The sequence below is a fragment of the Clostridium sp. DFI.5.61 genome (assembly GCF_024462915.1).
Taxonomy (GTDB): Bacteria; Bacillota; Clostridia; order Oscillospirales; family Oscillospiraceae; genus Lawsonibacter; species Lawsonibacter asaccharolyticus.
The window spans coordinates 1-52,527 of record NZ_JANGBZ010000021.1; the positions used below are offsets into that span (position 1 = coordinate 1).

The 52,527-nt window shown below is 57.4% G+C and carries 47 protein-coding genes and 1 pseudogene; 27 read left to right on the forward strand and 21 right to left on the reverse strand.

The window, feature by feature from the left end:
• Positions 1-63: 63 nt before the first annotated feature.
• Together NE584_RS11070 and xerC are read right to left on the reverse strand one after the other, a co-directional pair.
• Positions 64-1,095, reverse strand: coding sequence for an inorganic phosphate transporter (locus NE584_RS11070; protein WP_256182828.1), 1,032 nt, complete (start codon positions 1,093-1,095; stop codon positions 64-66).
• A gap of 59 nt (positions 1,096-1,154) precedes the next feature.
• Entirely contained in the window at positions 1,155-2,288 is a 1,134-nt protein-coding gene (gene xerC / locus NE584_RS11075; RefSeq protein ID WP_108979458.1) for a tyrosine recombinase XerC, read from the reverse strand.
• A gap of 317 nt (positions 2,289-2,605) precedes the next feature.
• On the opposite strand from xerC, the gene NE584_RS11080 reads away from it, so the two are divergent.
• Complete coding sequence (locus tag NE584_RS11080) at positions 2,606-4,189, forward strand: NAD(P)/FAD-dependent oxidoreductase (RefSeq protein WP_256182829.1); 1,584 nt, start codon at positions 2,606-2,608, stop codon at positions 4,187-4,189.
• 60 nt (positions 4,190-4,249) lie between these two features.
• Here NE584_RS11080 and NE584_RS11085 read toward each other — a convergent pair whose 3' ends face one another.
• Entirely contained in the window at positions 4,250-5,650 is a 1,401-nt protein-coding gene (locus NE584_RS11085; protein ID WP_256182830.1) for a hypothetical protein, read from the reverse strand.
• 370 nt (positions 5,651-6,020) lie between these two features.
• Between NE584_RS11085 and pheS the strand changes: the two genes are divergently transcribed.
• From pheS to NE584_RS11145, 12 genes are all read left to right on the forward strand, one after another.
• Positions 6,021-7,046: a phenylalanine--tRNA ligase subunit alpha gene (gene pheS / locus NE584_RS11090; RefSeq protein ID WP_256182831.1), complete on the forward strand. Its 1,026-nt coding sequence runs from the start codon at positions 6,021-6,023 to the stop codon at positions 7,044-7,046.
• A gap of 155 nt (positions 7,047-7,201) precedes the next feature.
• Positions 7,202-9,901, forward strand: coding sequence for a phenylalanine--tRNA ligase subunit beta (gene pheT / locus NE584_RS11095; protein ID WP_050625080.1), 2,700 nt, complete (start codon positions 7,202-7,204; stop codon positions 9,899-9,901).
• A 490-nt stretch (positions 9,902-10,391) separates the two neighbouring features.
• On the forward strand, positions 10,392-11,546 hold the full coding sequence (locus NE584_RS11100; RefSeq protein ID WP_256182832.1) for a helix-turn-helix domain-containing protein: 1,155 nt from the start codon (positions 10,392-10,394) through the stop codon (positions 11,544-11,546).
• Positions 11,547-11,645: 99 nt separating this feature from the next.
• A complete protein-coding gene (locus tag NE584_RS11105; protein WP_050625078.1) occupies positions 11,646-11,897 on the forward strand; it encodes an IreB family regulatory phosphoprotein in 252 nt (83 codons plus the stop codon).
• Between the two features lie 68 nt (positions 11,898-11,965).
• The gene (locus tag NE584_RS11110; RefSeq protein WP_256182833.1) at positions 11,966-12,475 is read left to right on the forward strand and encodes a DUF523 domain-containing protein; all 510 of its coding nucleotides are present in this window, start codon (positions 11,966-11,968) and stop codon (positions 12,473-12,475) included.
• 419 nt (positions 12,476-12,894) lie between these two features.
• Positions 12,895-14,364, forward strand: coding sequence for an aminotransferase class I/II-fold pyridoxal phosphate-dependent enzyme (locus NE584_RS11115; protein WP_050625077.1), 1,470 nt, complete (start codon positions 12,895-12,897; stop codon positions 14,362-14,364).
• Positions 14,365-15,216, forward strand: a complete 852-nt coding sequence (gene speE / locus NE584_RS11120) for a polyamine aminopropyltransferase (RefSeq protein ID WP_050625076.1) — start codon at positions 14,365-14,367, stop codon at positions 15,214-15,216.
• 2 nt (positions 15,217-15,218) lie between these two features.
• Positions 15,219-16,073 (forward strand): agmatinase, encoded by an 855-nt coding sequence (gene speB / locus NE584_RS11125; protein WP_256182834.1) that lies wholly within the window; start codon positions 15,219-15,221, stop codon positions 16,071-16,073.
• A gap of 69 nt (positions 16,074-16,142) precedes the next feature.
• Positions 16,143-17,402, forward strand: a complete 1,260-nt coding sequence (locus NE584_RS11130) for a saccharopine dehydrogenase family protein (protein WP_256182835.1) — start codon at positions 16,143-16,145, stop codon at positions 17,400-17,402.
• A complete protein-coding gene (nspC, locus tag NE584_RS11135; protein WP_108979450.1) occupies positions 17,402-18,610 on the forward strand; it encodes a carboxynorspermidine decarboxylase in 1,209 nt (402 codons plus the stop codon). The genes NE584_RS11130 and nspC (NE584_RS11135) overlap by 1 nt, the downstream gene beginning before the upstream one ends.
• Positions 18,611-18,828: 218 nt before the next feature.
• The gene (locus NE584_RS11140) at positions 18,829-19,458 is read left to right on the forward strand and encodes an ECF transporter S component (protein ID WP_157954620.1); all 630 of its coding nucleotides are present in this window, start codon (positions 18,829-18,831) and stop codon (positions 19,456-19,458) included.
• Positions 19,459-19,472: 14 nt separating this feature from the next.
• The gene (locus NE584_RS11145; protein ID WP_050625071.1) at positions 19,473-20,435 is read left to right on the forward strand and encodes a P1 family peptidase; all 963 of its coding nucleotides are present in this window, start codon (positions 19,473-19,475) and stop codon (positions 20,433-20,435) included.
• Between the two features lie 376 nt (positions 20,436-20,811).
• Here the strand turns inward: NE584_RS11145 and NE584_RS19890 are convergent.
• Positions 20,812-20,916: pseudogene (locus NE584_RS19890) on the reverse strand (hypothetical protein); the annotation flags it as partial.
• On the opposite strand from NE584_RS19890, the gene NE584_RS11150 reads away from it, so the two are divergent.
• The 4 genes from NE584_RS11150 (at position 20,910) to NE584_RS11165 (ending at position 25,127) form a co-directional block, all read left to right on the forward strand.
• Positions 20,910-22,094 carry a saccharopine dehydrogenase family protein gene (locus tag NE584_RS11150; RefSeq protein ID WP_256182836.1) on the forward strand — a complete coding sequence of 395 codons (1,185 nt, stop codon included), beginning with the start codon at positions 20,910-20,912 and terminating at the stop codon, positions 22,092-22,094. The pseudogene NE584_RS19890 and the gene NE584_RS11150 sit on opposite strands and share 7 nt — an antisense overlap.
• Positions 22,094-23,302 carry a carboxynorspermidine decarboxylase gene (nspC, locus tag NE584_RS11155; RefSeq protein WP_108979450.1) on the forward strand — a complete coding sequence of 403 codons (1,209 nt, stop codon included), beginning with the start codon at positions 22,094-22,096 and terminating at the stop codon, positions 23,300-23,302. The genes NE584_RS11150 and nspC (NE584_RS11155) overlap by 1 nt, the downstream gene beginning before the upstream one ends.
• A gap of 218 nt (positions 23,303-23,520) precedes the next feature.
• Entirely contained in the window at positions 23,521-24,150 is a 630-nt protein-coding gene (locus NE584_RS11160; protein ID WP_157954620.1) for an ECF transporter S component, read from the forward strand.
• Positions 24,151-24,164: 14 nt separating this feature from the next.
• Positions 24,165-25,127: a P1 family peptidase gene (locus tag NE584_RS11165; protein ID WP_050625071.1), complete on the forward strand. Its 963-nt coding sequence runs from the start codon at positions 24,165-24,167 to the stop codon at positions 25,125-25,127.
• A gap of 286 nt (positions 25,128-25,413) precedes the next feature.
• On the opposite strand, the gene NE584_RS11170 is transcribed toward NE584_RS11165, so the two are convergent.
• Genes NE584_RS11170 through NE584_RS11185 form a run of 4 tightly spaced genes read right to left on the reverse strand, consistent with a single transcriptional unit; the run spans position 25,414 to position 29,867 of the window.
• On the reverse strand, positions 25,414-26,910 hold the full coding sequence (locus NE584_RS11170) for a carboxylesterase/lipase family protein (RefSeq protein WP_256182837.1): 1,497 nt from the start codon (positions 26,908-26,910) through the stop codon (positions 25,414-25,416).
• A 17-nt stretch (positions 26,911-26,927) separates the two neighbouring features.
• Positions 26,928-27,968: a TRAP transporter substrate-binding protein gene (gene dctP / locus NE584_RS11175; RefSeq protein WP_050625069.1), complete on the reverse strand. Its 1,041-nt coding sequence runs from the start codon at positions 27,966-27,968 to the stop codon at positions 26,928-26,930.
• 21 nt (positions 27,969-27,989) lie between these two features.
• On the reverse strand, positions 27,990-29,279 hold the full coding sequence (locus tag NE584_RS11180; RefSeq protein ID WP_256182838.1) for a TRAP transporter large permease: 1,290 nt from the start codon (positions 29,277-29,279) through the stop codon (positions 27,990-27,992).
• A complete protein-coding gene (locus NE584_RS11185) occupies positions 29,280-29,867 on the reverse strand; it encodes a TRAP transporter small permease (RefSeq protein ID WP_108979446.1) in 588 nt (195 codons plus the stop codon). It lies immediately after the preceding gene.
• 278 nt (positions 29,868-30,145) lie between these two features.
• On the opposite strand from NE584_RS11185, the gene NE584_RS11190 reads away from it, so the two are divergent.
• Entirely contained in the window at positions 30,146-30,820 is a 675-nt protein-coding gene (locus NE584_RS11190) for a GntR family transcriptional regulator (protein ID WP_256182839.1), read from the forward strand.
• 257 nt (positions 30,821-31,077) lie between these two features.
• On the opposite strand, the gene NE584_RS11195 is transcribed toward NE584_RS11190, so the two are convergent.
• From NE584_RS11195 to NE584_RS11230, 8 genes are all read right to left on the reverse strand, one after another.
• Entirely contained in the window at positions 31,078-31,317 is a 240-nt protein-coding gene (locus NE584_RS11195; protein WP_147577122.1) for a hypothetical protein, read from the reverse strand.
• A 420-nt stretch (positions 31,318-31,737) separates the two neighbouring features.
• The gene (locus NE584_RS11200; protein WP_256182840.1) at positions 31,738-31,977 is read right to left on the reverse strand and encodes a hypothetical protein; all 240 of its coding nucleotides are present in this window, start codon (positions 31,975-31,977) and stop codon (positions 31,738-31,740) included.
• Between the two features lie 482 nt (positions 31,978-32,459).
• The gene (locus tag NE584_RS11205; RefSeq protein WP_256182841.1) at positions 32,460-32,708 is read right to left on the reverse strand and encodes a hypothetical protein; all 249 of its coding nucleotides are present in this window, start codon (positions 32,706-32,708) and stop codon (positions 32,460-32,462) included.
• 344 nt (positions 32,709-33,052) lie between these two features.
• Positions 33,053-34,186, reverse strand: a complete 1,134-nt coding sequence (locus NE584_RS11210) for a cell wall metabolism sensor histidine kinase WalK (RefSeq protein ID WP_256182842.1) — start codon at positions 34,184-34,186, stop codon at positions 33,053-33,055.
• Positions 34,183-34,866, reverse strand: coding sequence for a response regulator transcription factor (locus tag NE584_RS11215; RefSeq protein ID WP_329736817.1), 684 nt, complete (start codon positions 34,864-34,866; stop codon positions 34,183-34,185). Before NE584_RS11215 ends, NE584_RS11210 begins: the two co-directional genes overlap by 4 nt.
• Positions 34,867-34,953: 87 nt before the next feature.
• The gene (locus NE584_RS11220; protein WP_256182843.1) at positions 34,954-35,601 is read right to left on the reverse strand and encodes a GNAT family N-acetyltransferase; all 648 of its coding nucleotides are present in this window, start codon (positions 35,599-35,601) and stop codon (positions 34,954-34,956) included.
• Positions 35,602-35,617: 16 nt separating this feature from the next.
• Entirely contained in the window at positions 35,618-36,679 is a 1,062-nt protein-coding gene (rsgA, locus tag NE584_RS11225) for a ribosome small subunit-dependent GTPase A (protein ID WP_256182844.1), read from the reverse strand.
• Complete coding sequence (locus tag NE584_RS11230) at positions 36,679-37,323, reverse strand: TetR/AcrR family transcriptional regulator (RefSeq protein WP_256182845.1); 645 nt, start codon at positions 37,321-37,323, stop codon at positions 36,679-36,681. Before NE584_RS11230 ends, rsgA begins: the two co-directional genes overlap by 1 nt.
• 172 nt (positions 37,324-37,495) lie before the next feature.
• On the opposite strand from NE584_RS11230, the gene NE584_RS11235 reads away from it, so the two are divergent.
• From NE584_RS11235 to NE584_RS11250, 4 genes are read left to right on the forward strand one after another with little or no spacing between them, the layout of a single operon-like run.
• A complete protein-coding gene (locus NE584_RS11235) occupies positions 37,496-38,206 on the forward strand; it encodes a hypothetical protein (RefSeq protein ID WP_256182846.1) in 711 nt (236 codons plus the stop codon).
• A 6-nt stretch (positions 38,207-38,212) separates the two neighbouring features.
• Positions 38,213-38,344 carry a CD1871A family CXXC motif-containing protein gene (locus NE584_RS11240; protein WP_256182847.1) on the forward strand — a complete coding sequence of 44 codons (132 nt, stop codon included), beginning with the start codon at positions 38,213-38,215 and terminating at the stop codon, positions 38,342-38,344.
• Complete coding sequence (locus NE584_RS11245; RefSeq protein ID WP_082203623.1) at positions 38,337-39,200, forward strand: 4Fe-4S binding protein; 864 nt, start codon at positions 38,337-38,339, stop codon at positions 39,198-39,200. The genes NE584_RS11240 and NE584_RS11245 overlap by 8 nt, the downstream gene beginning before the upstream one ends.
• A complete protein-coding gene (locus tag NE584_RS11250) occupies positions 39,200-39,748 on the forward strand; it encodes a TlpA disulfide reductase family protein (RefSeq protein ID WP_256182848.1) in 549 nt (182 codons plus the stop codon). Before NE584_RS11245 ends, NE584_RS11250 begins: the two co-directional genes overlap by 1 nt.
• A gap of 82 nt (positions 39,749-39,830) precedes the next feature.
• Here NE584_RS11250 and NE584_RS11255 read toward each other — a convergent pair whose 3' ends face one another.
• The 4 genes from NE584_RS11255 to NE584_RS11270 are packed head-to-tail and all read right to left on the reverse strand — an operon-like array spanning position 39,831 to position 45,308.
• A complete protein-coding gene (locus NE584_RS11255; RefSeq protein WP_256182849.1) occupies positions 39,831-41,672 on the reverse strand; it encodes an S-layer homology domain-containing protein in 1,842 nt (613 codons plus the stop codon).
• A 17-nt stretch (positions 41,673-41,689) separates the two neighbouring features.
• Positions 41,690-42,886: an ABC transporter permease gene (locus NE584_RS11260; protein WP_256182850.1), complete on the reverse strand. Its 1,197-nt coding sequence runs from the start codon at positions 42,884-42,886 to the stop codon at positions 41,690-41,692.
• A complete protein-coding gene (locus NE584_RS11265; RefSeq protein WP_050625051.1) occupies positions 42,883-43,617 on the reverse strand; it encodes an ABC transporter ATP-binding protein in 735 nt (244 codons plus the stop codon). The genes NE584_RS11260 and NE584_RS11265 overlap by 4 nt, the downstream gene beginning before the upstream one ends.
• Positions 43,614-45,308 carry an efflux RND transporter periplasmic adaptor subunit gene (locus tag NE584_RS11270; RefSeq protein ID WP_256182851.1) on the reverse strand — a complete coding sequence of 565 codons (1,695 nt, stop codon included), beginning with the start codon at positions 45,306-45,308 and terminating at the stop codon, positions 43,614-43,616. Before NE584_RS11270 ends, NE584_RS11265 begins: the two co-directional genes overlap by 4 nt.
• 199 nt (positions 45,309-45,507) lie before the next feature.
• On the opposite strand from NE584_RS11270, the gene NE584_RS11275 reads away from it, so the two are divergent.
• Together NE584_RS11275 and NE584_RS11280 are read left to right on the forward strand one after the other, a co-directional pair.
• Positions 45,508-46,185, forward strand: coding sequence for a response regulator transcription factor (locus tag NE584_RS11275; RefSeq protein ID WP_050625049.1), 678 nt, complete (start codon positions 45,508-45,510; stop codon positions 46,183-46,185).
• Entirely contained in the window at positions 46,179-47,423 is a 1,245-nt protein-coding gene (locus tag NE584_RS11280; protein ID WP_050625048.1) for a cell wall metabolism sensor histidine kinase WalK, read from the forward strand. The genes NE584_RS11275 and NE584_RS11280 overlap by 7 nt, the downstream gene beginning before the upstream one ends.
• Positions 47,424-48,504: 1,081 nt before the next feature.
• On the opposite strand, the gene NE584_RS11285 is transcribed toward NE584_RS11280, so the two are convergent.
• On the reverse strand, positions 48,505-49,218 hold the full coding sequence (locus NE584_RS11285) for a GntR family transcriptional regulator (RefSeq protein WP_050625047.1): 714 nt from the start codon (positions 49,216-49,218) through the stop codon (positions 48,505-48,507).
• Between the two features lie 315 nt (positions 49,219-49,533).
• Between NE584_RS11285 and NE584_RS11290 the strand changes: the two genes are divergently transcribed.
• From NE584_RS11290 to NE584_RS11300, 3 genes are read left to right on the forward strand one after another with little or no spacing between them, the layout of a single operon-like run.
• Positions 49,534-50,343, forward strand: a complete 810-nt coding sequence (locus NE584_RS11290; RefSeq protein ID WP_050625046.1) for a BtpA/SgcQ family protein — start codon at positions 49,534-49,536, stop codon at positions 50,341-50,343.
• Between the two features lie 11 nt (positions 50,344-50,354).
• On the forward strand, positions 50,355-51,902 hold the full coding sequence (locus NE584_RS11295) for an FGGY-family carbohydrate kinase (protein ID WP_256182852.1): 1,548 nt from the start codon (positions 50,355-50,357) through the stop codon (positions 51,900-51,902).
• A 30-nt stretch (positions 51,903-51,932) separates the two neighbouring features.
• Complete coding sequence (locus NE584_RS11300; protein WP_256182853.1) at positions 51,933-52,493, forward strand: TRAP transporter small permease; 561 nt, start codon at positions 51,933-51,935, stop codon at positions 52,491-52,493.
• The last annotated feature ends 34 nt before the right edge of the window (positions 52,494-52,527 follow it).

Sequence of the window (52,527 nt, forward strand, 5' to 3'; positions counted from 1 at the left end):
CCCCCCCCCCCCCCCCCCCCCCCCCCCCCCCCCCCCCCCCCCCCCCCCCCCCCGGCGCTGTATTCAGACCCAGGCGAGGAACAGCCGGGCCATGCACCAGCCCAGGGTGAAGCAGCCAGGGAAGGTGAGCACCCAAGTGAGGGCGATGGAGCGGGCCACCGACCAGTCGATCCGGCGGCCTGAGGTGCTCCCCGCACCCAGCAGGGCAGCGGTGCGGGTGTGGGTGGTGCTCACCGGAAGGCCCAGCAGGGTGGCCAGCAGCAGACAGCCGCCGCCGCCCAGATCGGAGGCCAGCCCCTCCCGGGGACCCAGACGCACCATCTCGCGGCCCACGGTGTCGATGATGCGCCGCCCGCCCATCCCAGTGCCCAGGGCCATTGAACCGGCGCACAGGGCCATGAGCCAAAAGGGGATGAGGAAGGTCTGCTCGTCCTGACGGCCCTGGGACAGGGCAATGCCCAGCAGAAGGATGCCCAGAAATTTCTGCCCGTCCTGGGCACCGTGGAGGAAGGCGGTGAGGGCAGCCCCGGGGATCTGGGCCCTGCGGAACAGCCGGTCGCTCCAGGACAGTCGGCTGAGCGCCCTCAGGGCCCGGCGGCCCGCCCAGAAGCCCGCTCCCACTGAGACCAGCAGCCCCAGCACCACCCGGGCCCAGCAGTCCCACCGGATGCAGGACAAGCTGCCCTCCAGGGCGGCGGCCGCCCCGGAGATGCCGGCTACCAGTGCGTGGCTCTCGCTGGTGGGGATGCCGAACCACCAGGCCGCTGCCGCCCAGAGAACGATGGAAGCCATAGCGGCGCAAAGGGCGGCCAGGGCCGCCCGGGGACCGCCGCCGAAAGAGGCGATGGAGTAGATGGTCTCGGCCACTGATGTATTCACCGCCGTGACGCACAGCACGCCCAGAAGGTTGCACAGGGCGGCCAGCCCAACCGCCGGACGGAAAGGGAGGGCCCCGGTGACCACAGCGGCGGCGATGGCATTGGGGGCGTCGGTCCAGCCGTTGACCAGCAGGACAGCCAGAGTGAGCAGCACCGTGAGGGTCAGGGCCGGGCTGGCCGCCATCTGGCACAGGAACTCAGGCAGGGACAGGGGCATGGGATCACCTCCACCCCCACTATATGGGGGCGGAGGCGGGGGTATGTCCCGAGAAGCTGTCACTTCAGGGCGGCGGAGACCAGCAGCAGGGTCTCCTCATGGGTGCGGTCCACCAGGTGGGTGTAGATCCGGCCGGTGGTGGCGGGGGTGCTGTGTCCCATGGCTTTGCCGATGTCGAACAGAGGGACGCCCTGGGCAGAGGCGATGGTGGCGAAGGTGTGGCGCAGTCCATGGAGGGTGAGCCGGGGAAGGTGGTTCTTCCGCACGAACCGGGTGAAGGCCAGGGACAGGGCGTTGGGGGAGTAGGGCAGTCCCTCTCTGTCCAGCACCACATGTCCAGAGGCGGCGTAATCCCCGCCCCGGATGGCCCGCTCCTGCTCCTGCCGGGCCTTCTCCCGGCGGAGCAGCTCATAGAGCTCGTCAGGCATAAACAGGGTGCGCATGGAGGAGCGGTTTTTTGTCTCCTTCTGGACCACTGTGGCGCCATAGGCAGTGCGGGCCTCCTTGATATGGACGACGCGGCGCTGGAAGTCCACGCTCTCCCACTTCAGGCCGCAGATCTCCTCCCGCCGCAGACCCAGCCCAGCGGTGACCTTGACCACCATCTCCAGCCAGTGGCCCTCTACCAGCTGGTAGAGCACCTTCAGGTTCTCCTGGGTATAATAGGATGCCTCGTGGAGCTTGGGGCGGGGCGGCTCCACCCGCTCCATGGGATTGACCCGGAGCATATCCTGCCGCACTGCCATCCGCAGGGCGGCGGAGAGCAGGTCATGGTGCCGGCGGATGGTGTTGGAAGAGAGCCCCTCCGTCCGCGTCATGGTCTGGTAGTACTCCTGGATCTGCTTGGGGCTGAGCTTGGACAGGGGGACGGCGCCCAGCAGCGGGTCCAGGTGGTTGTCGATGATCTTCTGATACGCATACACCGTAGTCTCCGCCCGGTTGGGGCGGATGATGTTCTCCATCCAGTAATCCAGCCACTGGCGCAGGGTCTGCTCCTGCTTGGGCGGGTGGAGGAGCTTGTCCCGGTCGGCGTAAAACTCCCGCAGGCCCGTCCGGGCGGAGGTCAGGTTGGGGAAGGTGCGGTACTGCTTGACCCGCTTCCCCTCGCTGTTCTTGCCCAGATCCATGCTGACATAATATACCTTTCGCACGTCATCAAAGGAAATGTTGCGTTCCACTCGTTTCCTTGCCATAAGATGATCCTCTCCTTTTGTCGAAAAATGTCGTTTTTGCAGGAACGTGTTACAAGAATAGCATAGGTGGGCGGGGAGCAGGGGGGAAATCAGTGACAAAACAGGCCGAAGGCCTACATTCATTATTTGCAGGTATTGGGAAAGCATACCCTCTGTACACTGAGAGCATCGAAAGAGAAAAAAGAGGGCAGAAAGCCCTCCGGACAGACCGGGCAAAATGGCAAAAGCAGGCGGTGCCCTTGCACGGGAGGAGAAGCTGTGGTACAATCACACCGCGAAACGGGGCCCTGCCCCGGGAGAAGAAAGGGTGGGACCTTATGATCCGGATCAGTAACCTGTCCCTTCCGGTAGACGGAGATTTGGAGCAGCTGCGCAAGCGGGCGGCCCGGGCCCTGGGGCTCCGGCCGGGGCAGCTGGGAGAGCTGGAGATCGTCCGGCAGTCCATCGACGCCCGGAACAGGAGCGAGGTCCACTATGTCTATACGGTGGAGATGTCCATGCCCCAGGAGGAGCGGCTGGTGGAAAACGCGCCGGGGCGGAACGTGTCCCGGACGGAGCGGCAGGCATACGCCTTTCCGGCAGCGGGGCGGCGCTCCGCCCTGCCCCCGGTGGTGGTAGGCATGGGCCCGGCGGGCCTGTTTGCGGCTCTGTTCCTGGCCCGGAACGGCTTTCCCTGTGTCGTGCTGGAGCGGGGCCAGGACGTGGACCAGCGGACCCGGGACGTGGACCGCTTCTGGACCGCCGGGGCCCTGGACGAGGGCTCCAACGTCCAGTTCGGAGAGGGAGGGGCTGGCACTTTTTCCGACGGAAAGCTGACCACCGGCACCCATGACCCCCGCATCGCCGCTGTGCTGGATACGCTGGTGGAGGCGGGAGCCCCCGCCGACGTGAAGTATTCCCATAAGCCCCATGTGGGTACCGACGTGCTGCGGCAGGTGGTGAAGCACATCCGGCAGGAGCTCATTGCCCTGGGCTGCGATGTGCGCTTCGGCCACCGGCTGGAGGGACTGACCATACAGGGGGACGCCCTGACGGGGCTGCGGGTGGCGGGGCCCCAGGGGGGCTATCTTCTGAAAGCCGACACCCTGGTGCTGGCCCCGGGACACTCCGCCCGGGACACCTTTGCCATGCTCCATCAGGCGGGGGTGCCCATGGAGCAGAAGCCCTTTGCCGTGGGGGTGCGCATCGAGCACCTTCAGCGGGAGATCAGCGCCCGGCAGTACGGTCCGGCATGGAAACAGCTCCCGCCCTCCGATTATAAGCTGGCCTGCCACCTGCCCACGGGCCGGTCCGCCTTCACCTTCTGCGTGTGCCCCGGGGGGGAGGTGGTGGCCGCCTCCTCCGCCCAGGGACAGGTGGTGACCAACGGCATGAGCTTCCGGGCCCGGGATGGGAAGAACATCAACGGCGGCTTTCTCGTGGGGGTGGGGCCGGAGGACTTCCCCGCTGGTGCCGGACCGCTGGCCGGGGTGCGCTTCCAGGAGGAGTGGGAGCGGGCGGCATTCCAGGCGGGGGGTGGCGGCTTCCTGGCTCCTGCCCAGCGGGTGGAGGACTTTTTGAAGAAGCGGCCCTCCCAGGGACCGGGTGCCATCCGGCCCACCTACCGCCCAGGAGTGACCTGGACGGAGCTGGACCGGTGCCTGCCCGGGGCGGTGGCGGATACGCTGCGGGGAGCCCTGCCCCTGATGGACCGGAAGCTCCGGGGCTTCGCCGCGCCGGACGGGGTGCTCACTGGAGTGGAGACCCGGTCCTCCTCGCCGGTGCGCATCCTGCGGGACGAGACCTTCCAGTCCGCCCTGCGGGGCCTGTACCCCTGCGGCGAGGGGGCGGGCTACGCCGGCGGGATCGTCTCCGCCGCCGTGGACGGCATCCGGGTGGCCGAGGCCGTGGCCCGGGGATAAAAAACAAAACGCGCTGCCCAGCGGGCAGCGCGTTTTTGCTTGGTGGGGAGAAGAGGCCGGTCATTCCGGCAGACCCATATGAAAGGTAAGAATGTCTCCGTTCTCCAGAGTGACAGGCTGATCAAAGTCAAAGACCAGATCCCGGTGTCCATTGCCGCCGCTCCACCAGAGATTGCCTGGAATGGGCTCCCCATTCTTGGCGGCCTGGAGCCACTGAGCGGCCTGAGCCATCTGCTCCGGCGATGCCTCCAAATCAGAATCATCTTGAAAGACGGAGGGGAGTTCCAGGTCCAACAGCTTCTGATAGAGGAGCCCATAGGGGGTGCCGAAAAAGTCTTGACTGAACAACCCCTGCTCATGGACAACGGCGATGCCGTCCTGGCTGACGGTGATGGACATGAAGTAGGAAGGAAGGGAACCATCCAGACAGACCACTTCGGCTGTCCCCTCAGGTTGGCTCAGGGTCAGGGATACACTGCCGTCAGACAGGGGAGGCGTGGGCGGGAGAAATCCTTCCGGCCAGGTCTCTGCTTCATAATAGGCGGACCACTGGGTCAGCGTCTGGAACAGGGGATGCATGGACCGCATGGTGCCGCTGACCAGATCGACTGTACAGAGGGTATCTCCCCAGTCCTTGGTTTCGCCGGTAGCCCAGTTTATTGTCTCTTTCACCGGGGAAATAAAGGTCAATACAGTTCCGGCATCATCCAGTTCGATGTCCCGATAACGGGCGAAAGAGTGAGACCCACCCATATAGGCGGGAAGAAGACTGATGATATCGAGTTTTGTTCCGTTGTTTCTCACAAAATATAGTTGGAAACTGCTCCCGTGGGGAACGCCACCCATCGAGCCGGCAAATAGCGTCCCGGAAGCCGAGGGATACAGCTGATATTCCACATTGATAAACTCTTTTACATCCTCCATGCGCTGGATCAGATCATCCAACTGGATCTGCATGGGATCGCCGAGGGTCAGTTCGGCGGTGCGGCTGTCCTCGTCGAAGGCAACGGCACCGTAAGGAGCCAGGTCGGAGAACCAGATCAGGGTCTCGCCGCCGATGTTGCAGCTCCTGACATACTGCCCGGCCACATAGGTGTCAATGTCCGTGGACAGGATAGGCTGCGCCCGGGTCCCCACCGGCTGGGTGAGGGCGGGCGGCGTGTAGTCCGGCCAGGACGCCGGGAGGGCAGGGCAGCCTGTGCTGTCCGCGGCCCGCTCCACGGAAAGGGTGCGGTCCTCTGCATCCCAGAGGACCTGGAAGCCATATCCGCGCAGGTCCTCCGCCACCACGGCGGTGCTGCCATTCACATTGTAGGAGCGCAGAGGGTGGCCGTTGATCTGGGCGGTGATGTCGGTGTACAGGGCCCAGTCCACTGCCCGGCCGGTCCCGGCGGCGGAGGAGGGAAGGGCGAGGGACAGGAGCAGGGCCGCCGAGAGAGCGGCTGTGAAGAGCCGTTTCATGGAGAAGACCTCCTTTTTTGCTGGTCTCGCCTCTATTATAGTCTCCGGGGACTTGCAATACAAGAAGATTTGTGGTATATATACCTTTAGTACAAATGCGAAGAGCGGGAAAATAACGTGCTTTCGTTTCTCAGAGAGGGGTGGTCACCGGCTGAAAGCCGCCCTGAAGCGTGTCGTTTGGTTCGCCCGGGAGCGGCCCCTGAGAGGGGGACGGCTGTTCCGCCGTTATCGGGAAGTTCAAGTGCGTGTCTGACACGAATACGGGTGGTACCGCGGAAGGGTTGCCTTTCGTCCCAACAGGTTTGGGGCGGAAGGCTTTTTTGCTGTCCGCCCCCGTCCGATCAATTTACCTCTGAAAGGAAGAACACAGATGAAAGAACAGTTAGCAAAGATCCGTTCGGAGGCGCTGGCCGCCTTTGGGCAGGCCCAGTCCGCCGCCGAGTTGGACAGCCTGCGCGTCCAGTATCTGGGCAAGAAGGGTGAGCTCACCGCCGTTCTGAAAATGATGGGCAAGCTGTCCGCCGAGGAGCGCCCCGCCATGGGCCAGATGGCCAACGAGGTCCGCTCCGCTCTGGAGGCGGCCATTGAGGCCGCCTCCGGTAAGCTGGAGGCCCAGGCCCTGGAGCAACGCCTGAAGGACGAGGCGGTGGATGTGACCATCCCCGGCCGCGAGGTGAAGCTGGGACACAAGCACCCCATGTACCTGGCCCTGGATGAGATCAAGGACATCTTCATCGGCATGGGCTTCACCGTGCTGGACGGCCCGGAGGTGGAGCTGGCCGAGTACAACTTCGACAAGCTCAATGCGGAGGAGGGACACCCCTCCCGTGACTGGTCGGACACCTTCTACTTTGACGAGGACAGCCGGGTGATGCTCCGCTCCCAGACCAGCCCCATGCAGGTGCGGGCCATGGAGACTATGGAACTGCCTATCCGCATCATCGCCCCCGGCCGGGTGTACCGTAAGGATGAGGTGGATGCGACCCACTCCCCCATGTTCCACCAGGTGGAGGGCATGGTCATCGACAAGGGGGTCACCATGGCCGATCTGAAGGGCACCCTGAACACGGTGGTGGAGCAGCTTTACGGCAAGGGCACCAAGACCCGCTTCCGCCCTCACCACTTCCCCTTCACCGAGCCTTCCTGCGAGATGGACGTGCAGTGTCACAAGTGCGGCGGCGCGGGCTGTCCCACCTGCAAGGGGGAGGGCTGGATCGAGCTGCTGGGTGCCGGCATGGTCCACCCCAAGGTGCTGAAAATGGCGGGCATCGACCCGGAGGTCTATTCCGGCTGGGCCTTCGGCATGGGGCTGGAGCGCACCGCCATGCGCCGCTTCAAGATCGCTGACCTGCGTCTGATTTTCGAGAACGACGTTAGATTTTTAGAGCAATTCTGATTGCTCTAAAAATCAATTAGGAATTAGAAATTAGGAGTTAGAAATTGAAGCGGTTTCTTCCGCAGCTCAATTCCAAATATTCCGGCAAAACCGGACACCGCAATTCCTGATTTCTAACTCCTCATTCCTAATTCAAACAAAGGGAGTTTTATACTATGAATCTATCTCGCAAGTGGCTCAGCGAGTTTGTGAGCGTTGAGGCCGATGATAAAGAGTTTGCGGAGTCCATGACCCTGTCCGGCTCCAAGGTGGAGCTGACCCACGACCTGGGTGCCGAGATCCAGAACGTGGTGGTGGGCAAGGTGCTGTCCATGGAGCACCACCCGGACAGCGACCACATGTGGGTGTGCCAGATCGACGTGGGCCGGGAGGAGCCGGTGCAGATCGTCACCGGGGCCTGGAACGTCCACATAGACGACCTGGTGCCTGTGGCCATGCACAAGTCCACCCTGCCTGGGGGCAAGAAGATCGAAAAGGGCAAGCTGCGGGGCGTGGTGTCCAACGGCATGCTGTGCGGCCTGAGTGAGCTGGGCCTGGACACCCGGGACTTCCCCTACGCCGTCATCACTCCTGCCGCCATCCTGGGGGACTACAAGCCCCTGGATAAGGACAAGCCCTCTATCTCCGCGGACATCCAGCCGGGGGACAAGATTTATGGGCCGGTGATAGCTGCCCTGGTGGAGGGAGTAGAGCCCGCCGGAGAGGCCGGCTGGACCTGCCGCCTGTTCTGGGCCGGCCAGGAGGCCCTGTCCGTGACAGTCACCACCACCTGTGCCAATCTCCACAACGGCGACCTGGTGGCCTATGACACCAAGCGAGGGGCCGTCTGCACCCTGGATGACCTCCACGCCCAGCAGGCGGAGTTCCCCCACTGCATCCCCGACGGCATCTTCATCCTTCACGAGGACTGTAAACCCGGGGACGACCTGAAGCCGGTGGTGGGCCTGGACGACCACGTGGTGGAGTTCGAGATCACCCCCAACCGCCCCGACTGCCTCTCCATCATCGGCCTGGCCCGGGAGGCCTCCGCCACCTTTGACGCACCCCTGGCCCTCCACCAGCCGGTGGTGAAGGGCGGCGGCCCCGGCGTGCTGCCGGAGCTGCTGGATGTGGAGACCCCGGCGGCCGACCTGTGCCCCCGATACACCGCCCGAATGGTGCGCAACGTGAAGATCGCTCCCTCCCCAAAGTGGATGCGGGAGCGGCTGCGGGCCATGGGCGTGCGCCCCATCAACAACATCGTGGACATCACCAACTACGTCATGCTGGAGTACGGCCAGCCCATGCATGCCTTCGACTACCGCTATGTGAAGGGCGGCAAGATCGTGGTCCGCCGGGCGGAGGAGGGCGAGGAGCTCACCACCCTGGACGGAAGCGTGCGCAAGCTCAATCCCAATATGCTGGTCATTGCCGATGAGCACCGGGCCGTGGGCCTGGCGGGCATTATGGGCGGCCTGAACAGCGAGATCGTCTCCGACACCGCGGACGTGGTCTTTGAGTCCGCCAACTTCGACGGCACCACCATCCGCCGCACTGCCCTGGCCCTGGGCATGCGCACTGAGGCCAGCGCCAAGTATGAGAAGGGCCTGGACCCCCTGAACACCCTCCCCGCCGTGGAGCGGGCCTGTGAGCTGGTGGAGCTGCTGGGGGCCGGCGAGGTGGTGGACGGCGTCATCGACATCCTCAACTACGTCCCTCAGCCCCGGGTGCTCAAGCTGGAGCCGGAGAAGATCAACGCCCTGCTGGGCACCGACATCGCCGCCGAGGAGATGGTGTCCATCCTGAAGAAGCTGGACTTCCAGGTGGAGGGAGACCAGGTCACCGTGCCCTCCTGGCGTTCCGACGTGGAGGCCATGGCCGATCTGGCCGAGGAGGTGGCCCGGTTCCACGGCTACAACAACATCCCCACCACCCTCATGCGGGGCCAGACCACCCGGGGCGGCTACTCCCCTGAGCAGGAGCTGGAGCGCGCCTTGGGGGCGGTGTGCCGTGCATGCGGCTATGACGAGATCATCACCTACTCCTTCATTTCCCCCACCTACTACGACAAGATCCGCTGGGCTTCGGACGATCCCCGCCGCCAGTCCTTCAAGATCCTCAACCCTCTGGGGGAGGATACCTCCATCATGCGCACCACGGTGCTCCCCTCCATGCTGGAGATCCTGACCCGGAACTACAACTTCCGCAACAAGTGCGCCAAGCTGTATGAGGTGGGCCGCATCTATCTCCCTGGCGGGGCCGACGGCCTGGCGGTGGAGAAGAAGGTGCTCTCTCTGGGCGCTTATGGCGAAGGAATGGACTTCTTTGCCCTGAAGGGGGCGGTGGAGGCCATCCTGGGAGAGATCCGGGCGGCGGACGTCACCTTTGAGGCCCCTCAGATCCCCAATCCCTCCTACCACCCAGGCCGCTGTGCCCAGGTGCTGGTCAACGGCCAGGAGGTGGGCGTGTTTGGTCAGATCCACCCCCTGGTGGCCCAGAACTACGGCGTGGACGCAGAGTTCTACTGCGCCGAGCTGGACTTTGACCAGCTGATGTGCGGGAAGGGCCCCGATCCCCAGTACGTGCCCCTGCCCAAGTTCCCTGCCGTCACCCGGGATATTGCTGTGGTGTGCGGCGAAGCGGTCACCGTGGGAGCCTTGGAGGACTGCATCCGTCGGGGGGCGAAGGGACTGCTGAAGGAGGTCACCCTGTTCGACATCTATCGGGGCAAGGGCGTGGCCGAGGGCAAGAAGTCTGTGGCCTTCAACCTGGTCCTCCGGGCCGACGACCGCAGCCTGACCGCCGAAGAGGCGGACGCCGATGTGAAAGCGATTTTGGAAACTCTGGAAAAGGAGCTGGGTGCGGTACTGCGCTGAGGCCGCCCCGTGGCAGACGGGGCGCGCAGCGAGTACAAGCGTTTTCCCGCAGAAAAGTTTTGGCGGGGGCGAAACTTAGTTTCGCCCCCGCTTTTTATGCCCGATGTAACCATAAAACAGTACGAAGCCAGAGACGGCACTAGGGCGGGCGATCCTGTACCTGATGTATGGGATATGTTGTCTGTTTTTATATTATTCCTATTGGCATTTGATCCTTTTATTTGTGATCCCGGAAAGAAAGAGTGATGGACGAGATCGCGAGACCTGTACAGACAGCTGAGCCGGTCGGCAATGCACAGTGCTGTGAGCCGGAGGTTTACAACATCTTGCAGGGGACGCATCCTATGTGCCCCCTGCGGCCTGAGACCTGATTTTCCACTTCCGGAAACAAATTCCTGTCCCGCGAGAACAGATTCTCACCCTCCGGGGTGGCGGCGGGAACGTTTTTCCGGTATGATAGAGGCAAGAAAGGATCACAGGAGGAGACACCATGGATGAACTGGAATTTGCCCAGCGGCTGAAACGGTACCGCCGGGAGCGGGGGCTCACCCAGCAGGAGCTGGCCGATCGCATCGGCGTGTCCAACAAATCAGTCTCCCGGTGGGAGAGCGGGAGCTACCCGGATGTCCCTACCCTGCTCTCTCTGGCCCGGGCACTGGATGTGACGGTGGATGCCCTGCTGGACCCAGGTGCCCCTGTCCCCACATTGCAGAAAAGCGACTGGCAGAATCTGCTCTCCTTTGCCTTCGCCATCGGCGGAGGACTGGCCTTTTATTTACTGCGGAGGTTCGTCCCCGTGCCGGTGTGCTGGGCCCTCTATCTGGGCTGTCTGGCCTACGGCATCTATCTCCAGACTCACTACACCTATCACGCCCGCTGGTTCCGCCTGGGCAGCTGGGCCATGTGCTTTTGCGTCAGTTGGACCCTGGCGGAAGAACTGGGGGGCGTGGTGTTTCAGGTGCTTTTTCCCACAGTTCTGAGCCAGTGGAAGAACATGATTTTCCAACTGCTGAGAGGGGATGCCGGCGCGCTGCTTCAGCTGGTCCTTGTTCTGGGGCCCCTATGGCTGGCGGGCGCCTGCGGCCTCACCGTTCTGACTCAGCTGGCTGCCCGGCGGCTGGCGGGGGAGAGAGGGGATCTCCCGGTGCGGCTGCCCGACCTGCGGGGGCATCCCCGGCTGGCCCGGGCCCCCTTCGCCTGGAGCAAGGCCATGCCCGCTCTGTGCCCCATCGTCCTGGCCGGGTTCTGGTATCTCTACCGGCAGACTCTCCTGCCGAGATTCTGGTACCAGCACCAGCAGGAACTCTATCTGGCGGTCTGGACGATGGCAGGGGTGCTGGCTCTGCTCCCCTGCCTGAAGCGGAGGCATTGGGGGATGCTGCTCCCGGTCCTGGCCATGATGCTGGCTTGCCTGGGGTTCCGGGGGATGCTGGCCTATCCCCAGGTCTATTCCCTGTTTTCCGGCAGGCTGATGGAGGAAAAGGCAGAGATGTCCACCCAGTATTATCTGCGCTTCGGCCAGCCCAGCGAGGAGCTGGCGGTGGCCGCCCTTCTGGTGGCCGCTGTGTACCTGCTGTGCTGCTTCCTGCGGGTGGAGTGGGTGCCGGCGGAGCAGAAGGGCCGGCAGGAGCCGGAGGAGTCCTAAATTTTTCTTAAAATTTTGCCCCATACCCTTTACACCGCCTCCTTTTTGGAGTAAACTAAGCACAAGTGTTCCACTTCAACGCTGCAGGAGGTGTGTTCGATGGATGAGATGGATTTCACTCGGAAGTTCCGGCTGGGCGATCAGCGGGATCTGGAGATCAAGGCGATCTTGACTACGGTGTATCAGGCGCTTCAGGAGAAGGGCTATAACCCAGTCAATCAGATCGTGGGCTATATCCTCTCAGAAGATCCCACCTATATCACCAACCACAATAACGCCAGGGCGCTGATCCGAAAAGTGGACCGGGATGAGCTGCTCCAGACTTTGGTGAAATATTATTTGACCCATTGACAGCAGATTGAGGGCCCGCTGCAAGGCGCAGCGGGCCCTTTTCTGATGTTGGGGAAGGGGAGAGACAGATGGATATTTTGGTCAGTGCCTGCCTGCTGGGGACTCCCTGCCGGTACGACGGGGCCTCCAGGCCCTGCGGGGAGCTGGCGCGGCTGGAGGTGCTGGGGCACCGGCTGATCCCCGTGTGCCCGGAGGTGATGGGCGGCCTGCCCACGCCCCGCCCGCCGGCGGAGCTCCAGAGAGACGGCCGGGTGGTGGACCGGGCGGGAAAGGACGTGACGGAGGCGTACCGCCTCGGAGCCGAAGAGGTGCTGGAGCTGGCCCGGGCCCATAGGTGCACCCTGGCGGTGCTGAAGGAGAGGAGCCCCTCCTGCGGCAGGGGGCAGATCTATGACGGCAGCTTCACCGGCAGGCTGACTGAGGGCTCCGGTGTGACCGCCCGCCTGCTGGAGGAACACGGGGTCCAAGTGTACGGAGAGTCAGAGGCCGGCACATTGGCGGAGCGCGGGGAGGCGCGGGAGGAGGGGCAAAGTGCGTCCCGCCCTTTGCCCTCCAAATATCCCGGGAAAAACGATTGACATATCGGAAGTTCTATGCTATATTTTGTAGCAATCTGACTGGAGTTTATCTGGCCAAGAATACTGGGACCACTCCTCCGGGAGTCAAGGCCATACGGACAGCCGGGTCCATTGCCGATCGGCGGGTTACCGCCCTTATTGATTGAGTTAAAAGCTCAAATTTTATAAGTTGGTTACTTCATAACCAGATGCGTGTTTGCGCAGACTTGTGAAACGGTCAATAACAGAGTGGTAAAAGTATCTTGTTGCTATATAGACTCTCAGTACCAGACATATCTCCCGCCCCCAGCTGTTATTTGCAGGCGTTTGTCCGCCATCGCGGCCGGACAGGGGACTTGGAGCTTATCGTGTACAAATTGATCCAAACACAAGCTGTTCAAATGCAGCTTGTGTTTTTTTGTGCTTCGAGGTGTTGGCAGATGAAAGAAGAACATACCCTGGACCAGAACAAGGCCCCGATCTACGAGGCGCTCCAGACCTTCCGGCAGATGCGGGTCGTTCCCTTCGATGTGCCCGGGCACAAGCGGGGCCGGGGCAACCCGGAGCTGACCCGCTTCCTGGGGGAGCAGTGTGTCAGCATCGACGTGAACAGCATGAAACCCCTGGACAACCTGTGCCACCCCATCTCTGTCATCCGGGAGGCGGAGGAGCTGGCCGCCGACGCCTTCGGCGCGGCCCACGCCTTTCTGATGGTGGGGGGCACCACCAGCTCGGTGCAGAGCATGGTGCTGTCCACCTGCAAGCGGGGGGACAAGATCATCATGCCCCGGAATGTCCACCGCAGCGTCATCAACGCCCTGGTGCTTTGCGGTGCCATCCCTGTCTATGTCAACCCGGAGGTGGACCCGCGCCTGGGCATCTCCCTGGGCATGAAGCGGGAGCAGGTGGCCCGTGCTATCCGGGAGAACCCAGACGCTGTGGCGGTGCTGGTGAACAACCCCACCTACTACGGCATTTGCAGCGACCTGCGGGCCATCGTGGAAATGGCCCACGAGGCGGGCATGTACTGCCTGGCGGACGAGGCCCACGGCACCCACTTCTACTTCGGGGATCACATGCCGGTGTCAGCGATGGAAGCCGGGGCGGACATGGCCTCCGTGTCCATGCACAAGAGCGGCGGGAGCCTGACCCAGTCCAGCCTCCTGCTCATCGGCCCCGGCATCCACGAGGGGCATGTGCGGAAGATCATCAACCTGACTCAGACCACCTCGGGCAGCTATCTGCTGATGTCCAGCCTGGATATCAGCCGCCGCAACCTGGCCCTCCGCGGCCGGGAGGTCTTTCGCCAGGTGTGCGCCATGGCGGAGTACGCCCGGGAGGAGATCAACGCCGTGGGCGGGTACTACGCCTTCGGCCGGGAGCTCATCAACGGCGACTCCATCTTCGACTTCGACCCCACCAAGCTCAGCGTCCACACCCGGGACGTGGGCCTGGCCGGCATCGAGGTCTACGACCTGCTCCGGGACGAGTACGACATCCAGATCGAGTTCGGGGATATCGGCAACATCCTGGCCTATCTGTCCATCGGGGACCGGCCCCAGGAGCTGGAGCGGCTGGTCAGCGCCCTGGCGGAGATCCGCCGCCGCTATCAAACCGACGGCAGCGGCCTGATGAACCAGGAATACATCGCCCCCGAGGTGGTCACCAGCCCCCAGGAGGCCTTCTACGCGGACAAGCGCAGCGTCCGCCTGGAGGACAGTGTGGGACAGGTGTGCAGCGAATTCGTTATGTGCTATCCCCCCGGCATCCCCATCCTGGCCCCTGGGGAGCGGATCACGGCGGAGATCCTGGACTACATCCGCTACGCCAAGGAGAAGGGCTGCTCCATGACCGGACCCGAGGACCCGGAGATCGAGGAGATCAACATACTCACACAGGAGGCGCGGTAAATGGAGCTCTGGTTCAGCGAATTTCATACCCCCGACGTGAAGCACAGCATGCGGGTGGACCGGCACCTCTACTCCCACCGGAGCGAGTACCAGCAGATCGACATCTACGACACCCCAGAGTTCGGCAAGGTCCTGGCCCTGGACGGCAATGTGATGCTCACTGAGCGGGACGAGTTCATCTATGACGAGATGATCACCCACGTGCCTATGGCCGTCCACCCCCATGTGCAGGACGTGCTGGTCATCGGTGCGGGGGACGGCGGCGTGGTGAAGGAGCTGGCCCGGTACGAGTGCATCCGGTCCATCGACCTGGTGGAGATGGACGAGCAGGTGGTGGAGGCCTGCCGGCGCTATCTGCCGGAGAACGCCTGCCGCCTGGATGACTCCCGGGTGCACATCTACTTCGACAACGCCCTGCGGTTCATCCGCCGCCGCCACGCCCAGTATGACCTGATCATCGTGGACTCCACTGACCCCTTCGGCCCCTCGGAGGGCTACTTTACCCGGGAGTTCTACGGCATCTGCTACAACGCCCTCCGGGATGACGGCATTATGGTCAATCAGCAGGGCAGCCCCTTCTACCGCCACGACGCGGAGGCCATGCAGCGCAGCCACAAGCGCATCGTCAGCACTTTCCCCATCAGCCGGGTGTATCAGGCCCATATCCCCACCTATGCCGCCGGCTACTGGCTGTTCGGCTTTGCCAGCAAGAAGTATCACCCGGTGGATGACTTCGACCGGGACAAGTGGCTGGGGCTCCATTTGAAGACGCAGTATTACACCGTCCGCCTGCATGTGGGGGCCTTCTGCCTGCCGGCGTTTTTGGAAGAGATGCTGAAGGAGGTAGAGTGAAGATGGATCCCAATATCGAGACCTTTATCGGCTGCGACAGCAGCTTTGAGAAAGCGCGCATCGTTCTGTTCGGCGCCCCTTTCGACTCCACTACCAGCTTCCGTCCCGGCGCCCGGTTCGGCCCCTCCGCCATGCGCCATGAGAGCTTCGGCCTGGAGACGTACAGCCCTTACCAGGACAAGGACCTGACCGACTATCGCATCTTCGACAGCGGTGATCTGGAGCTGTGCTTTGGCAGCACGGAGCTGGCGCTGCTGGACATTGAGAGCCGGGCGGAGGAGATTCTGGCCGCAGGCAAGCTGCCTGTGCTGCTTGGGGGCGAGCATCTGGTGACCCTGGGCAGCTTCCGGGCCATCCAGCGGCGCTGGCCCGACGTACATATCATCCACTTTGACGCCCATGCCGACCTGCGGGACGACTACCTGGGCGCGAAACTCAGCCATGCCTGCGTCATCCGCCGCTGCCACGACCTGCTGGGAGACGGACGCATCCACCAGTTCGGTATCCGCAGCGGGGAACGGGAGGAGTTCCGCTTCGCCAGGGAGCACACGGACCTGCACCCCTTCACCTTTGACGGCCTGGAGGAGCTGGTCCAGACCCTGGAGGCCAGCCGGGCCCCGGTCTATCTCACCATCGACCTGGACTGCCTGGACCCCTCCGCCTTCCCCGGAACCGGCACCCCCGAGGCGGGCGGCGTCACCTTCCCCCAGCTGCTGGAGGCCATTCAGATGGTGGCCAAAACCAACGTGGTGGGGGCGGATGTGAACGAGCTGGCCCCCATGCTGGATCAGAGCGGCGTGTCCACCGCCGCCGCCTGCAAGGTGCTGAGGGAGCTGCTGCTGGCCCTGTCCCAATAGAAAACACAATATCTGGCCCCCGGAGGGGACCGGGGCGTATAAAATGAGAAGAACAAAGGAGAAGTGATTATGAGCAGAGTATTAGTGATCGGCTGCGGCGGCGTGGCCAACGTGGCCATCCGCAAGTGCTGCCAGGTCAGCGATGTGTTTACCGAACTGTGCATCGCCAGCCGCACCAAGTCCAAGTGTGACAAGCTGGCCGCCGAGCTGGCGGGCAAGACTGCCACCAAGATCACCACTGCCCAGGTGGACGCCGACAAGGTGGAAGAAGTGGTCGCCCTCATTAAGAGCTGCCAGCCCGACCTGGTGATGAACATCGCCCTGCCCTACCAGGATCTGACCATCATGGACGCCTGCCTGGAGTGCGGCGTCAATTACATGGACACCGCCAACTACGAGCCCGAGGACATTGAGGAGCCGGAGTGGAAGGCCGCCTATGAGAAGCGCTGCAAGGAGAAGGGATTCTCTGCCTACTTCGACTACACCTGGCAGTGGGCCTACCGGGAGAAGTTCGAGAAGGCCGGACTCACCGCCTTGCTGGGCTGCGGCTTTGATCCCGGCGTGACTCAGGCCTACTGCGCCTACGCCAAGAAGCACGAGTTCGACACCATCGACACCATCGACATCCTGGACTGTAACGGCGGCGACCACGGCTACCCCTTCGCCACTAACTTCAACCCCGAGGTGAACCTGCGGGAGGTCTCGGCCCCCGGCAGCTATTGGGAGGACGGCCGCTGGGTGGAGATCCCCGCCATGAGCATCAAGCGGGAGTACAACTTCGACCAGGTGGGCGAGAAGGACATGTACCTGCTCCACCACGAGGAGATCGAGTCTCTGGCCGAGAACATCCCCGAGGTACGCCGTATCCGCTTCTTCATGACCTTCAGCCAGAGCTACCTCACCCACATGAAGTGTCTGGAGAACGTGGGCATGCTGTCCACCACCCCAGTGGAGTTCGAGGGACAGCAGATCGTGCCCATCAAGTTCCTGAAGGCCCTGCTTCCAGACCCCGCCAGCCTGGGGCCCCGCACTCACGGCAAGACCAACATCGGCTGCATCTTCACCGGCAAGAAGGACGGCCGGGAAAAGACCTACTACATCTACAACGTGTGCGACCACCAGGAGTGCTATCGGGAGGTGGCCAGCCAGGCCATCAGCTACACCACCGGCGTGCCCGCCATGTGCGGCGCCCTCATGCTGCTCACTGGTAAGTGGACCCAGAAGGGCGTGCACACCGTGGAGGAGTTTGATCCCGATCCCTTCCTGGACGCCCTGGACAAGTACGGCCTGCCCCGCAGCGAAGACCACGACCCCGTGCTGGTGGACTGATGGGATATAAGACCTTACAAGATCCCCAGTTTGCGGGCCTGGCAAACTACGACCCCCGGGCCCTGTTTGCCCAGCTGCCCACCCCGGCCTACGTCATCGACGAGGAGCGGCTGCGGAAAAACGGAGAAGTGCTCGCCGCTCTGGCGGAGCGTACTGGCTGCCGGGTGCTGCTGGCCCAGAAGGCTTTCTCCAACTACGATTTCTACCCCCTCCTGTCCCGGTACCTGGCGGGCACCGAGGCCAGCGGCCTCTATGAGGCCCGGCTGGGCAAGGAGGAGATGCCCCAGGGGGAGGTCCACGTGTTCTGCGGGGCCTACCGGGAGGACGAGTTTCAGGAGCTCCTGCAATACGCCGACCACATCGTCTTTAACTCCATCCACCAGCTGAAGGCCTTCGGGCCCCGGGGCAAGCAGGCGGGCAAAAGCCTGGGACTGCGGGTGAATCCGGAGTGCTCCACCCAGGAGGGCCACGCCATCTACGACCCCTGCGCCCCTGGCAGCCGCATGGGGGTGACCCGGAACGTGTGGGACCAGGAGATGGACGAGGCCACCCTGTCCCTGCTGGACGGCATTCACTTCCATACCCTGTGCGAGCAGAACTCCGACGATTTGAAAACCACCTTAGCGGCGGTGGAGGAGAAGTTCGGGGACATTCTGCCCGAAATGAAATGGATCAATATGGGGGGCGGGCATCACATCACCCGCCCGGACTATGATTTGGGCACCCTGGAGGACTGTATCCGTCACGCCCAGCAGTCCTGGGGGGTAAATGTCTACCTGGAACCTGGGGAGGCAGTGGCCCTGAATGCCGGATATTTGGCCAGCCGGGTGCTGGACGTGGTGGAAAACGGCGGTGTCAGGATCGCCATCTTGGACGTCAGCGCCGCCTGCCACATGCCCGACGTGCTGGAAATGCCCTACCAGCCCCCCATCCTGGGGGCCAGTACCGAGCCAGGGGAGGGCCATATGTTCCGCCTGGCCGGCCCCACCTGTCTGGCCGGGGACGTGATCGGGGACTACGACTTTGACCGGCCCCTTCAGGAGGGCGACCTGGTCCTGCTCGGCGACATGGCCATCTATACCACCTGTAAAAACAATACCTTCAACGGCATGCCTCTCCCCAATCTCTGGAAGCTGGACAGCGCCGGGGGTTTGGAGCAGCTGACCGCCCACGGCTACAACGCCTTCAAAAGCCGGCTGGGCCGCTGACGGGATATCTGCGTCCGCCCCGACGGTCCTGCGCCGCAGGACCGTCGGGGCTTTTCTGGTCCTCCGGTCCGGCACCCCGGCTGATTTTGCCTTGAAAAAGAGGGAAAATTAGAGTATAATGCCTTTGACTTTTGTGTCAGGGTGTTTTCCCGGATGGGGGCGCCCCCAAAATTGCGCTGCATCCGCAGATGGCGGAGCGGCAGCAGGAGGAATTGAATATGGTAAGGGCAAAAACAAGTCTCACGTATCTGATGGAATTGGCTCTGTTGGTGGGGATCCTGCTGATGATGAACATCACAGGATTGGCCATGATCCCGCTGCCCGGACAGTACGCGTCCATTATGACGGTACCAGTGGCCGTGGGCGCTATGATGCTGGGTCCGCTGGCTGGGGGCGTCCTGGGGGGCGTGATGGGCTGCATCAGCTTCTACACCGCCATCAAGACCGGGTTCAGCACCCTGTTCCTGGCCGGCTATACCGGAGGTGTGGTGGTGGTGCTGAGCTTTGTGAATAGCATCATCCCCCGTGTCCTGATGGGGGTGTGCGTGGGCTGGGTCTACCGGGCCGCCCGCAGGCTGGACAGGGGGAACACCATTTCCTATTACATCGGGGGGCTGGCGGCGCCGGTGCTGAACACCCTGTTCTATATGACGGTGCTGATCCTGATCTTCCTGAACGCCCCCACGCTCCAGGTCCTGCTGGGCGAGGAGCTGATGGCCAAGTTCCAGGACAACATTTTACTGTTTGCCGCCGCCTATGTGGGCATTCAGGCCGTGATCGAGGCCGCAGTGGGCTGCGTCATCAGCGGCTCGGTGTGCAAGGCCCTGCGGGTCGTGCTGAAGGAGTGAAGGGGAGAGATATGATGAGAGAGATCGGGATCATGGAGGTGGGCGGTTTCCAGGTGGGCCACGCCCAGGATCTGGAGGCGGCTACCGGCTGCACGGTGATCCTGTGCGACCGGATGAGCTCCGCCGGGCTGGATGTCCGAGGAGGGGGCCCCGCTTCCCGGGAGTCACAGATCTTGGCCCCGGTGGCTGCCGCCCAGGGGATCAACGCAGTGCTGCTCTCCGGCGGCAGCGCCTTCGGGCTGGACGCTGCCGGGGGTGTCCAGCGGTATCTGGAGGAGCGGGACATCGGCTTTGACGTGGGGGTGACCAAGGTACCACTGGTGAGCCAGTCCTGCCTCTTCGACCTGGGGGTGGGCAGCAAGGAGGTACGGCCTACCGCCGAGATGGCCTACCAGGCCTGTGAGAATGCGGGGCGCTCTGCCCCCGCTGAGGGCAATGTAGGGGCGGGTACGGGCTGCTCCATCGGGAAATACCGTGGGATGGGCCGGGCGATGAAGTCGGGCTTCGGTACCTATGCGCTCCAGACCGGACCTCTGAAGGTGGGGGCGCTGGTGGCGGTGAACGCCCTGGGGGACGTGTACGGTCCCGACGGACGCCCGGCGGCCGGCCTGCTTAATGAGAAGAGGACGAGCCTGTCCTGCACCTTGGAGGAGATGTTTGCAGACATCGCCCCGGCGGAAAATCTGTTTGCGGGCAATACCACCCTAGGCGTGGTGGTCACCAACGGGAAGTTTGATAAAACGCCCTTGACCAAGCTTGCCGGCATGGCCCATAACGGCTACGCCAGGGCTATCCGGCCGGTCCACACCACCGCAGACGGGGACAGCATCTATGCCCTCTCCCTGGGGGATGTCCCGGGGGACATCAATGTGGTGGGGGCCATGGCAGCCCTGGCCATGGAGCGGGCCATCCTGCGGGCGGTCCAGTCCGCCGGTTCCGCCTATGGGCTGATAGGCTGGGAGGACCTGCCTCGCTGACCGGCTGCGCTCCGCGGCCCACCTCCTATCGGTTCCCAACGCGCCATTTCTGAAACCTAGGGAAACAGCTCACACCACCTACCTTTACCATCTCCATGCTGAGATACAGAAAGCCCGCAGGTCTTTGCGTGACCTGCGGGCTTCTTGGATATGCAATGTGTTGCCCCCGCTTGATGGCGGATATGCAGCTTCTACGATATACGGCCCATGTTGTGGGTTTGAAAATACCATATGTATGAGGCTTCGAGGTGGAGTTGAATAGGTGTGTGATCACATCGACCTGCAGCTATTCACCACAATAGTATTTGACCCGGAGGTCAACTGCTTCATTGGTAACCTGTGGCTGCATATGTGACTGAACATCCAGCGCCATATATGCTGGTGAGGTACGGTCATAGGGCGTCCATACTGGTAGCGCACCTCCGTTCGGATCACCATTTTTGATAAAATTAGCCCAGTAATTGCTGACAGCTTTTGCCAACTGAACTGTGCATCGCCAGCCGCACCAAGTCCAAGTGTGACAAGCTGGCCGCCGAGCTGGCGGGCAAGACTGCCACCAAGATCACCACTGCCCAGGTGGACGCCGACAAGGTGGAAGAAGTGGTCGCCCTCATTAAGAGCTGCCAGCCCGACCTGGTGATGAACATCGCCCTGCCCTACCAGGATCTGACCATCATGGACGCCTGCCTGGAGTGCGGCGTCAATTACATGGACACCGCCAACTACGAGCCCGAGGACATTGAGGAGCCGGAGTGGAAGGCCGCCTATGAGAAGCGCTGCAAGGAGAAGGGATTCTCTGCCTACTTCGACTACACCTGGCAGTGGGCCTACCGGGAGAAGTTCGAGAAGGCCGGACTCACCGCCTTGCTGGGCTGCGGCTTTGATCCCGGCGTGACTCAGGCCTACTGCGCCTACGCCAAGAAGCACGAGTTCGACACCATCGACACCATCGACATCCTGGACTGTAACGGCGGCGACCACGGCTACCCCTTCGCCACTAACTTCAACCCCGAGGTGAACCTGCGGGAGGTCTCGGCCCCCGGCAGCTATTGGGAGGACGGCCGCTGGGTGGAGATCCCCGCCATGAGCATCAAGCGGGAGTACAACTTCGACCAGGTGGGCGAGAAGGACATGTACCTGCTCCACCACGAGGAGATCGAGTCTCTGGCCGAGAACATCCCCGAGGTACGCCGTATCCGCTTCTTCATGACCTTCAGCCAGAGCTACCTCACCCACATGAAGTGTCTGGAGAACGTGGGCATGCTGTCCACCACCCCAGTGGAGTTCGAGGGACAGCAGATCGTGCCCATCAAGTTCCTGAAGGCCCTGCTTCCAGACCCCGCCAGCCTGGGGCCCCGCACTCACGGCAAGACCAACATCGGCTGCATCTTCACCGGCAAGAAGGACGGCCGGGAAAAGACCTACTACATCTACAACGTGTGCGACCACCAGGAGTGCTATCGGGAGGTGGCCAGCCAGGCCATCAGCTACACCACCGGCGTGCCCGCCATGTGCGGCGCCCTCATGCTGCTCACTGGTAAGTGGACCCAGAAGGGCGTGCACACCGTGGAGGAGTTTGATCCCGATCCCTTCCTGGACGCCCTGGACAAGTACGGCCTGCCCCGCAGCGAAGACCACGACCCCGTGCTGGTGGACTGATGGGATATAAGACCTTACAAGATCCCCAGTTTGCGGGCCTGGCAAACTACGACCCCCGGGCCCTGTTTGCCCAGCTGCCCACCCCGGCCTACGTCATCGACGAGGAGCGGCTGCGGAAAAACGGAGAAGTGCTCGCCGCTCTGGCGGAGCGTACTGGCTGCCGGGTGCTGCTGGCCCAGAAGGCTTTCTCCAACTACGATTTCTACCCCCTCCTGTCCCGGTACCTGGCGGGCACCGAGGCCAGCGGCCTCTATGAGGCCCGGCTGGGCAAGGAGGAGATGCCCCAGGGGGAGGTCCACGTGTTCTGCGGGGCCTACCGGGAGGACGAGTTTCAGGAGCTCCTGCAATACGCCGACCACATCGTCTTTAACTCCATCCACCAGCTGAAGGCCTTCGGGCCCCGGGGCAAGCAGGCGGGCAAAAGCCTGGGACTGCGGGTGAATCCGGAGTGCTCCACCCAGGAGGGCCACGCCATCTACGACCCCTGCGCCCCTGGCAGCCGCATGGGGGTGACCCGGAACGTGTGGGACCAGGAGATGGACGAGGCCACCCTGTCCCTGCTGGACGGCATTCACTTCCATACCCTGTGCGAGCAGAACTCCGACGATTTGAAAACCACCTTAGCGGCGGTGGAGGAGAAGTTCGGGGACATTCTGCCCGAAATGAAATGGATCAATATGGGGGGCGGGCATCACATCACCCGCCCGGACTATGATTTGGGCACCCTGGAGGACTGTATCCGTCACGCCCAGCAGTCCTGGGGGGTAAATGTCTACCTGGAACCTGGGGAGGCAGTGGCCCTGAATGCCGGATATTTGGCCAGCCGGGTGCTGGACGTGGTGGAAAACGGCGGTGTCAGGATCGCCATCTTGGACGTCAGCGCCGCCTGCCACATGCCCGACGTGCTGGAAATGCCCTACCAGCCCCCCATCCTGGGGGCCAGTACCGAGCCAGGGGAGGGCCATATGTTCCGCCTGGCCGGCCCCACCTGTCTGGCCGGGGACGTGATCGGGGACTACGACTTTGACCGGCCCCTTCAGGAGGGCGACCTGGTCCTGCTCGGCGACATGGCCATCTATACCACCTGTAAAAACAATACCTTCAACGGCATGCCTCTCCCCAATCTCTGGAAGCTGGACAGCGCCGGGGGTTTGGAGCAGCTGACCGCCCACGGCTACAACGCCTTCAAAAGCCGGCTGGGCCGCTGACGGGATATCTGCGTCCGCCCCGACGGTCCTGCGCCGCAGGACCGTCGGGGCTTTTCTGGTCCTCCGGTCCGGCACCCCGGCTGATTTTGCCTTGAAAAAGAGGGAAAATTAGAGTATAATGCCTTTGACTTTTGTGTCAGGGTGTTTTCCCGGATGGGGGCGCCCCCAAAATTGCGCTGCATCCGCAGATGGCGGAGCGGCAGCAGGAGGAATTGAATATGGTAAGGGCAAAAACAAGTCTCACGTATCTGATGGAATTGGCTCTGTTGGTGGGGATCCTGCTGATGATGAACATCACAGGATTGGCCATGATCCCGCTGCCCGGACAGTACGCGTCCATTATGACGGTACCAGTGGCCGTGGGCGCTATGATGCTGGGTCCGCTGGCTGGGGGCGTCCTGGGGGGCGTGATGGGCTGCATCAGCTTCTACACCGCCATCAAGACCGGGTTCAGCACCCTGTTCCTGGCCGGCTATACCGGAGGTGTGGTGGTGGTGCTGAGCTTTGTGAATAGCATCATCCCCCGTGTCCTGATGGGGGTGTGCGTGGGCTGGGTCTACCGGGCCGCCCGCAGGCTGGACAGGGGGAACACCATTTCCTATTACATCGGGGGGCTGGCGGCGCCGGTGCTGAACACCCTGTTCTATATGACGGTGCTGATCCTGATCTTCCTGAACGCCCCCACGCTCCAGGTCCTGCTGGGCGAGGAGCTGATGGCCAAGTTCCAGGACAACATTTTACTGTTTGCCGCCGCCTATGTGGGCATTCAGGCCGTGATCGAGGCCGCAGTGGGCTGCGTCATCAGCGGCTCGGTGTGCAAGGCCCTGCGGGTCGTGCTGAAGGAGTGAAGGGGAGAGATATGATGAGAGAGATCGGGATCATGGAGGTGGGCGGTTTCCAGGTGGGCCACGCCCAGGATCTGGAGGCGGCTACCGGCTGCACGGTGATCCTGTGCGACCGGATGAGCTCCGCCGGGCTGGATGTCCGAGGAGGGGGCCCCGCTTCCCGGGAGTCACAGATCTTGGCCCCGGTGGCTGCCGCCCAGGGGATCAACGCAGTGCTGCTCTCCGGCGGCAGCGCCTTCGGGCTGGACGCTGCCGGGGGTGTCCAGCGGTATCTGGAGGAGCGGGACATCGGCTTTGACGTGGGGGTGACCAAGGTACCACTGGTGAGCCAGTCCTGCCTCTTCGACCTGGGGGTGGGCAGCAAGGAGGTACGGCCTACCGCCGAGATGGCCTACCAGGCCTGTGAGAATGCGGGGCGCTCTGCCCCCGCTGAGGGCAATGTAGGGGCGGGTACGGGCTGCTCCATCGGGAAATACCGTGGGATGGGCCGGGCGATGAAGTCGGGCTTCGGTACCTATGCGCTCCAGACCGGACCTCTGAAGGTGGGGGCGCTGGTGGCGGTGAACGCCCTGGGGGACGTGTACGGTCCCGACGGACGCCCGGCGGCCGGCCTGCTTAATGAGAAGAGGACGAGCCTGTCCTGCACCTTGGAGGAGATGTTTGCAGACATCGCCCCGGCGGAAAATCTGTTTGCGGGCAATACCACCCTAGGCGTGGTGGTCACCAACGGGAAGTTTGATAAAACGCCCTTGACCAAGCTTGCCGGCATGGCCCATAACGGCTACGCCAGGGCTATCCGGCCGGTCCACACCACCGCAGACGGGGACAGCATCTATGCCCTCTCCCTGGGGGATGTCCCGGGGGACATCAATGTGGTGGGGGCCATGGCAGCCCTGGCCATGGAGCGGGCCATCCTGCGGGCGGTCCAGTCCGCCGGTTCCGCCTATGGGCTGATAGGCTGGGAGGACCTGCCTCGCTGACCGGCTGCGCTCCGCGGCCCACCTCCTATCGGTTCCCAACGCGCCATTTCTGAAACCTAGGGAAACAGCTCACACCACCTACCTTTACCATCTCCATGCTGAGATACAGAAAGCCCGCAGGTCTTTGCGTGACCTGCGGGCTTCTTGGATATGCAATGTGTTGCCCCCGCTTGATGGCGGATATGCAGCTTCTACGATATACGGCCCATGTTGTGGGTTTGAAAATACCATATGTATGAGGCTTCGAGGTGGAGTTGAATAGGTGTGTGATCACATCGACCTGCAGCTATTCACCACAATAGTATTTGACCCGGAGGTCAACTGCTTCATTGGTAACCTGTGGCTGCATATGTGACTGAACATCCAGCGCCATATATGCTGGTGAGGTACGGTCATAGGGCGTCCATACTGGTAGCGCACCTCCGTTCGGATCACCATTTTTGATAAAATTAGCCCAGTAATTGCTGACAGCTTTTGCCAACTGATAATCATTTCCGTCAAAAGGACGCCAGCAGTGGTCTAAGGTACGGAACACATACCAATGTTCCGATGCGTGGAATGCGCCGGCATCGTCGCCAGGCAATTCCCGTTCCAGACGATAGAAGTAGACCGGGTTTCTGCCATGGAGACTTTGCATCCGGCAGAATGCAGCGCAATAAGCTAACATGTCCTCGGTAAATCCATGATTGAGTTGAAAATCGTAAATTTCTTCGTCTGTTGAATATTTTACGACCCTTTGATATGCTTCGGAATAGTGGCCATAAGCATGTTCCAGCTTATGGGCAATTTCTTCGCTGGTGGCATGGAAGCGGTTTCGCATGGACCATGCCTCTTTGTTGGTACATCCTACCATGTAGCAGATATCATGAAGATGGCCGTTTTGGAGGGAATCTCTGACCCCTTCAGGCAGAATAACCCCGTCTATGCAAGGCTGGATAAATGGAGACTCACCGCGATCCAGGTCGGGACCATACTGGCAGAGGATAGAAGCATCTACCTTGCGGGCATCTTCGATAGAGTACAAGCCGTATCGCTCCAGCAGGGCTTTCCCCATATTTTCGGCCTCCGACTGTGAAAAATTTCTTTCTAGAAGAGGACCGCTCTGCATGATGGCGCCTTGAAACCATCCTTTGACTAGTGGACATGCAGACAACATGAGTACGCTGGATGCGCCAGCAGAACCACCTGAGATAGTGATCTGTTCTGGATTCCCGCCAAAAGAGGCAATGTTTTCACGCACCCAGCGAAGAGCCAATATCTGGTCCTGAAGACCATAGTTTCCGGCTAGTCCATGAGGAGACTCGTCCCGCAGATCTGGGTGCGCAAGAAATCCAAAGAGTCCAAGCCGATAGTTGATCGTTACTACTACGATGCCTTGGGCGGCCATCAGTTCACCGTCAAATTGGGGAGCGAAGCTGTAATTGGTCTGAAAACCGCCGCCGTGGATAAATACCAGCACGGGGAGATTATCGCTCTTTGAGTCTGCGGGAGTCCAAATATTGAGTTGGAGACAGTCTTCGTGGTGAGTCTCCAGATGCTGATAGGAGAAGAATTCCTTATGATAGAAGGTGCCTGGCTGAGGGATTACTTGGGGACAGATATTTCCAAAGCGGACCGCATCGAAGGTTCCGGACCAAGGCTTTTTGGGTATGGGGGGCCTCCACCGATTATTTCCAGTGGGAGACTCCGCATAGGGAATGCCTTTAAATGCAGTAACCGCAGGATTACCAGCCGCTATTCCACGGATATGTCCACAAAGGACATCAGTTTCACGTATAGCCATTATATTCGCCTGCCCATTTACTGGATGACAGAAACCAAGGCATCCACAGCCTCGTCTCCGATCTCGCTGCGTACCATATCATAGACGGGCTGAGCGATCTCACGCATGGCAGCCATATCCTCAGCACTCAGTTCGTTGATCTCCATGCCGCTTTCGATCAGTGTATCATAAGCGGTCTGATCAGCCTCCTGATAGACAGGGATCATCTCAACAGTTGTTTCAGCGACGGCGTTTTCAATGATCTCCTGATAGGCGGCAGGAAGGCTGTTGAAGTAGCTCTCACTCATGACCATCATATTGGTGTACAGAGTGTGGTTAGTTAGGGTGATATAGTCCTGAACTTCGTGCATTCCGCCCACAACAACGGTGTCCAAGGCGTTCTCCTGGGAGTCTACCAGCCCGTTCTGGAGAGACATATACAGTTCGCTGCCAGGGACAGGAGTCGTGTTGCAGCCCATATCACTCCAGAATTTGATCTGGTATTGGTTGTCCATAACCCGCATGTTCAGTCCTTTGAAGTCTTCGATGGAAGTCAGCTTTTTATTAGAAGAGAACTGACGAAAAGAGGCACCTTGGGTAAAGCCAAGGCATTTCAAGCCGGCATTGGCGAAGTAACCGTCCAGCTTTGTCTTGAAATCGCTCTGGTTCAGCACCTCGTTGATCTCCTCGGCAGTGGAGGTGGAGAAGGCACAGGGCAGATCAAAAACACCCAACTCGGGGACAAAAGCGACACAGGGAGAAGGCTGCATGGCAGCGATCTGAATAGTATTATCCAGAACGGATTCAATGGCCTCAACATCGGAGCCCATCTCGCCATTCGAGAAGATATTTACAGTGATCTTGCCATCAGAAGCAGCCTCTACCTTCTCTTTGAACAGGATACCCCATGCCCCTACCATGGAGCTTTCAGCCCCCATATGTGCATAGGAAATCTGAATGCTGTCTTGAGTATTAGAGGAACCAGACGGAGGAGCAGAAGCATTACCGGGATTGCCGCCGCAGGCGGCCAGGGGCAGAGTCAGAGCAAAGCTGAGTGCCAAAGCGAGAAACTTTTTCATAATTATTTTTCCTCCTAAAATTTATTTGACCAGCAACATGCTGAACTGCGGCACAAAGGCAATAATGAACAGTGCGATGACAAATACACCTATGTAGGGGATGGCGGACTTGCCGATAGTCATGGGCTGTTCGCCAGAGATAGAACTAGTGACAAACAGGTTCAGGCCAAAGGGAGGAGTGACCAGACCTACAGCCAGGTTGCAGACCATCAGAACACCCAGATGGACGGGGTCAATGCCATAACTCTCTGCAATGGGACAAAGAATGGGACCGAGGATGATAAGGGCAGGGCCGGTATCCATCACCATGCCCAGCAGGAAAAAAGCGATGATAACTACAATCAGGAAAGAGATCTTGTCAGTGGCGATGGTCATGATGGCATTTTGTACGATATCAGCAGCATGAATCAGGGATAGTGTGCGGCCGAAAGCAGTAGCAAAGGCCAGCAGGAAACAAATAGGGGCCGCAGATTTGACGGCAGAGCGCAGTAATTCAGGGAGCTTTTGGAAGGAGACTGTTTTGTAGATAAACAGGCTGACAAAGAGCGCATAGAACACCGATACAGCAGCGGCTTCGGTAGGAGTAACAATGCCGGCATAAATTCCGCCCAGGATTATAACAGGGGAGAGCAGAGCCCAAAAACTGTCCTTGAGCAGGGGCAGAAAGCCGGCAGCGGCAATTTTTTGATAGTTGGATTGAATCTTTGCCTTGTCCTCGCCATGGATTTTACAGTATGTGACGGCATAGAACATCAGCAGACAAGCAACTAGGATGCCGGGCAGAATGCCGGCCATAAACAGTGCACCGATGGAGGTCTCGGTAGCCATGCCATACATCATAAAGGGGCCGCTGGGAGGGATGATGACACCTAAACCACCGGATACCGCCACAGTAGCAGCAGCGAATTTGGCGTCATAGCCCAATTCAATGAGCAGTGGGATAGTCATGGCACCGATTGCAGCGGCAGTGGCAGCGCCAGAGCTGGAGATCGCGCCGTAGAACAAGCAGGTGATAATGACGGCACAGGGCATTCCACCGGTTTTATTGCCCACAAAGTATGCAAATACATCAAACAGCTTTTTAGAAATGCCGCCCTCTGCCATGAGAACGCCTGCAAAAATAAAGAGAGGCAAACAGAGAATATTGGGAGAGTTTGCACCACTGAATGCGCCGCGGATCAAAGCTGCTATACTGGTGGCCCCAACTGCATCCATAGCCAGTGGAGTGATTGCGCCGCCAATCATGCACATAATAATGGGATACCCCAATGCCAGTAAAACAAAAAAGATCAAAAATACTAAACCAGCCATTTAATTACCCCCTTTTTGATTTCGGAACAGCTGCTGAGAAGCCTCATCCAACTCCTCCTCCACCGCCGTCATGGCATCGACCTTAATGTCTCCACCGGTGAGTAGAAGCTTGATTGACTGGAAGGAGGACTGGACAGAACGGATGATTGCGAGGAAAAAGCCAATGGATGTGGCCAGATAAGGGATAGTCATGGGGATCTGCAGTGCGGGGGAACGCTGGCCGGAAATGATGGTAGCTTTCACACAATCGATGCTGCCCCCAAAGAATATGATAAACACGATCAGCATGGATACTTGAATGAGGATATCCAACGCCATACGGAGAACGCGGGGGAGATGGTCCTGCAATAGAGTGATATTTAGCAGACAGCGATTTCGCACCGCGTATCCCAGGCTTATGAAACAAAAGTAGATGTAGCAGAACCGACAGAACTCTTCTGGCCAAGGCAAGGCGTGGCGAAAGACGTAGCGCATGATGATTTGCATCATAATGACGATGCCGATCAGGCTGCCTGTGATGATCAGGATAGTTTCTTCCAGATGAAGGTCTAGCCATGCGATGACACGCTTTAATGGGTTTTGTTTCATGATTATCCTCCTCAAATAGAAATGGCGCCTCAATTCATGCTGTGATTTTGTACTTCGTATACAATATATAAAATACAAATCTGGAAAAGTCAAGATTTAAAAAGCAAATAAAAAATATTTATAGAAACCCCCAATTATAGGCGTTTAAATTTGGGGGAAATGTAAAAATAGAAATGAGAAGACAAATCAACTTAATCAATTTGGAAAATAAGCTTGCATTTCCACATAAAAATAGATATAATTAAAAAAGTATTTTGTATACGAAATGAGGCGGTCAAATGGACTCAGTGATTTTGGAGAGTGTCAACCTGAACGACTTGGCCTATGAAGAAATCAAAAAGAGAATCATCAGCCGAGAGTTTGCACCTGGTCAGCGATTAGTAGATTCCCAGCTGGCAACAATTTTTCAAATCAGCCGGACACCGATTCGGGATGCGATGCGCCGCCTTACAAAAGAGGGATTGTTGACCAACACATCCTCCCGTGGTTTTTATGTGTTTGCGCCGACGCTCAAAGATATTGACGAAATCTTCAGTATTTCAGGAATGATCGAGACGGAGGCTGCCGCTAGAATTATTCGCCGCCTTAGGGAAAACCCCTCACCTAGGCTGGAGGAAGAGCTTAATATCTTAGAGAAAAAGGCTAGTGAGGTTTTTCCTATGGAAAAGGATGAAGAGTTCAAGCGTTACATGATGGAGCTCGCCGAAAATCAGAGGCTATACGATATCTATTTGCAAAATCATGGACAGCGGGTTTTGCTGGCAAACATCATTCATCATGGGAAAACCGACGAGATAGACAGCTTTCGCGCTGAAAAGTCCAAGCTTGTACACAATCGCATTGTATTAGGTATTCGAAATCAAGATTTTGAATATACCCGTCAAGCAATTGAGGAACATAATGGCTATGGGATTGCTGATGCCACCGATTATGTCCTTCAATTGAATGCTTAATGTCCGTTGTAGACTGAGAATTGTGATTTATTGGGTGTGGTGTGTTACATCCAATATCTCTGCTTTTGACAAATTTCAGAATCGGAGCCAAAGAATATCATGAATCAGTCAGGAGTAGATACAAGAGATATTGATAATTTGCAAAGCGTTTAATGTTCACTTCTATGCTTCAGTGTCGTAGATTTTGTATGGGTTGATTCTTTTCAAACTGCTTCTGCCACAGATTTGCCCCCAGAACAAGCCACAGACAGAAAAAATCATGGCTCCGGCGGGACTGTCCCGCCGGAGCCATGCGCTTTCCGCTGGCAATGGAGGAGCACAGCCGTCCGCCATGCCTTGGTTTTGGGTGGAGAGGCCATCAGCTCACCCCGGACTCGATGGACCTGCCGCTCCACTTGGAGCTCCCCGGTTTTCGGATTCAAGTTATCCCACTGGAGGGTGCAGATCACACCCCCGCGCAGGCCGGTGGTCAGCTCGGTGAAAAAGTCCCGCCACACCTCGTCCTGCTCAATGGCCTCCAGAAAGGTGCCCAGCTGTTCCCCATTCAGAATCTGCTTTGGGAGGTAATTGGGCTTTAGAATTGCTGTGCCCCGTCGAGTTTAGTGCTATGCTCCGTATCCTCAGACGAGTCAATGGCGTGGCTGACACTGGAACTGCCGCCGCCGCTGGAGGGGAGGACGTCCACATTGTTTAGTATCAGCTTGTAGGTTTCGGTATTCAAGCTGTTTTGGACAATGATTTCCCACTTGGTAGTACCATAAGGCAGAGAGTGCGTGGAGCGAGCAGCCACTTCATAGGACTTGCCATCAAAAGTGATCTTCGCGTTTTTAGGGTCCTTAGCCTCGATTCCCGGGATGCCGCTGGTCAGCCCTGCGCCGGTCGTCGTATAGGTCTTGGTGGCCGAGGCATAGGCCCTTTTACATAAAGGTAAAGGACTGTGTGGCACTCCTCTCGTTGGAAAGGTCTAGCAAGTCATCCTGCTTCGTACAGCTCTGTTGCTTTTCCAGAGGCTGACCGTTGATGTCTAGCAGTATAACGATCAGGTTGCCGCTGGCTGTCCCCCCCATTTTGTTGTACTGGAACGTAACTTCGACAGTCGTGCCGTCTTCATCGGTGCTCATGGTATGGATCAGCATCACATCTTTGTTCCGGCGCACCGCCAGATCCAGTGTCACGGAGAAATCATTGTTGCCCTGATAACTCGTTCACAGTGTCATATTCGGCATTCCTTGCCATAGACTTACAAGTGCCTCCACCCAGGCTTTCACATGGGCGGGGATACCGGGCCACCACCCGGAAGTACTGGAGGCCGAAGAGGATGTCTTTTCCGCCAGCACCGCTCTGCTGCTCCCTGAAACACGAGCATAAAAGAACTCCGCCGTCCCAGTTTCAGGGAACGGCGGAGTTCTTATTTCAGAGATTCCACATAGCGGGCCATAAAGTCGGGAGAATACGGCGGCTGGCGGGAATGGATTCGCCTGTGTTCCAGGGGTTAGGGTATCCCACTCCACCCGTGTCACATGGGACAGATTAACCAGACAGCTGAAATGGCTTAGGCAGAAGTCCTGATTCTGGAATTCCTCTTTCAATTTGAAGAGGGACGGCGTGCTCAATCTGCCTACTGGTTTGTATGGCAGTCTTACAGCCCGAGGTATTCAGACAGGTGATCTCGTCCAGAGGAAATGGCACGGCCACCCACACGCAGCACCGGGCGCTTTTGCTGCCGGGCCCAGTCCAGAGCGGCGGCCAGCCGCCACTCGTCCACCGGCTTGAGCGGATATTCTAGTGGGGAGACAGAGAAGCTGTCCAGCGCGAAACCGGGATAATCCGTAATGTAAATAATGGAGGCGTTGACCTTGCGTTCCCGCAGGAAACGGGCCAGCTCCACGCCGTTTTCTGACCACAGAAATTGCCATAGACACGCTCGGAACACATGAAAGTATTGCAGTTAAAGCGTGAAGGAAAACAAATCAAGCGGAGCAAAATAGCGAAAAACAAATGAAAGTTATTCAAATTGTCTATAGCATAGCACGCCTTGCGGTGGCCTGATAGTGGAAATATCTTTTACAATTACTACAAGTTATAAAATAGAAATGGGGACCTATTGGAACTGACCAACGGGTTCCCATTTATTGAACACATCGACAACCACAGACAGTAAACAATCAGAAATTGTGCAAAAAGCTTTCTAGTTTCGCTGCTAATAGCATAGCAGGGAATGATGGTTCTCCCTCATGAACATACTGCCGGAAGCCGGACCAAAAATCGATTCCAGCCAGCCTGATTTTCCTCCACCCATACGCTGCCGCCGTGGATTTCTGCAATGGCCCGGACCAGGGCCAGCCCCAGGCCGACACCCCCCAGTTCCCGGGAGCGGGCGGTATCCGCCCGAAAGAAGGGCTCGAAGATCCGCTCCCGTAACTCCGGCGGGATACAAGGTCCCTGATTGGCCACGGTGATGACAATATCGGCTCCATTCAACTCCGCACAGAGCCGTGTCTGTCCGCCATCCGGCCCGTATTTGACCGCATTTTCCACCAGATTGAACAGTGCCCGGCGGAGCAGCTCTCTGCTGCCGGTGATCGTGCCAGGGGAGGCTTCCACCAAAATGGCGATGCCCTTTTTGGCGGCCAGAGGGGAAACATCCTCGGCAGCTTGGTGGAGCAGTTCTCCCAATTTGATTCGGTCGCTGCGGGGCACCTGTTCCAGATTGGTCAGCTTCAGAAGGCTGTCCACCATGCCGGAGAGTCGATCCACCTCGCTCTCCATAATACTGAGGAATGCCTCTGTGGTCTGCGGCGCAAAATCTTGTTTCTTACGAAACAGACCGATCCGGGTCTTGAGGACGGCCAGCGGGGTACGAAATTCGTGGGCAGCATTTTGGGAGAAGCTGCGCTGCATCAAAAAAGCCCGGCTCAGCCGCTGAGACAGGTCATCAAAGGAATGTGCCAGTTGTGTTACCTCATCCCCTCGATCCGGGATGGACAGGGGCTGATCCAGATCCTTAGCGGTCCGGCCCTGGATCTGGTCATTCAGGTCTTTCAGCGGCGCAAGAGCCCGGCCCACCAGCAGGTAGATCAATAGAAGTCCCGTCGCCAGGATTACGGTAGAGGCCAGAATACTCTGGATCTGAAATAGCTGCTGGGCCTGCTGGACCACTGGAGCTGCCTGTGTGGTAAGGAGAGGCATAGTCCCTTTCGCGGTCGCCTCCGGATCAAGGGCGGGTGAGAGGGGAGCGGCGGCGATGGTGTCTGTCAGATGGATGGCAGACAGATTGCTGGTAACGGCCAGGGCGGCACAGCACAGCGTCAGCAGCAGGGCACACAAGAGGGTGATACGCAGCCGCAGGGAACGAAAGGGTTTCATAGAGCCTCCTTTTCCATCAGGCGATAGCCCTGACCGACCTTCGTCTGAATGGGGTCATTACCCAGAGCGTCCCGCAGTTTTTTCCGCAGGGAGGAGATATGCATCCGGACCACATTGCTGAAGGGGTTGGCGTCCGACTCCAGCACATGCTCCATCAGCTCCTCCTGACTGACCCAGCGGTCCCGGTGGAGCATCAGGTGCTCCAGAATGGCAAACTCTCTGGGCGTCAGCTCCAGCGGCCTTTCTCCGGCGGAGATAGCACGGGCGGATATGTCCAGCATGAGACCACCCACAGTAAGTACCGTATTTCGGGAGACAAACTCCCGGCGCAGCAGGCTGCGGACTCGGGCCTCCAGTTCCTCCAGGGCAAAGGGTTTCGTGAGATAGTCGTCTGCCCCCAGATCCAGCCCCGCCACCCGGTCGGATAACTCCGCTCTGGCCGACAGGATCAGCACCCGCAGCTCTGGCTGCTCCGCGCGAACGGCCCGCAGCAGGTCCAGCCCGTCCATGCCGGGCAGATTCAGGTCCAGGATCAGCAGGTCGAAGGACTCGCTCAGGAGCAGGTCATAGGCTTCCGCGCCGTCATAGCACCGTTCCACCGTGTATTTTTCAAGTTCCAGATCCTCCGCAATACCATCGCACAGCAGCTTTTCGTCCTCGACCACCAGAATACGCATCATCAGCCCTCCTCCGCATGATATACCATGATAACAGAAAACTGTAAATTTTTCATCAAGGGCAAATGAGCGGTTCTTGGACACGGCTCATCATCCCTCCACGAAGGAACGACTCATAATATAAAATTCTTCTTGGCTTGGAAGGTGCTTCTTTTCCATAGGCTCCAATGCAGCATCATAGCGTTCCGCCCCTTCCTCACTGATTGCCATAACAGGACTATCCTGATAGACCCATTTATGACCATCCAGTGCATGAGGACGCAGTTCTTTGACCATCATCGCAGCAGGGTATTTCCCACTTTCGATACAGACATTATATTTTTTGCAGCTTTTGAATCCACGGCTGACATAGTTGACAGGACTTCCAAAGATAACAATCGTATCATATCCTAACTGTATGGCTGATTGGAATGAATGCTCCATAAGCATTTTTCCATACCCCATTCTCTGATAACCTGGATGGATACTAACTGGACCAAATGTTAAAATTTCTTTTTCAGTTCCATTTTCATCGATCAATTTTGCTTTTGTATAAATGATATTGCCGATCACCTGTCCGGCCAGTTCCAATACAAAATCCAGTTCCGGAATAAAATCCTCATGTTCCCGCATGATGTGGACCAAATAGTGTTCCACACACCCCGGCACATAAAGATTATAGAAGGCTTGTCTTGTGATTTTCTCTACAGTTTCCCAATCTTCTTTCTTTTCATTTCTAATAACAATATTTTCTTCCATAAAGCAGTACCTCCTTTTACACTCTGATTGGCATTTTTCTAATCAGCTTTGAAATTTCTTTTTCCCGTCTTCCCTTTGCAATCATGTAGCTCTCTTTATCTTCCATATAATCATTTTCAGCCTTTAACTTCCGATAAGATTGCCAGCGGTCCATGTCCAATTCTCCCATTTCCAGTGCTTTCTGAATAGCACATCCGGGCTCGTTTGTGTGAGTACAGTTGCGGAATTTACACTGAGAAGCAAGCTCCTCAATGTCCCTAAAGGTTCTCTCAATTCCGTCATCATTGTCCCACATTCCCAATTCACGCATGCCCGGGGTATCGATTACCATGCCGCCAGAGGGGAGGAGGAACAATTCTCTGCGAGTCGTGGTGTGCCTGCCCTTATCGTCATTGCGAAGCCCATTTGTTTTCAGCCGTTCTTTCCCCAATAGACGATTGATCAGGGTGGATTTCCCCACGCCGGAAGAGCCGATAAAAGCAATCGTTTTTCCCTCCGAAATCAATGGAAGAAGTTCCTTGTATCCATTTTCTTCTGTTGAAGTCGTGACCAGAACATCTATTCCAAAAGCAACCGCAGATACTTCTGAAAGTTTGTTTTCCAAATCATCACATAGATCCGATTTTGTCAGGATAATGACCGGCATGGCGCCGCTGTCCCACGCGATCGAAATATATCGTTCCAACCGTCTCAGATTAAAATCATGGTTCAATGCCATGCACAGAAATACAGTGTCAATGTTCGCAGCAACGATCTGCTCCTGTTGTGGTTCTCCGGCTGCTTTTCGGACAAAAGCGCCTTTTCGGGGCAGAACCGATTCAATGATGGCGCTGCTGCCGGATCCGTTCCAATTTACCAGTACAAAGTCTCCAACAGCCGGATAGTCGGAAGAAACTACAGCTTGAAATCGGAACTTTCCTGACACCTCTGCCAACTTTTCTCCTTTGTCCGTTATAATTCGATAAAACCCTTTCTCCTGTGAAAGAACGCGAGCTGGTTCTAAATGATTCTCTTGCGAAATTTGACTTAAAAATACTTCGGAAAATCCATATTTTTTTATGAGAACGAAATGCTCCACTATAATTTCCTTTCTTCTTTCAGTTTTTGGGAAAAATGTCTTTGAAGAAAATCGTCAATATAACACTCATAGCTTTTGGCGATTTCCTCTTTTGTTTCTTTACGCTCTACTCCATCGGACATGCTGAGCAACAAATAAAAGGGAGAATAAAACTCGATCGCCAACGCATGAGGGGAGGGAAGCTGTTTCTTTTGTCTCTTTGACATTTCACAAAGCAAACGCTCAATATACTCCAATGGTCCGCTGACAAGAACTTTTTGATATAAAGCGCTCATTTCCGAAGACTTGTATTGTTCAAGCGTCAGCATTTTACGAAAGTTGCAAGCAATTTCATCTTCGCTCCAATAATGGAATTGTGCTTTCATATAATCGCCTAAACTTTTTGGCAGTACATGAGAAAAAGCTTCCGGCATATCTGAGTAGTCCTGTTCCGGAACGCCGCTTTTTCGAGAACGCTCCACGTCCAACTGACAGACATATTCAAAGATACAGTTAAAAATGTCTCTCTTGTTTTTGTAGTGCTTATATAAGGCGCCCTTCGTTATGCCTAATTCTCCAGCGATCCGGCTGACAGATACCGCCTCATATCCATAAACGGCAAAGAGCCGTAAGGCAGTCACCAATATTTTCTCCTTCGTATTCATTACCATGACCCTCCCAATAAGTAAACGTCTGTTCACTTAAGCAGTATAGTGAACAGACGTTTACTTGTCAAGGGGATATCAGTATATTCCCGCAATAGGCTGCCTTGACGAAAAATTTACACCGCATTTGCTATACTCCCTCCTGTTCCACCAGAACAAGGAGGTTTTATGGATGAAATTTTGGACGAAGAAGCGGGCGGCGGCTCTGGGGCTGGCCGCACTGCTAACCCTCTCCCTGGCTGCCTGCGGCGAAAAGGCGCCCAGCCTGGAGGAAGTGGAGCAGGCCATCGAGGCCGGGACACTCACCGTAGAGGACGCTCAGGACAAGGGCTGGGTGGACCAGGCGTGGGTGGATGGCTATTGGGAAGCGCGCACGGTACCCGCCGTGGATAAAATCGAGATCAACCGGGTGGGAGAGTTTACCACAACGACCCTGTCCGGTGAGCCCTTTACTCAGGAGGATCTGGGGCATGTGCTCCTGTTTGCCTTTGTAGATCCGGCCAGTGAGGATGCGGGCGCATTTTATGACGCAATGACGGCGGCGTGGGACGGTGTGCAGGAGGCGGGAGCCGGGATGGTGCTCTGCCTCAAGGGTGAGGATGAGCGCGGACAGTTTGCCGACGCCCCCTTCCCGGTGATCCTCTATAACGACTCTCTCAAGGAGGCGCTGGGGAACAACAGCGGCATGGTGGAGGACAAGGATGTGCCAAACACGGCCTCCTGGTATGTGAACGGTTCCTTCCTGTCCGCCTGGGCACTGGTGCTGGATGCCGAAGAACTGCCCGAGGACGCGGCGGCCTTTGCCAAGGTCAGCGGGCAGGCCGACAGCGCAAACTCCGATCCGGACAGCAGCGGAGCATCTGCCATGAGCCCTATGGGTTGAGCCGGCATGAGAAAGATGACCATGCTCTGCCTGCTGGCGGCCCTGCTGATGATGGGCCTCGGTCTGTGGCGGGGCGAGGGGGGAACCGTCCTCTCCAAGGGGATCAATCTGTGCATGGAGTGTGTGGGCATTGGCTAAGAACAGACATCGCTGGAAGATCCAGCTGGGAGCGACGCTGGCCACCAACCCCTTCTTTCTGAACTTCTTTCAGGGGAATATCTCTCGTGGGAAGCTGAAGGGGGTCTGCGTCCCTGGACTGAACTGCTACTCCTGTCCGGCTGCGGCGGCCTCCTGTCCCATCGGGGCGGTCCAGGCCGTGATCGGCTCCTCCAAATTCCATTTTGCCTACTATGTAGTGGGTTTTCTGCTGTTCATCGGCGTCCTGCTGGGCCGGGTGGTATGCGGCTTTCTATGTCCCTTCGGCTGGTTTCAGGAGCTGCTCCACAAGATCCCTGCAAAAAAATTCAGCACAAAGCGGTTCCATATCCTTACCTATTTGAAATATGTGATCCTGGTCCTCTTTGTCATTGTCCTGCCTATGACGGTGGTGAACGAAGTGGGAATGGGGGACCCCTTTTTCTGCAAATACCTCTGTCCCGCCGGGATCTTGGAGGGCGGAATCCCTCTGTCCCTGGCCGACACCGGCATCCGGGCCAGTCTGGGCTGGCTCTTCACCTGGAAGAGCTGTATCCTGCTGGGCGTCGTGGTGCTGTCGGTGTTCTTCTACCGGCCCTTCTGTAAATGGCTGTGCCCTCTGGGGGCCTTTTACGGCCTGTGCAACAAGGTCTCGGTCTATCGGCTGGAGGTAGATCAAAGCAAATGCACCTCCTGCGGTGCGTGCAGCCGGGTGTGTCAGATGGATGTGGACGTATTCCGCACACCCAACCACGCCGAGTGCATCCGCTGCGGGGACTGCGTGGCCGCCTGCCCCCATCAGGCCATCACCAAGACCTTTTCTCTGAAAAAACAAACGAACAAGAAGGAGACTATATAATGAAAAAAGGATCTTCTCTGCTGTTGGCATCGGTCCTGCTGCTGGCTGCGCTGGCCGGCTGTTCCACCGGGGAGGACAACTCCCTGGTATCCAAAACGCCCTTCCCGGAGTTCTCAGAGGCGGACACCGAAGGGAACCCGGTGAGCAGCGACATCTTCGCAGACTACGACGCTACCATCGTCAACTTCTGGAACAACGGCTGCGGCACCTGCATTGAGGAGATGCCGGAGCTGGAGGAGCTGTATCACCAGCTTCAGGAGCGGAACATCAATCTCATCGGCGTAGGCACCGACTCCGGCGAGGGAGAGGAGCAGCTGGAGACCGCCCAAAACATTCTAAAGGAGAAGGGCGTCACCTATGTGAACATCTCCCCGGACCCGGAAGGCGAGTTCTACAAGGACTTTGTCTCTGAGATCTTCAGCTATCCCACCACCTACATCGTGGACGGTGAGGGCAATATCATCGGCGCCCCTATTGTCGGAAATGTGAAAAAACAGATCGACACGGTGAACGATCGGCTGGCACTGAGCACAGCCTCAGATGAATAAAAAAGGCCGAAGGGCAAGCCATTACGGCTGGTCCTTCGGCCTTTACCTTGTCAACAGGATAGGATCGAGGGAATCGATCCGGTCAACTTTCCAGCGCCGTCGCGATGATGATCCTGATCTGTCTGCCTGCACTGCTGCTGGAATTGTTGTACCAGCCGGTCAGCGTATAGTCCTCCGCATTGACAGCGGAAAGGGCAGTCAGGTAGTAAGAACCGTTTTTACGCAGGTAGACCTGCACATCATCCGCAATGGCGTACCTCTGATTGGAGGCCATAGCCCAGCTTCCGGACAGCTCCGTCAGCTTTACGGACTTCATTCGCTGCATGGTCTGGATGCTGCCGTCGGACTTATAGGCGATGGCTATGCCGCCGGTCTCCACAGGATACTTAACGGAAGCAGAACGCAGGGTCTGTTCAGTGCCGTCTACCAAATAGGTGTAGGTGACATTGATGGACATCTCCTGGGACTGATCCTCCAAATCGGTCAGATAGGCGTAGGTCCAGAGGTCTCCAGTTACATCATCCAGAATAAGATACTCGATCCTGCCTTCCTCGTTCAGTCCGTAATAACGGATGTCGTCACTGTCCAGGCTCATCCCGGACAGACGGGAGGCATCCACGGCAGCAGCAGTACCTTCGCTGCTGGTATCCAGGATCTCAACATTGTCCGCAAAGGAAAGATCGCCGAGCTTTGTAGCAGTGCTGTTCACCTTACCGCTGGTATGCTTTTCTGTCAGTGTTTTTATGGTCACGCTGCCCTCGCTGACATTGACAGAGACCAGACGGCCGGCCTTATAGTCCATGGCTTTGTCCACCGCAAAGGTTTTTGCCGTGCCATCTGTGCAGAGCACGGTAACATTGGTCTGAACTGCGGCATTTCCGTCCTCGGCGACCACTTTTTCAGAGGATTCCACCATCCCATAGTACACCGCTTCCACGCTGGTCCCAGTGAGCACATCCACCACGGAACCGTCCATCCCCAGCAGCAGCGTCACGATGGTGCCGGCTTTGCCTCCGCCCAGCGCAGACAGCTTATAAGTGGCGGCAGAGCTGCCAATTTCATAGGCAGCGCCGGCTACCGTGACGGAAGTAGGAGACGTGGCGCTGGGAGACAGCTCCGTGATCTTGCCGGAGACCCGGTTGGTGTAGATCCACAGCGTGCTGCTGCCCTGATCATAATAGTAGACATCGTACTGATTCAGTACGGCGGAAGAGGAAATTTCTCCGTTTCGGTAGACTGTTGCAGGCTGGAAGGGCAGAGAGGTGGAACTGTTCTCAGCTACATAGGGGCCGCTGAGGTTTTCCAGCGTCAGGGCGGTATAGTCCACCTCTCCGTTGGTCACTGTATAACCCAGAGTCTCGGCATAGATCTGACCGCCGCTGGTTTTAGCTGTCATCAAATTGGAGAAAAGTGCAGCGCAGTCCCGCCGGGCCATAGTGCCGCCCTGCTTCAGGCTGATCCCGTCCCGCAGGCCCAGTGCTGCGGCCTTACTCAACTGAGCGCTTGGGAACGAGCCGGCCAGAGCAGAGGTGTCGTAGCCCAGCAGCTTCAGCACCGCGGCGCACGCCTCCTCCAGCTTTACTGTTTCATCCGGCCGGAAGGTCCCGTCGGTATAGCCGGTCATCCAGCCCTCTGACACGGCGCAGCGGATATACTCCGAGGCCCAGTAGCTGCTTTTCACATCCCTGAACAGGGAATATCCGCTGCCCTCGCTGCTGACGCTATCCTTATAGGAGGAGGCTGCCACCAGCATTTTGGAAAACTCCGCCCGGGTAACAGGGCTTTCCAGATCTGTGCCGTCCAAAATACCCAAAGCCTGGACCATCTGGACTGCGCTGTCTCCGCCGACTGCGGAGGCCGGGGACACCAATAGCGAGCAGAGCGTGCACACAGCCAGAATGAGAGAGAGAACTTTTGATTTCATATAACAGATACCTCCTATCAGTCATACCGCAGGGCTTCGATGGGATCGAGGCGGGCGGCTCTTTTTGCGGGCAGATAGCCAAACAGGATGCCGATGCCGGCGGAGATCCCAAAGGCTGCCAAGACCGCCGTGGCCGAGGGAGAGACGGTAATGGCCGTCTCCATCAGCCGTTTGATGACCTGTGTAGCAACCGCCGACATGAGATAGCCAAGGATGATGCCCAGCCCTCCGCCAAGGGCGGAGGTGGTGGCGGCTTCGATCACAAACTGCCGCAGGATGATGCCCTCCCTGGCCCCCAGGGCCTTGCGGATACCGATCTCCCGGGTGCGCTCTGTGACAGAGACCAGCATGATGTTCATAATGCCAATGCCGCCCACCAGCAGAGAGATGCCGGCGATGGCCGCCAGGATGGCGATGACCATATTGACCATGCTGGTCATGGTGTCCAGCATCTCCGCCATGCTGACCACGGTATAGGCGTCTTCATCCTGAAAAATTTTGTAGAGAGCGGTTTCGATGGCCTCTTTCCCCAGGGTGGCGTATTCCTCATCGGTCACGGTCACAGTATAGCTGCTGATGGTGCCGGTAAAGGACAGGCGGGCTGCGGTGGAGTAGGGGACATAGACGCAGTCGTCCGTGCCCCCCTCCTCCATCTGCTCCGCCTCCTGAGCCATAACGCCCACGATGGAAAAGGTGGTGCCGCCTACCTTCAGACTCTGGCCCACGGCATTCCCGCCAAAGCAGGTCTGGGCCACATAACTGCCCACCACGCACACCTTTTTCCGGTTGACGATGTCCATATACTCGATGCCCCGGCCCTGAGCTACCTCGTAGCCCTTCATATCAAACCACGTCTCCCCGACACCGGATACGGAGGTGGAGCTGTAAGTGGTGCTGCCGATCTTTACACTGCCTGTCATGGACACAGTAGGCGAAATCTGGTCCAGATAGCCGGCGTTGTCCTCCACGATCTGATACATCTGCTCCTCGGACACGGTGCGGGAGGTCCCACGGCCCATGATGGACACCGTCAGGGTGTTGGTCCCCATCTCCGCGAAGCTGTCCTCCATATATCCGGCCATACCGTTGCCCAGGCCCACGATGACGATGACGGCGCACACGCCGATGATGATGCCCAGCATGGTGAGAAAGGTCCGCATTTTGCTGCCGGAGATATTTTTGACAGCAAGCGTAAAAGTCTCCCAGAGGCTCATGACGACACACCTCCCCTTAGGCCGGGGGTCACCACGGCCTCCGGCGCGCGGGCGTCCCCATCATAGACTACATGGCCGTCCTCCAAGCGGATGATCCGCTGGGCCTGGACCGCAATGGAGTTGTCATGGGTGATAAGTACCACCGTGTTGCCCTGACGGTGCAGGTCCTGGAGCATCCCCAGCACCTCCCGGCTGGTGTGAGAGTCCAGGGCACCGGTGGGCTCGTCGGCCAGGATGACGGCGGGACGGCCGGCCAGGGCCCGGGCGATGGACACCCGCTGCTGCTGACCGCCGGAGAGCTGATTGGGCAGGTGGTGGAGCTTGTCGCCCAGGCCTACCTGCTCCAGTACCTCTCGGGCCCGCTGCCGGCGCTCCGCCTTGGGGACGCCGGCATACATCAGCGGTACCTCCACATTTTCCAGCAGGTCCAGCTTGGGCAGCAGGTTGTACTGCTGAAAGATGAACCCCAGCAGCTCGTTGCGGATCGCTGCCAACTGATTGGTATCCATCTGCCCTACGTCCCGTCCGTCCAGCAGATAAGTGCCGGAGGTGGGGACGTCCAGACAGCCGATGATGTTCATGCAGGTGGATTTTCCGGAGCCGGACTGGCCAACGATAGCCACAAATTCCCCCTTTTCGATGCGCATGGAGATGTGGTCCGCCGCCCGAACTGTGGTGTCCCCCATCTGATAGGTCTTGCAGACCTGACGAAATTCGATCAGCGCGCTCATCCCGGGAACCCCCCTCCGGGGCCGCCGCCGCTTGGCATTCCGGCGGGCATATCGCCGCCCATGGCGCCGGGCATCCCGCCCATCATCATGCTGCCGGACTCTGTGGAGCGGGTGACATACGCTACGGTGTCCCCCTCCTGCAAACCGCTGAGGATCTGGACATAGCTGTTGTCGCTGATGCCGGTCTCCACCTGCACATAGACGTAGCCCTCGGGCGACTCCTGCTCCACGGCGCTTTCCGCACTGGGAGAGTCCTGAGTGATGAGTACCAGAGAGGTGTTCCCGCTGCCCCTGGTGACGGCGCTGCTGGGGATGGCCAGGGTATCGGCGGCCTCCTCCAGCACGATCTCCGCGTCCACATTCATGCCCGGCAGCAGGCCGTCGGTCTCGTCGATACGGACGGTGACCGGGTAGGAGGTGATCCCGCCGGAGGTGGTGCCTGCCACCGAGACCTTGGTGACCACGCCGGTAAAGGTCTTGCCCTCCACCGCCTCCGCAGTGATCTGAACCGTTTGTCCCGCCTCCACCGTGGAGATGTCCAGCTCATCGATGTTCAGGGTCATCTCCAGATAGCTCAGGTCGTAGATGGTACACAGGGTCTTGCCGGATTCCACGGTATCGCCGGCCTTGTATTCCTTGTCGATGACGGTCCCGCTGATAGGGGATGTAATGGTGTAATTCTCCAGCTGCTTCTGTGTGTTCTCCATGGACAGCTCCGCATTTCTCAGGCTGTCTGCCGCGTTTTGGAGCTGATCTTCCAAATCATCACCGCCCAGAGTGATCAATACCTGTCCCTTGGAAACAGCGCTGCCTTCAGAGACGTGGACCGCGGCGACAGTCCCGCTGGCGCTGGCCGTGACCGTGCTCTCTGACTGGTAGGTAAAGGTCCCGTTTCCGGCGCTGCCCAGACCGTTGACGGAGGCTGTGGCTACCTGAACTGCACTGAGCCCGCCGGGATTTTGCACGGCGATGGTCACATCTCGGGTAATGGTGTTGCCGGTTCCGACGGCATTCCCGCCGGAGATCGACTGGACTGTACCGGTCAGCGTCTCAAAAGAGCCGTCCAGTGTCACCTGAGCGGTCTGCCCCACGTGGAAGGTAGCAGCGTCCTCAGCGGGGAAGGGGACGGTCAGTGTCATGGTGCTGTCGTTGCGGATGGTGGCGATGGTCTGCCCCTGACTGACCTCGTCCCCCTCTTTGACATCCAATGTGTACAACGTACCGGAGGAATTTGCCTTGACTATCTGGTTTTCCGCCGTGCTCTCATAGCTGCGCTGGGCCTGAGACAGGGAGATCTGCGCCTTTTCGATGTTGGCGGCGGCGTCCTCGCTGTCGATCTCATAGAGCACGCTGTCCTGTTCCACCATATCGCCCTCCTCAAAGTCCGCAGAGAGGACCTCGCCTTCGATCAGGGTGGTCACAGTATAGGAATTGGCGGGCTGGAGGGTACCGCTGCCGGTAAGAGAGTTGGTAATGGTCCGTGGGGCGACCTTTTCCTCTGTGTAGGTGATTGCCGCCGCTGAAGGCCCTTTGCTCAGCAGGAATTTTCCGGCGAAGGCCAGGATCAGAAGGAGAGCCACAATGAGGAGCGACCACCGCTTCCCGTGCTTGGGGCGAGGGAGACGGTGTGTTCGCTTTTTCGTTTGCTCTCCCTGCACTTGGTCGTCGGACTTTGGTTTCACTAAGGTCATATGCGAGAAACTCCTTTCGTGCCGCACTTAAGTTCTGGAGTGATACGGCAGATGATATCTGATGATAACACCGTTTGCTGAATAGACACTGAAAATACGCGGGAAAGTGCTGCGGATCTTTCTGCTTTTTCAGCTTCGATTCAGTATTTTTGTGTAGTATAATATCAAAAAGGAATACCGCATCCCATCGGAGGCTGTTATGAAAGTACTAATAATTGAGGATGAAAAACTGCTGGCGGACTCCATCCAGTCGGTTTTAGAGCGCAAGGGCTTTGAGGTGGAGTGTGTCTACGACGGTGAGACCGGGGCTGAGTATGCGGAGCTGGGGATCTACGACCTGCTGATCCTGGATGTGATGATGCCAAAAATGAACGGCTGTCAGGTGGCCCGGGAGGTGCGGGCCAAGCGCTGCGGCACCCCTATCCTGATGCTCACCGCCCGCTCAGAATTGGAAGACCGCATCGAGGGGCTCAATGCCGGGGCTGACTATTATCTGACCAAGCCCTTCGATATCCGGGAGCTGCTGGCCTGCATCAATGCCCTGCTCCGACGGCAGGGGCCCCAGGTGGATCAGGTGACCCTGGGAAATACCGCTCTGGATCTGGGAGCCTGCACCCTGATCTGCGGAGAAAAGCGGGTCCAGCTCTCTGCCCGAGAATTTGACGTGATGCGCATTCTCCTGCGCTCCCAGAGCACCATCCTCTCAAAGGAAGTAATCCTGGCCCGGGTGTGGGGATATGACTCCGATGCGGTGGAGAATCATGTGGAGGTCTATGTGGGCTTTCTCCGAAAAAAGCTGCACAGCATCGGTTCCAATATCCGCATCGAGGCAGTCCGGCGGCTGGGCTATCGTCTGGAGGTGGATGAGGAATGCTGAAACGTCTGCGCCTTCAATTTGTCGCGGTCATCATGGTGATCGTCACCATCATGTTGTGTACGGTCTTTGGAATGCTCTATTTTTTTACACGGAGCAGCCTGGAGCAGGAAAGCTTTGCCATGATGCGCGCCGTTCCGGTAGGTATCATGGCCCCTGATCGTCCGCTTGCCCCCTTTGCACGCCCGGGTGAACAACCGGAGCAGGTCCGTCTGCCCTTTTTTGTGGTGCAGGAGGCGGAGGACGGAACACTGACTGCTGCCGGTGTGGGATATTATGACCTGTCTCCTGGAGAAGCCTTTGACCAAACTTTTTTGCAGGAACTGATCCAGGAGGTGGAGCGGGTGAACCGCCCATCCGGGGAGTTGAAGCAGTATCATCTGCGTTTTCTGCGAGTAGACGCTCCGTTTGGACAGAGTGTGATTTTTGCAGATACCACCAGTGAGCAGTCCACCTTAAACAATCTGGTCAAGAACTGCATCCTCATCGGCGTGCTCTGCTTTTTTGCTTTTCTGGGGATCAGCATCAAACTGGCCGCCTGGACAGTGAAACCGGTGGAGTGGGCTTGGCAGCAGCAGCGCCAGTTTGTCTCCGACGCCTCCCACGAGCTGAAGACGCCCCTTACCGTCATCATGACCAATGCGGAGCTGCTGCAAAGCGAAGAAAATGACCGGGACAGCCAGGTGCGGTTTTCTGCCAACATTCTCACCATGTCCCGGCAGATGCGGGCCCTGGTGGAGCAAATGCTGGAGCTGGCCCGGGCGGACAGCGGCCAGGGAAAGGCGGACCTGAGGCCGGTGGATCTGAGCACTTTGGCAGCGGACGCTCTGCTGCCTTTCGATCCGGTGTTTTTCGAGCAGGGGTTGATGCTGTCCAGCCAACTCGCCGAGGGGATCAACGTCAACGGGGATGCCGGCCGGCTCAAAGAGGTGCTGGATATCCTGCTGGACAATGCCCGGAAATATACCGAGCCGCCAGGAACTGTGAACGTCCGTCTGGAGCGATGGGGGCACCACCGCTGCCGGCTGACTGTAAGCAATCCCGGCCCGCCTCTCTCGGCGGCGGAGCAGAAGGATATTTTCAAGCGCTTCTATCGGACAGATCCAGCCCGGAGCCGGGACGGCAGCTTCGGTCTGGGCCTCTCCATCGCCCAGCGCATCACAGAGGAGCACCACGGGCGCATCTGGGTGGAGAGCAGCGGTGGATACAATCGCTTCACCGTAGAACTTCCGGCCCGGTGACCAGAGAATCAAAAAAGTTTGTTGGGAACGGAGTAGCTACGGTTCGACTTTTTGCTGCTTCAGTGTAGCGCAATGCTCTATAGTATCCAGGGCCTGTCGGCTGGTTTCTTTGTCTCGGCGTCACGTTTCCTGCATGTGGCCGGCGTCCTCTTGGTGTTGCTTCCTTCGGTACTTGACCACGGAGCGAGCCACAGACAAAAAACGGGGCTCCGGCGGTGGGGTTCTGCCGGAGCCCCGTTCAGGTAGCATAAAAGACAACCACCGGCTATGACGGCGGTCAAAAATAGCTTATAGAAGAGTAAAGTAAAGATTAAACTATGACTGATTCTATAAAATATTCCCGGTGTTTTTAGCTCGGGTAAACCCAGCTACCATAGACAAGACGGGTATGCATCCAGAAGACAAGAGCGGTGCTGATTAGAAACCAGGCGTCAAACACCACGCTGTCAACCCAAAGAATCAGTTCTACAGACATCGATCCTCTCTCCTTTGTGAGTGCAGATTCAGCAGTTTTTTCTCATGGTCGTTCTATACTGTAGAGAAAAAGAAGAGGGCGCCGGATAAGACCCGGCGCCCTTGCTATGTCTACATTATAAAAGTCGGCTATTCAAGAGCCAATCTGCAAAAATTATCCATTTTTCAACAACACGATCAAAATCTTCCAATAACTCATATAGGTAGTCAACATCTTTCGTATTGCCAACATTGTCGTGGTAATATCGAAATAATGAAACTCACCTAAAGGCACTGTAACATAATCGAAAAATACCCGGTCATCTACCCCTGCCTCCATCAAAACAGTTCTGCGCTCTTGCCACCTCCTCATCAAAAATCACTTCCTGATACAGTACCTGACGAGAGTATTGTAACATAAAAGCGAAAATAGCAGAAGTACTGAGTTCTACTGCCCTTGGACAGCTGAATACCTGCTGCCGGAGTGCATACAACGTAAGGGAATCATCGCTATGACCCGCAGAGGAACGTACTGACTGGGATGATGCCATAGAAGGCCCGGCGCAGGAAGGCAAATAATATGCAGCAAGTCATTTTATGAGAGAAAGTAAATTTGTTATCAGTTTTCTCAGAAATAGAGTTCAAATCTATCCCCAACAATTAGTTGCAAAGAGCGGTGGCACGGTGCTCCCGATGCATCGTAGGATACGCACGCGATAGAAATGAGCGGATATCCTTTGGAAAGAGAGAGGTACTTTGCCTGCTCATAGGTAGCATAGACCTGCTTCAAGGTTTTTGTTCCTGTCCCGGTAAAACGAATGTGGTACTTTTCGGCCAGGACCATAATCAGGGATGTGTCATTTAAATCCTCTTCAATAAGAAAAGAGAACCGTTCCGGGAAGCGGGAAAATTCGATAGCGACCGGCTTATCGTTTGCATATCGAATTCTCTCCAGTACTACAACTTTTGAGCCTGCTTCGATACCCAGTTCCTTTACATCTGAGTCAGTGGCGTCTTCAATGACTGACTTGATTGTACGTGCCCCTGGGACTAGACCTGCAAACTGACAGATCTGTGTGAAGCTTGAGTTTTCCGAAATGTTTCTGCGGAGAGAATGATCTGCTACAAAAGTGCCTCGTCCGCGATGACGAATCAGCAGGCCATCCTGTTCAAGCTCTTTCAATGCTTTCCGGATGGTAACTCTGCTGACGGAAAAGATATCCGCAAGAGCACTTTCTGTTGGTATCTGCTGCCCGCAGGTATAAACTCCGGATTTTATCTGCGCCAGAAGTGTATCTTTGATTTGCAGATACAGGGGGCCTGACATTGTAGTTGTTTGCATAAGCTTCCTTCCATTTACACTTTTGTTGCTTATTTGTATTATATATGAAAGAGATGAAAAAGTAAATACCCTTATGAAAAAGTATTATTTATATTTTTTGATTTTTCAAAAAGCTATTAATAATATGCAAAGAACGACAATATAAACTAAAATTGAACAAATATAGACGATGAAAAATGTAAAAAACAACAAAGATACAAATTTTTATAAGGGGGGACCTGTATTGACATCCCAAAGAGAAAGGTATATTGTATTAAATACAAACAAGACAAATTGCGTGGGAAATCCACAAAACGAAAAGTGAAGGTGAAATATATGTGGACTGAAGACCTGTTTCGAGTGAAGCAGCCTGTAATCGCGCTGCTTCATCTGCGTGCCCTGCCAGGAGATCCGTTGTTTGACAAAGAAGGTGGACTCCAGAATGTGATCGACATTGCCAGAAGGGAGTTGCATGCGCTCCAAGACGGCGGGGTGGATGGTATCCTGTTTGCCAATGAGTTCAGCCTTCCTTATCAGCGCAAAGTCGATTATGTCACGGTTGCCTCTATGGCTCGTGTGATTGGCGAACTGCGCAGTGAGATCGCAGTTCCTTACGGTGTGAATATCGCGTCCAATCCCATGGCGGCTATTGATTTGGCCGTGGCTACCAATGCGCAGTTTGTTCGCGCAGCATTTACCGGTGCCTACTTGAGTGAAGCGGGTATCATAAACACGGATGTAGCTCAGGCGGTCCGCCGTCGCCTTTATTTGAACCATACAGATATTAAGATGCTGTTCAAGGTAAACCCGGAGTCGGATGTTTACCTTGCAGAACGCAGCCTCCAGAAGATCACTAAGTCCATCCTTTTCCACTGTTTTCCTGATGGACTCTGCGTATCTGGTGTCAGTGCCGGTTCTGAGACAGACGATGATATCCTGAAGGATGTCAAGGCGGTTGCTGACAGTGTCCCTGTTTTTTGCAATACTGGCTGTACTGCACAGAATGTGGCACAGAAGCTCAGCGTTGTGGATGGAGTCTGTGTGGGCACAGCATTTAAGAAAGACGGAAAATTTGAAAATCAGGTGGAACTGCAGCGTGTCGTCGAATTCATGGATGCTGTGCGTGCATACCGCGCTACAAAATAAAGGAATTTGTCATGAGTACTGGAAATGCTCCTTATTACATGGGAATCGATGTGGGGACATCAGAGACAAAAGGGCTTCTGATCGACCGGAACTGCAGAATCGTCCTCCAGAGCTCCATAAAGCATAGTATGGAACACCCCAAGCCCGGTCAATATGAGCATGACGCAGAACGTGTCTGGTGGCATGACCTCTGCATTGTTGCTAACACCCTGATTCGAGACTCTGGAGTGGAGGCAAAAGAGATCGCAGCGCTTGGGATCAGTACACTCGGGTCTGATTGTCTGCCGGTAGATGAAACCTGTAAGCCCCTTCGGAAAGCCATCCTTTACGGCATTGATTCCCGTGCACAGGAGGAAATTGAATGGCTAACAAACTACTATGGCACAGAAGAGGTGAATCGCCTGTTCGGACGGCCCATTTGCACCGGCGACGTAGCGGCAAAAATTTTATGGATCAAACATCACGAGCCTGAGATTTATAAGCGCACCTATAAATTCCTGACCGGCTCATCCTATCTTGTTGCGAGACTGACCGGAAAATATGTGATAGACCAATTTCTAAGCCAAGCCTCGTTTCGCCCTTTGTATCGAAAGGATGGCAGCATTTGTGAGGAGGAGTGCCAGCTTTATTGCAGTCCGGAGCAGCTGGCGCAGACTATGCCGGCCAGCGACATAGCTGGTTTTGTGACCAAAGAAGCGTCCTTGGCCACAGGACTTGCAGAGGGCACTCCCGTGATTACCGGGACGGGGGATTCTTCTGCAGAAGCGATCAGTACCGGCGTGCTTGCGCCGGGGGACATGATGATTCAGTTTGGCTCGACCCTGTTTCTTTACTACTGTAGCGCAAAACCTGTTCAGGATGAACGCATGCGCGGCAATAACTTTCTGATTCCAGGTACATACAGCCTGGCCGGCGGCACCAATACCTGCGGTGCCATGACGCAGTGGTATCGGGACATCCTGTTTTCGGACTATCTGCAGGAAGAACAGCAGGGCGGGAAAAACGCATTTGCAAGGATGCCGGAGGGAATCGAAGAAATCGCCCCAGGAAGCGAGGGCCTGATTACACTGCCTTATTTTGCGGGTGAGAGAACTCCTATCAACGATCCCAAAGCCAGGGGAATGATTTTTGGGTTAACACTTTCTCATACAAGAAAACATTTGTATCGCTCGGCTTTGGAAAGCGTTGGTTATTCCGTACGTCAGCACCTGGAAGTGCTGAGAGACCACGATCTTCCGCTCAAGAAGCTTATGGCTGTCGGCGGCGGGACTAAGAGTGCCGTATGGATGCAGATCGTATCCGATATCATCGGATTGCCCATCAGCGTTTCGGAAGTGTCTGTGGGAGCTGCATTTGGAGACGCGCTGATGGCCGCACTTGGGACAGGCCGTTTCAACAGCTTCCGGCAGCTCAACGAAGTCATTACCACCGCCCGAATTTATCAGCCGGACCAAGAACGGCACCGTCAGTACGAGCGTTATTACAAACTCTATTGCGAACTTTATAACCAGACGAAAAATATGATGCACAGGATAGGAGAGGTGGAAAGCGTGCCTTAAGGAGATACAACTTGGATAGGAGGTAATTTTATGGAAGGACAATATATTCCTGAAGGTGCACTGGGAAAGGTATGGCGTGTGCTTGACCGCTGCATTATGTTCACTACAGTCGTTGGTTCGCTGGCTTCTGTTATGTTCATCGGCGCCATGTTCCTAAATGTCATTATGCGTTACGTGTTTAGCAGCCCCATCTGGTGGTTCGATGAAATGATCATTGCACTGCTGGTGTGGTATTCAGCTCTCGGCACAGTTGTATGCTATTGGACTAATGAGCATGCAGTTATCCACTTCTTTTTAAAATTCATCAATCGTACCGGGAAGCTCTTTTTCATGTTCATCCCGCACGTGGTTGTGGCAATCACGTCACTGGTTTTCGTTTCTGGGGGAATCACACTTTTTGGCCTCCAAGTGACCAAGCTGCCCCAGGGAGGTCTTCCGTTCACCAAAGCCTATTACTATGCGCTGCCCATGATCGTCATGGGGGCAATGATGACAATCTGTGCAGTATATCGTATCGTCGAGTACATTTTAACGCCAAAACATGTGTTTTTGGATCGCTTCCAAAAACTTCAGGACGAAGTCTGCAAATAAAAAGTCAATAGGGAAATAAAGCAAAATTGAGGAG

What these genes read in the sequence shown, in the direction of transcription:
- NE584_RS11070 (WP_256182828.1), bottom strand. Translation starts at nt 1,095, where the DNA reads ATGCCCCTGTCCCTGCCTGAGTTCCTGTGCCAGATGGCGGCCAGCCCG.
- xerC (WP_108979458.1), bottom strand. Translation starts at nt 2,288, where the DNA reads ATGGCAAGGAAACGAGTGGAACGCAACATTTCCTTTGATGACGTGCGA.
- NE584_RS11080 (WP_256182829.1), top strand. Translation starts at nt 2,606, where the DNA reads ATGATCCGGATCAGTAACCTGTCCCTTCCGGTAGACGGAGATTTGGAG.
- NE584_RS11085 (WP_256182830.1), bottom strand. Translation starts at nt 5,650, where the DNA reads ATGAAACGGCTCTTCACAGCCGCTCTCTCGGCGGCCCTGCTCCTGTCC.
- pheS (WP_256182831.1), top strand. Translation starts at nt 6,021, where the DNA reads ATGAAAGAACAGTTAGCAAAGATCCGTTCGGAGGCGCTGGCCGCCTTT.
- pheT (WP_050625080.1), top strand. Translation starts at nt 7,202, where the DNA reads ATGAATCTATCTCGCAAGTGGCTCAGCGAGTTTGTGAGCGTTGAGGCC.
- NE584_RS11100 (WP_256182832.1), top strand. Translation starts at nt 10,392, where the DNA reads ATGGATGAACTGGAATTTGCCCAGCGGCTGAAACGGTACCGCCGGGAG.
- NE584_RS11105 (WP_050625078.1), top strand. Translation starts at nt 11,646, where the DNA reads ATGGATGAGATGGATTTCACTCGGAAGTTCCGGCTGGGCGATCAGCGG.
- NE584_RS11110 (WP_256182833.1), top strand. Translation starts at nt 11,966, where the DNA reads ATGGATATTTTGGTCAGTGCCTGCCTGCTGGGGACTCCCTGCCGGTAC.
- NE584_RS11115 (WP_050625077.1), top strand. Translation starts at nt 12,895, where the DNA reads ATGAAAGAAGAACATACCCTGGACCAGAACAAGGCCCCGATCTACGAG.
- speE (WP_050625076.1), top strand. Translation starts at nt 14,365, where the DNA reads ATGGAGCTCTGGTTCAGCGAATTTCATACCCCCGACGTGAAGCACAGC.
- speB (WP_256182834.1), top strand. Translation starts at nt 15,219, where the DNA reads ATGGATCCCAATATCGAGACCTTTATCGGCTGCGACAGCAGCTTTGAG.
- NE584_RS11130 (WP_256182835.1), top strand. Translation starts at nt 16,143, where the DNA reads ATGAGCAGAGTATTAGTGATCGGCTGCGGCGGCGTGGCCAACGTGGCC.
- nspC (WP_108979450.1), top strand. Translation starts at nt 17,402, where the DNA reads ATGGGATATAAGACCTTACAAGATCCCCAGTTTGCGGGCCTGGCAAAC.
- NE584_RS11140 (WP_157954620.1), top strand. Translation starts at nt 18,829, where the DNA reads ATGGTAAGGGCAAAAACAAGTCTCACGTATCTGATGGAATTGGCTCTG.
- NE584_RS11145 (WP_050625071.1), top strand. Translation starts at nt 19,473, where the DNA reads ATGAGAGAGATCGGGATCATGGAGGTGGGCGGTTTCCAGGTGGGCCAC.
- nspC (WP_108979450.1), top strand. Translation starts at nt 22,094, where the DNA reads ATGGGATATAAGACCTTACAAGATCCCCAGTTTGCGGGCCTGGCAAAC.
- NE584_RS11160 (WP_157954620.1), top strand. Translation starts at nt 23,521, where the DNA reads ATGGTAAGGGCAAAAACAAGTCTCACGTATCTGATGGAATTGGCTCTG.
- NE584_RS11165 (WP_050625071.1), top strand. Translation starts at nt 24,165, where the DNA reads ATGAGAGAGATCGGGATCATGGAGGTGGGCGGTTTCCAGGTGGGCCAC.
- NE584_RS11170 (WP_256182837.1), bottom strand. Translation starts at nt 26,910, where the DNA reads ATGGCTATACGTGAAACTGATGTCCTTTGTGGACATATCCGTGGAATA.
- dctP (WP_050625069.1), bottom strand. Translation starts at nt 27,968, where the DNA reads ATGAAAAAGTTTCTCGCTTTGGCACTCAGCTTTGCTCTGACTCTGCCC.
- NE584_RS11180 (WP_256182838.1), bottom strand. Translation starts at nt 29,279, where the DNA reads ATGGCTGGTTTAGTATTTTTGATCTTTTTTGTTTTACTGGCATTGGGG.
- NE584_RS11185 (WP_108979446.1), bottom strand. Translation starts at nt 29,867, where the DNA reads ATGAAACAAAACCCATTAAAGCGTGTCATCGCATGGCTAGACCTTCAT.
- NE584_RS11190 (WP_256182839.1), top strand. Translation starts at nt 30,146, where the DNA reads ATGGACTCAGTGATTTTGGAGAGTGTCAACCTGAACGACTTGGCCTAT.
- NE584_RS11210 (WP_256182842.1), bottom strand. Translation starts at nt 34,186, where the DNA reads ATGAAACCCTTTCGTTCCCTGCGGCTGCGTATCACCCTCTTGTGTGCC.
- NE584_RS11215 (WP_329736817.1), bottom strand. Translation starts at nt 34,866, where the DNA reads ATGATGCGTATTCTGGTGGTCGAGGACGAAAAGCTGCTGTGCGATGGT.
- NE584_RS11220 (WP_256182843.1), bottom strand. Translation starts at nt 35,601, where the DNA reads ATGGAAGAAAATATTGTTATTAGAAATGAAAAGAAAGAAGATTGGGAA.
- NE584_RS11230 (WP_256182845.1), bottom strand. Translation starts at nt 37,323, where the DNA reads ATGAATACGAAGGAGAAAATATTGGTGACTGCCTTACGGCTCTTTGCC.
- NE584_RS11235 (WP_256182846.1), top strand. Translation starts at nt 37,496, where the DNA reads ATGAAATTTTGGACGAAGAAGCGGGCGGCGGCTCTGGGGCTGGCCGCA.
- NE584_RS11240 (WP_256182847.1), top strand. Translation starts at nt 38,213, where the DNA reads ATGAGAAAGATGACCATGCTCTGCCTGCTGGCGGCCCTGCTGATGATG.
- NE584_RS11250 (WP_256182848.1), top strand. Translation starts at nt 39,200, where the DNA reads ATGAAAAAAGGATCTTCTCTGCTGTTGGCATCGGTCCTGCTGCTGGCT.
- NE584_RS11255 (WP_256182849.1), bottom strand. Translation starts at nt 41,672, where the DNA reads ATGAAATCAAAAGTTCTCTCTCTCATTCTGGCTGTGTGCACGCTCTGC.
- NE584_RS11260 (WP_256182850.1), bottom strand. Translation starts at nt 42,886, where the DNA reads ATGAGCCTCTGGGAGACTTTTACGCTTGCTGTCAAAAATATCTCCGGC.
- NE584_RS11265 (WP_050625051.1), bottom strand. Translation starts at nt 43,617, where the DNA reads ATGAGCGCGCTGATCGAATTTCGTCAGGTCTGCAAGACCTATCAGATG.
- NE584_RS11270 (WP_256182851.1), bottom strand. Translation starts at nt 45,308, where the DNA reads ATGACCTTAGTGAAACCAAAGTCCGACGACCAAGTGCAGGGAGAGCAA.
- NE584_RS11275 (WP_050625049.1), top strand. Translation starts at nt 45,508, where the DNA reads ATGAAAGTACTAATAATTGAGGATGAAAAACTGCTGGCGGACTCCATC.
- NE584_RS11280 (WP_050625048.1), top strand. Translation starts at nt 46,179, where the DNA reads ATGCTGAAACGTCTGCGCCTTCAATTTGTCGCGGTCATCATGGTGATC.
- NE584_RS11285 (WP_050625047.1), bottom strand. Translation starts at nt 49,218, where the DNA reads ATGCAAACAACTACAATGTCAGGCCCCCTGTATCTGCAAATCAAAGAT.
- NE584_RS11290 (WP_050625046.1), top strand. Translation starts at nt 49,534, where the DNA reads ATGTGGACTGAAGACCTGTTTCGAGTGAAGCAGCCTGTAATCGCGCTG.
- NE584_RS11295 (WP_256182852.1), top strand. Translation starts at nt 50,355, where the DNA reads ATGAGTACTGGAAATGCTCCTTATTACATGGGAATCGATGTGGGGACA.
- NE584_RS11300 (WP_256182853.1), top strand. Translation starts at nt 51,933, where the DNA reads ATGGAAGGACAATATATTCCTGAAGGTGCACTGGGAAAGGTATGGCGT.